The 56,259-nt window shown below is 70.9% G+C and carries 53 protein-coding genes (2 of these 53 cut by a window edge); 14 read left to right on the top strand and 39 right to left on the bottom strand.

Features of this window, described 5'->3' with window-relative positions; all coding sequences use genetic code 11:
• Together PUT80_RS01990 and PUT80_RS01985 are read right to left on the bottom strand one after the other, a co-directional pair.
• Positions 1-1,425: the 5' portion of an AMP-binding protein gene (locus PUT80_RS01990; protein ID WP_037806099.1), read on the bottom strand. Its footprint begins 129 nt before the window's first position; 1,425 of the gene's 1,554 nt are visible here — the first part of the coding sequence; its start codon is at positions 1,423-1,425; its stop codon lies beyond the left edge, outside the window.
• Positions 1,426-1,436: 11 nt separating this feature from the next.
• On the bottom strand, positions 1,437-2,204 hold the full coding sequence (locus PUT80_RS01985) for an enoyl-CoA hydratase/isomerase family protein (RefSeq protein WP_037806097.1): 768 nt from the start codon (positions 2,202-2,204) through the stop codon (positions 1,437-1,439).
• A 116-nt stretch (positions 2,205-2,320) separates the two neighbouring features.
• Between PUT80_RS01985 and PUT80_RS01980 the strand changes: the two genes are divergently transcribed.
• Positions 2,321-3,223, top strand: coding sequence for a LysR substrate-binding domain-containing protein (locus PUT80_RS01980; protein WP_275290880.1), 903 nt, complete (start codon positions 2,321-2,323; stop codon positions 3,221-3,223).
• A gap of 14 nt (positions 3,224-3,237) precedes the next feature.
• On the opposite strand, the gene PUT80_RS01975 is transcribed toward PUT80_RS01980, so the two are convergent.
• Both PUT80_RS01975 and PUT80_RS01970 read right to left on the bottom strand, forming a co-directional pair.
• Positions 3,238-3,561, bottom strand: coding sequence for a 2Fe-2S iron-sulfur cluster-binding protein (locus PUT80_RS01975; RefSeq protein ID WP_037806095.1), 324 nt, complete (start codon positions 3,559-3,561; stop codon positions 3,238-3,240).
• Between the two features lie 17 nt (positions 3,562-3,578).
• Positions 3,579-4,769 (bottom strand): cytochrome P450, encoded by a 1,191-nt coding sequence (locus PUT80_RS01970; protein ID WP_275290879.1) that lies wholly within the window; start codon positions 4,767-4,769, stop codon positions 3,579-3,581.
• A gap of 89 nt (positions 4,770-4,858) precedes the next feature.
• Here PUT80_RS01970 and PUT80_RS01965 point away from each other — a divergent pair, with 89 nt between their 5' ends.
• Complete coding sequence (locus tag PUT80_RS01965; protein ID WP_037806092.1) at positions 4,859-5,779, top strand: LysR family transcriptional regulator; 921 nt, start codon at positions 4,859-4,861, stop codon at positions 5,777-5,779.
• Positions 5,780-5,884: 105 nt separating this feature from the next.
• On the opposite strand, the gene PUT80_RS01960 is transcribed toward PUT80_RS01965, so the two are convergent.
• Positions 5,885-6,076 (bottom strand): hypothetical protein, encoded by a 192-nt coding sequence (locus tag PUT80_RS01960; RefSeq protein ID WP_275290878.1) that lies wholly within the window; start codon positions 6,074-6,076, stop codon positions 5,885-5,887.
• Between the two features lie 375 nt (positions 6,077-6,451).
• Entirely contained in the window at positions 6,452-6,610 is a 159-nt protein-coding gene (locus PUT80_RS01955) for a hypothetical protein (RefSeq protein ID WP_275290877.1), read from the bottom strand.
• 151 nt (positions 6,611-6,761) lie between these two features.
• On the opposite strand from PUT80_RS01955, the gene PUT80_RS01950 reads away from it, so the two are divergent.
• Complete coding sequence (locus tag PUT80_RS01950; RefSeq protein ID WP_275290876.1) at positions 6,762-7,340, top strand: cutinase family protein; 579 nt, start codon at positions 6,762-6,764, stop codon at positions 7,338-7,340.
• A 29-nt stretch (positions 7,341-7,369) separates the two neighbouring features.
• The gene (locus PUT80_RS01945; RefSeq protein WP_134661384.1) at positions 7,370-7,789 is read left to right on the top strand and encodes a barstar family protein; all 420 of its coding nucleotides are present in this window, start codon (positions 7,370-7,372) and stop codon (positions 7,787-7,789) included.
• An 87-nt stretch (positions 7,790-7,876) separates the two neighbouring features.
• Here PUT80_RS01945 and npdG read toward each other — a convergent pair whose 3' ends face one another.
• From npdG to PUT80_RS01920, 5 genes are all read right to left on the bottom strand, one after another.
• Positions 7,877-8,593, bottom strand: a complete 717-nt coding sequence (npdG, locus tag PUT80_RS01940; protein WP_275290875.1) for an NADPH-dependent F420 reductase — start codon at positions 8,591-8,593, stop codon at positions 7,877-7,879.
• A gap of 29 nt (positions 8,594-8,622) precedes the next feature.
• Positions 8,623-10,032, bottom strand: coding sequence for an NAD-dependent succinate-semialdehyde dehydrogenase (locus PUT80_RS01935; RefSeq protein ID WP_275290874.1), 1,410 nt, complete (start codon positions 10,030-10,032; stop codon positions 8,623-8,625).
• Between the two features lie 88 nt (positions 10,033-10,120).
• A complete protein-coding gene (locus tag PUT80_RS01930; protein ID WP_275290873.1) occupies positions 10,121-10,852 on the bottom strand; it encodes a transglutaminase family protein in 732 nt (243 codons plus the stop codon).
• Between the two features lie 14 nt (positions 10,853-10,866).
• On the bottom strand, positions 10,867-11,928 hold the full coding sequence (locus tag PUT80_RS01925) for a TIGR03619 family F420-dependent LLM class oxidoreductase (RefSeq protein ID WP_037806055.1): 1,062 nt from the start codon (positions 11,926-11,928) through the stop codon (positions 10,867-10,869).
• Complete coding sequence (locus PUT80_RS01920) at positions 11,925-12,755, bottom strand: GntR family transcriptional regulator (RefSeq protein WP_037806054.1); 831 nt, start codon at positions 12,753-12,755, stop codon at positions 11,925-11,927. The genes PUT80_RS01925 and PUT80_RS01920 overlap by 4 nt, the downstream gene beginning before the upstream one ends.
• 171 nt (positions 12,756-12,926) lie before the next feature.
• Here PUT80_RS01920 and PUT80_RS01915 point away from each other — a divergent pair, with 171 nt between their 5' ends.
• The 3 genes from PUT80_RS01915 to PUT80_RS01905 all read left to right on the top strand — a co-directional run bounded on the left by PUT80_RS01915 (position 12,927) and on the right by PUT80_RS01905 (position 15,647).
• Positions 12,927-13,238 carry a putative quinol monooxygenase gene (locus PUT80_RS01915; RefSeq protein ID WP_037806051.1) on the top strand — a complete coding sequence of 104 codons (312 nt, stop codon included), beginning with the start codon at positions 12,927-12,929 and terminating at the stop codon, positions 13,236-13,238.
• Between the two features lie 49 nt (positions 13,239-13,287).
• Entirely contained in the window at positions 13,288-14,634 is a 1,347-nt protein-coding gene (locus tag PUT80_RS01910; protein WP_275290872.1) for an MFS transporter, read from the top strand.
• A 557-nt stretch (positions 14,635-15,191) separates the two neighbouring features.
• Positions 15,192-15,647, top strand: coding sequence for a hypothetical protein (locus PUT80_RS01905; RefSeq protein WP_275290871.1), 456 nt, complete (start codon positions 15,192-15,194; stop codon positions 15,645-15,647).
• Positions 15,648-15,702: 55 nt separating this feature from the next.
• Here PUT80_RS01905 and groL read toward each other — a convergent pair whose 3' ends face one another.
• The 11 genes from groL to PUT80_RS01850 all read right to left on the bottom strand — a co-directional run bounded on the left by groL (position 15,703) and on the right by PUT80_RS01850 (position 29,876).
• Positions 15,703-17,349 (bottom strand): chaperonin GroEL, encoded by a 1,647-nt coding sequence (groL, locus tag PUT80_RS01900; RefSeq protein WP_275290870.1) that lies wholly within the window; start codon positions 17,347-17,349, stop codon positions 15,703-15,705.
• Positions 17,350-17,376: 27 nt separating this feature from the next.
• Positions 17,377-18,402 carry an NAD(P)-dependent alcohol dehydrogenase gene (locus tag PUT80_RS01895; RefSeq protein ID WP_275290869.1) on the bottom strand — a complete coding sequence of 342 codons (1,026 nt, stop codon included), beginning with the start codon at positions 18,400-18,402 and terminating at the stop codon, positions 17,377-17,379.
• Entirely contained in the window at positions 18,399-19,130 is a 732-nt protein-coding gene (locus tag PUT80_RS01890; protein WP_275290868.1) for an iron-sulfur cluster assembly protein, read from the bottom strand. Before PUT80_RS01890 ends, PUT80_RS01895 begins: the two co-directional genes overlap by 4 nt.
• Positions 19,127-20,134 (bottom strand): amidohydrolase family protein, encoded by a 1,008-nt coding sequence (locus tag PUT80_RS01885; protein WP_275290867.1) that lies wholly within the window; start codon positions 20,132-20,134, stop codon positions 19,127-19,129. Before PUT80_RS01885 ends, PUT80_RS01890 begins: the two co-directional genes overlap by 4 nt.
• Before the next feature lie 87 nt (positions 20,135-20,221).
• On the bottom strand, positions 20,222-20,560 hold the full coding sequence (locus PUT80_RS01880; RefSeq protein ID WP_081685137.1) for an MmoB/DmpM family protein: 339 nt from the start codon (positions 20,558-20,560) through the stop codon (positions 20,222-20,224).
• A gap of 5 nt (positions 20,561-20,565) precedes the next feature.
• Positions 20,566-21,669 carry an aromatic/alkene monooxygenase hydroxylase subunit beta gene (locus tag PUT80_RS01875; RefSeq protein WP_275290866.1) on the bottom strand — a complete coding sequence of 368 codons (1,104 nt, stop codon included), beginning with the start codon at positions 21,667-21,669 and terminating at the stop codon, positions 20,566-20,568.
• A 13-nt stretch (positions 21,670-21,682) separates the two neighbouring features.
• A complete protein-coding gene (locus PUT80_RS01870) occupies positions 21,683-22,726 on the bottom strand; it encodes an FAD-binding oxidoreductase (RefSeq protein ID WP_275290865.1) in 1,044 nt (347 codons plus the stop codon).
• Between the two features lie 60 nt (positions 22,727-22,786).
• Positions 22,787-24,424 carry a methane monooxygenase gene (locus PUT80_RS01865; RefSeq protein WP_037806035.1) on the bottom strand — a complete coding sequence of 546 codons (1,638 nt, stop codon included), beginning with the start codon at positions 24,422-24,424 and terminating at the stop codon, positions 22,787-22,789.
• A gap of 298 nt (positions 24,425-24,722) precedes the next feature.
• A complete protein-coding gene (locus PUT80_RS01860) occupies positions 24,723-26,498 on the bottom strand; it encodes a helix-turn-helix domain-containing protein (protein WP_238606338.1) in 1,776 nt (591 codons plus the stop codon).
• A gap of 662 nt (positions 26,499-27,160) precedes the next feature.
• Positions 27,161-28,972, bottom strand: coding sequence for a sugar phosphate isomerase/epimerase and 4-hydroxyphenylpyruvate domain-containing protein (locus tag PUT80_RS01855; protein ID WP_275290864.1), 1,812 nt, complete (start codon positions 28,970-28,972; stop codon positions 27,161-27,163).
• A complete protein-coding gene (locus PUT80_RS01850) occupies positions 28,962-29,876 on the bottom strand; it encodes a shikimate dehydrogenase (protein ID WP_275290863.1) in 915 nt (304 codons plus the stop codon). Before PUT80_RS01850 ends, PUT80_RS01855 begins: the two co-directional genes overlap by 11 nt.
• 92 nt (positions 29,877-29,968) lie before the next feature.
• On the opposite strand from PUT80_RS01850, the gene PUT80_RS01845 reads away from it, so the two are divergent.
• The 4 genes from PUT80_RS01845 to PUT80_RS01830 all read left to right on the top strand — a co-directional run bounded on the left by PUT80_RS01845 (position 29,969) and on the right by PUT80_RS01830 (position 33,489).
• A complete protein-coding gene (locus PUT80_RS01845; RefSeq protein WP_275290862.1) occupies positions 29,969-30,655 on the top strand; it encodes a TetR/AcrR family transcriptional regulator in 687 nt (228 codons plus the stop codon).
• A gap of 128 nt (positions 30,656-30,783) precedes the next feature.
• Positions 30,784-32,148, top strand: a complete 1,365-nt coding sequence (locus PUT80_RS01840; protein ID WP_275290861.1) for an MFS transporter — start codon at positions 30,784-30,786, stop codon at positions 32,146-32,148.
• Between the two features lie 46 nt (positions 32,149-32,194).
• The gene (locus PUT80_RS01835) at positions 32,195-32,653 is read left to right on the top strand and encodes a type II 3-dehydroquinate dehydratase (protein WP_275290860.1); all 459 of its coding nucleotides are present in this window, start codon (positions 32,195-32,197) and stop codon (positions 32,651-32,653) included.
• Positions 32,654-32,973: 320 nt separating this feature from the next.
• Positions 32,974-33,489, top strand: coding sequence for a hypothetical protein (locus tag PUT80_RS01830; protein WP_275290859.1), 516 nt, complete (start codon positions 32,974-32,976; stop codon positions 33,487-33,489).
• Between the two features lie 161 nt (positions 33,490-33,650).
• Here PUT80_RS01830 and PUT80_RS01825 read toward each other — a convergent pair whose 3' ends face one another.
• The 4 genes from PUT80_RS01825 to PUT80_RS01810 all read right to left on the bottom strand — a co-directional run bounded on the left by PUT80_RS01825 (position 33,651) and on the right by PUT80_RS01810 (position 37,109).
• The gene (locus PUT80_RS01825) at positions 33,651-33,851 is read right to left on the bottom strand and encodes a hypothetical protein (RefSeq protein WP_275290858.1); all 201 of its coding nucleotides are present in this window, start codon (positions 33,849-33,851) and stop codon (positions 33,651-33,653) included.
• Positions 33,852-34,363: 512 nt separating this feature from the next.
• Complete coding sequence (locus tag PUT80_RS01820; RefSeq protein WP_275290857.1) at positions 34,364-35,404, bottom strand: ABC transporter substrate-binding protein; 1,041 nt, start codon at positions 35,402-35,404, stop codon at positions 34,364-34,366.
• A 38-nt stretch (positions 35,405-35,442) separates the two neighbouring features.
• The gene (locus PUT80_RS01815) at positions 35,443-36,306 is read right to left on the bottom strand and encodes an ABC transporter permease (protein ID WP_275290856.1); all 864 of its coding nucleotides are present in this window, start codon (positions 36,304-36,306) and stop codon (positions 35,443-35,445) included.
• Positions 36,303-37,109, bottom strand: coding sequence for an ABC transporter ATP-binding protein (locus PUT80_RS01810; protein WP_275291093.1), 807 nt, complete (start codon positions 37,107-37,109; stop codon positions 36,303-36,305). The genes PUT80_RS01815 and PUT80_RS01810 overlap by 4 nt, the downstream gene beginning before the upstream one ends.
• 265 nt (positions 37,110-37,374) lie before the next feature.
• On the opposite strand from PUT80_RS01810, the gene PUT80_RS01805 reads away from it, so the two are divergent.
• Positions 37,375-38,976 carry a sensor histidine kinase gene (locus PUT80_RS01805; protein WP_275290855.1) on the top strand — a complete coding sequence of 534 codons (1,602 nt, stop codon included), beginning with the start codon at positions 37,375-37,377 and terminating at the stop codon, positions 38,974-38,976.
• Complete coding sequence (locus tag PUT80_RS01800) at positions 38,973-39,650, top strand: response regulator (RefSeq protein WP_275290854.1); 678 nt, start codon at positions 38,973-38,975, stop codon at positions 39,648-39,650. The genes PUT80_RS01805 and PUT80_RS01800 overlap by 4 nt, the downstream gene beginning before the upstream one ends.
• A gap of 244 nt (positions 39,651-39,894) precedes the next feature.
• Here the strand turns inward: PUT80_RS01800 and PUT80_RS01795 are convergent, their stop codons facing one another.
• From PUT80_RS01795 to PUT80_RS01740, 12 genes are all read right to left on the bottom strand, one after another.
• Positions 39,895-40,101: a hypothetical protein gene (locus PUT80_RS01795; RefSeq protein ID WP_275290853.1), complete on the bottom strand. Its 207-nt coding sequence runs from the start codon at positions 40,099-40,101 to the stop codon at positions 39,895-39,897.
• A gap of 610 nt (positions 40,102-40,711) precedes the next feature.
• Positions 40,712-42,373 (bottom strand): long-chain fatty acid--CoA ligase, encoded by a 1,662-nt coding sequence (locus PUT80_RS01790; RefSeq protein WP_275290852.1) that lies wholly within the window; start codon positions 42,371-42,373, stop codon positions 40,712-40,714.
• Complete coding sequence (locus tag PUT80_RS01785; RefSeq protein ID WP_275290851.1) at positions 42,370-44,571, bottom strand: CoA transferase; 2,202 nt, start codon at positions 44,569-44,571, stop codon at positions 42,370-42,372. The genes PUT80_RS01790 and PUT80_RS01785 overlap by 4 nt, the downstream gene beginning before the upstream one ends.
• On the bottom strand, positions 44,568-47,240 hold the full coding sequence (locus PUT80_RS01780) for a cation-transporting P-type ATPase (protein ID WP_275290850.1): 2,673 nt from the start codon (positions 47,238-47,240) through the stop codon (positions 44,568-44,570). The genes PUT80_RS01785 and PUT80_RS01780 overlap by 4 nt, the downstream gene beginning before the upstream one ends.
• Before the next feature lie 9 nt (positions 47,241-47,249).
• A complete protein-coding gene (locus PUT80_RS01775) occupies positions 47,250-47,876 on the bottom strand; it encodes a hypothetical protein (protein ID WP_275290849.1) in 627 nt (208 codons plus the stop codon).
• Positions 47,873-48,283 (bottom strand): hypothetical protein, encoded by a 411-nt coding sequence (locus tag PUT80_RS01770; protein ID WP_275290848.1) that lies wholly within the window; start codon positions 48,281-48,283, stop codon positions 47,873-47,875. The genes PUT80_RS01775 and PUT80_RS01770 overlap by 4 nt, the downstream gene beginning before the upstream one ends.
• The gene (locus PUT80_RS01765) at positions 48,249-49,373 is read right to left on the bottom strand and encodes an acetate/propionate family kinase (protein ID WP_275290847.1); all 1,125 of its coding nucleotides are present in this window, start codon (positions 49,371-49,373) and stop codon (positions 48,249-48,251) included. The genes PUT80_RS01770 and PUT80_RS01765 overlap by 35 nt, the downstream gene beginning before the upstream one ends.
• Positions 49,374-49,391: 18 nt before the next feature.
• The gene (locus tag PUT80_RS01760; RefSeq protein WP_275290846.1) at positions 49,392-52,037 is read right to left on the bottom strand and encodes a GNAT family N-acetyltransferase; all 2,646 of its coding nucleotides are present in this window, start codon (positions 52,035-52,037) and stop codon (positions 49,392-49,394) included.
• Between the two features lie 61 nt (positions 52,038-52,098).
• On the bottom strand, positions 52,099-52,506 hold the full coding sequence (locus PUT80_RS01755) for an Hsp20/alpha crystallin family protein (protein WP_134661439.1): 408 nt from the start codon (positions 52,504-52,506) through the stop codon (positions 52,099-52,101).
• Between the two features lie 35 nt (positions 52,507-52,541).
• A complete protein-coding gene (locus PUT80_RS01750; protein ID WP_275290845.1) occupies positions 52,542-53,123 on the bottom strand; it encodes a flavodoxin domain-containing protein in 582 nt (193 codons plus the stop codon).
• A 23-nt stretch (positions 53,124-53,146) separates the two neighbouring features.
• Positions 53,147-53,944, bottom strand: a complete 798-nt coding sequence (locus tag PUT80_RS01745; RefSeq protein WP_275290844.1) for a universal stress protein — start codon at positions 53,942-53,944, stop codon at positions 53,147-53,149.
• Entirely contained in the window at positions 53,941-54,120 is a 180-nt protein-coding gene (locus PUT80_RS01740) for a hypothetical protein (protein ID WP_134661442.1), read from the bottom strand. The genes PUT80_RS01745 and PUT80_RS01740 overlap by 4 nt, the downstream gene beginning before the upstream one ends.
• Before the next feature lie 165 nt (positions 54,121-54,285).
• Between PUT80_RS01740 and PUT80_RS01735 the strand changes: the two genes are divergently transcribed.
• A complete protein-coding gene (locus PUT80_RS01735; protein WP_238606285.1) occupies positions 54,286-55,440 on the top strand; it encodes a site-2 protease family protein in 1,155 nt (384 codons plus the stop codon).
• On the opposite strand, the gene PUT80_RS01730 is transcribed toward PUT80_RS01735, so the two are convergent.
• Positions 55,416-56,259, bottom strand: partial view of a heavy metal translocating P-type ATPase gene (locus PUT80_RS01730; RefSeq protein WP_275290843.1) — the 3' end only. The gene runs 1,430 nt beyond the window's last position; the window shows 844 of its 2,274 coding nt (coding positions 1,431-2,274); its start codon lies off the right edge, out of view; the stop codon is at positions 55,416-55,418. The genes PUT80_RS01735 and PUT80_RS01730 overlap by 25 nt on opposite strands.

Genomic DNA, 56,259 nt, shown 5'->3' with positions numbered 1-56,259 from the left:
GGCGAAAGCGCGCAGTTCTTCGGCGAGCGCGTCGCCGCCGTCGTAGCCGGGCGCGGGTTGCACCCAGGCCTTGACCGCCTGGCCGCGCACCGGGTCCGGTACGCCGACCACCCCGGCGTCGGCCACCGCCGGATGGGCCCGCAGGGCGTGTTCCACCTCGAACGGGCTGACCCGGTACCCGGACGTCTTGATCACGTCGTCGGTGCGGCCGAGGAACCAGAAATAGCCGTCCTCGTCGGCGAAAGCCTGGTCGTTGGTGTGGTACCAGCCGCCGCCGAACACCGCCGCGGAGTCCTCCGGCCGGTTCCAGTACCCCAGCGGGTACTGCGGGTTCGACCGGGCGCGCAGGCAGATCTCGCCGGGTTCGCCCTGCGGCACCGGCTGCTCGCGCGCGTCCAGCAGCGCGACGTCCCAGCCCGGCAGCGGACGGCCCATCGAACCGGGTTTCACCGGCACCCCGGGAAAATTGCCGACCAGCGGGTACGACTCGGTGGAGCCGTAGTAGTCCAGCAGCGGCACGCCGAACTGCCCGGTGAACCAGTCGATCAGGTCGGCGGTCAGCGGTTCGTTCGAGGAGCACACCACCCGCAGCTTGTGCGGGTAGCGCAGGCCCGCGTCCGGGACGTCGGCGGCCATCTTGCGCAGGAACGTCGGGTTCACCAAGGCGGTGGTGACCCCGTTGCGGGACAGGGAATCGAGCAGGCCCTCGGGGTCGAACCCGCCTGCCGGGCGGTAGACGAGCTGCGTCGCGCCGGCGCGCAGCGGCCCCAGCAGCTTCGCCATCGACCACGCCCAGTCCCCGGCTCCGTAGAACACGTCCCCGGGGCGCAGGTCGTGGCAGTAGCGGAACTCGTTGTGCCCCAGCAGCGTCCGGTGCGCGTGCACGATGCCCTTGGCCTTGCCGGTGGTGCCCGAGGTGTAGAAGATCAGCGCCGGATCGTCTGCGGCGGTGTCCGCCGTCTCGAATCGCGGCGGCAGTTTTTCGATCGCCGGGTCGTCGATCTCGACGATGTGCCCGGCGAAGCCGCGGACGCGGTCGCGCGCCTCGGGTTCGGTCACCAGCACGGTGGCTCCGGAGTCGGCCAGCCGGTAGCGGATCGGCTCGTCGGCCCACAACAGGGACATGGTCACCAGGATCGCGCCGGTGCGCAGCACGCCGAGATAGGCGGCCGGGGTGTCGGGCCGCTGCGGAAGGAGCACCGCCACCCGGTCGCCGGGCCGCACTCCCCGATTCCACAGGTGCGCGGCCACCTGGCGGGAGCGGTCCTGCACCTCGCCCCACGAGATCTCGCGGTGCGTGCCGAGGTGGTCCTCGAAGATCAGCGCGGTGGCGGCGCGGTCGTGGCGGTCGGCCACGTCGGCGGCCATGTTGTAGCGCGGCGGGACTTCCCAGTCGTGCCCGGCGCGCAGCTCGTCGTAGTTCACCCGATGCCCTTTCAGCGCTTCTTGGCGGCCAGGAACCGCGCCATCTCCCGCTGCGGCTCCCCCGTCGCGTAAGCCTCGGCGTGGATCTTCTTGGCCGCGGTCACCGCCTGCGCCAGCGCGTCGTCGTCCAGCTCGCGGAGCCGGGCCTTGGTGAGCGCGACGGCGCCCGGCGGCAGCGCGGCGATCGCGCGGGCCTGCGCGACGGCGGCATCGAGCACCTCGTCCTCGGCGACGAGCCGGGTGAGCAGGCCGAGGCGGTGCGCTTCGACGCCGTCGACGAGCTGGGCGGTCAGGGCGAACTCGGCGGTCTTGGCGCGGCCGAGGATGTCCCACATCGCCCAGATCCCGGTGATGCTGGGGATCCCGGAGGCCACCTCGGGCTGGCCCATAGTGACCCCGGCGTGCCCGATCCGCAGGTCAGCCACCAGCGCGTACTGGAAGCCGGAACCGGCGACGACGCCGTTGACCGCGGCGACGGTCGGCTTCCGCAGCTCGCGGACCGCGCGGTACAGGCGGTCGAAATCGTCGATCCAGGCCTCCGCGGCGGCGTGGTCGTCCGGGCGGATCGCTGCCGTCTCGGCCAGATCCTGCCCGGCGCAGAACGCCCGCCCGGCCCCGGTCAGGACCACGCCGCGGCAGGTCGGGTCCTCGTCCAGTTCGCGCAGGTGCCCGATCAGCCGCTCCCGCATCGCGTGGGTCCACGCGTTGAGCTTCTCCGGCCGGTTCAACGTCAGGACCGCGATCTCGTCCCGGCGGTCGAGCAGCACTGTTTCACTCATGGAGGTCGTTTCCTTCGCTCGTCGTCTGCGTCGCGGACAAGAAGAACAGCGCGAGGCCGCCGCTGGCCAACACCAACTGCGACCTGCGGCGATATCAGGTTGGTATGGTTCGGCGGATGGAGCTGCGGCATCTGCGGTACTTCGTCGTCCTGAGCGAGGAACTGCACTTCGGGCGGGCCGCGAAACGGCTGCACATGGCGCAGCCGCCGCTGTCGCAGCGGATCCGGGACCTCGAGCGCGAGCTGGGCGTCGAACTGTTCCATCGGGGCCGGGGCGGCGTGCGGCTCACCGAGGCGGGCGCGCTGCTGCTCGAACACACGCGTCCGGTGCTCGAAGGCGTGGACAGCGCGCGGGAGGCGATGCGCCGGATCCTGCCCGGCACGTCGGGCACGCTGCGCGCGGGAATTCCCCCGGACACGATGCCCACGGTGCTGCGCACGATCGCCGCCGCGTTCGCCGCGAAAGCGCCGGAGGTGCTGCTGGAGCTGCACGAGGTGAGCACGGACGAACAGATCGCCCGGCTGCGGGAGGGCAAGCTCGACGTCGGACTCGTACGCCACCCCTCCGACACCGTCGGACTGGAGTCAGGGCCGGTCCTGTCCCGGCCGCTCGGCGTCGTGCTGCCGGCGGCGCACCGGCTCGCGGACGCGGACGTCGTGCGGCTGCGCGACCTCAACGGCGCCCCGCTGGTCATCTTCCAGCGCGAGATGGCACCGCGGCTCTACGACCACATCCTCTCGATCTGCCGCGACAACGGCTTCCTGCCCGGCGCGATCCGGCACGCGCGCAACCCGAACTTCACGCACGGGCTCGTGCTCGCCGGAATGGGCGTGCACTTCAACGAGGAACACCCGCTGCCCGACGGCCTGACCTGGCGCCCGCTCGACGAGAACCGGCTGCGGTGGTCGAGTTCGGTCGTCTGGGTGCCGACGCGCGCCAACGACGTCATCGCCGGATTCGCCGCGGTGGCCGAGGAAGCCCTGCGGGCCGCCGGGCACGGGATGTCCACTGTGAACTGACCAGCGCCCCGGATTCAGAGCTGGGTGTCAGGCACGTCCACTTCGATTTCTTCCAGCGCACCGCCCAGTTTCAGCTGGCAGCCGAGGCGGCTGCGTCGCTCGTCGCGGGGCGCCGCGGTGCACTCGAGCATTTCGTCCTCGTCCTCGGACAGCGGCGGCACCGCCGACAGGTAGGGCTCGCGGACGTAGACATGGCAGGTCGCGCACATCGCCTGACCGCCGCATTCGCCGACGATCCCGTCGACGCCGTTCTCCACAGCGGCACGCATGACGGTGCTGTCCGCCGCGACCGCGACGGTGCTGACCGCCCCGTCGCGGTGGAAGGTGACCTTGGGCATCGGTTCTCCTCGAGGATTCAGTCCCAGTGCACGGGCAGGGAAAGCACGCCGCGGAAGACCCAGCCGCCCACCGTCGCGGGCCGGGCCGGATCGGGGCGCAGCCCGGGGAATTCGGCGAACAGCCGCGGCAACGCGACGCTCACCACGGACGCGCGGGCGACCCACGCACCGGCGCAGAAATGGTTGCCCCCGCCGAAAGCGAGGTGCGGTTTGCGCGGCCGGTCGATGTCGAAGACCGCCGGATCGACGAACACCGCGGGATCCCGGTTGGCCGCACCGAGCACGACGCCGAGCCGCGCGCCCCGGGGCACCGCGAGCCCGGCCAGTTCGGTGTCTCGCGTCGCCTGCCGGGGATACATGCCGATCGGCGCGACCCAGCGGAGGGACTCCTCGAAGGCATCCCGCCACCGTTGCCCGGCCAGCACCGCCGCCCGCTGCACCGGATGGGTCAGCAACGCCCACGCCGTGGTCGCGAGCGCGTCGCGCGGTTCGTTGACCCCGCCGCCGATGGTCATTTTCACGTTGGCGCGCAACGCATCCACCGGCATCCCGGAGGCGGCGAGCACGGCAAGCAGGCTGCCGTCGGGTTCGGCGCGCAGGAGCGGCAACAGTTCGTCGATCGCCTCGTCCACCTCGCGGGACGAGCGCTCCGCGGCGGCCCACACCTGCGGGTCGTCGGCGTAGTTGCCGGTGCCGTCGATGAGCGTCTGCGACCACCGTTGCAGATCCCCCTGACCGGCATTGCGAAACCCGAGGACGGCACGCAAATTGTCGGCGGCATACGGCGCGGCGAACTCGGCGACGAGATCGGCGCCCGGGCCCGTGGCACGCAACTTTTCCGCGTACGTGCGGTAGTTGCGCTCGAAGACCGCTTCCCACTGCTGCTTGACCGCCTTCGGCCGCAACACCCCGCCGTACGCTTTGCGCTCGGCATCGTGCTCGGGGTCGTCCTTGCGCAGCATGCTGTGGCCCATCGAGCGCTTCATCAACGACTGCGCTTCGTCGGCGGAAAACCGTTCCTGGTCGAGTTCGACGGTGTGGCAGGCTTCGTGGCCCACCACCAGGTAGCGATCCAGCGCCGGAACCCAATGGATCGGCGCTCGCGCCAGGAGCCGTTCGTAGATCGGGTAAGGGTCGGTGTACAGGGCGGGGATTTCCACCCAGTCCGCGGTCGGGATTTCGCGCGCCGCTGTCGTGTCGAGTGTCATCGTCGACCTCCTCGCTCCCAGCGTGAGCCAGGCCACCACGACAGGTAAAGTTCAAATAACCTGCGAACAACCACAGCTGAGGTTTGGTTATGCCTGGCTACACCCTCCGCCAGCTCGAGTACTTCGCGGCGGTAGCGGAGGCGAAGTCGATCTCGGCGGCCGCCGCGGAACTGCACGTGACTCCGACCGCGGTGGCTTCCGCGCTCACCGAACTGGAACGCGTGCTGCGCACCCAACTGGTGGTCCGCCGCAAGGCGCACGGCATCACGCTGACGCCGACCGGCCAGTACCTGCGAGAGCGCATCGCCGGCCTGCTGCGCGACGCCGACGAACTCGAACGGGCGGCCGCGGGCGGAGGCCGCGAACTCGCCGGGCCGCTGGCGCTGGGGTGCTACTCCACGGTGGCGCCGACGGTGGTCCCCATCCTGATGGAGTGGGTGCGCGACCAGCACCCGCGCGTGGATCTGTCCGTGGTCACCGGCAGCCAAGCCGAACTGCCGCAGCGGCTGCTGGCCGGCGGTCTCGATGTCGCAGTCGGCTACGACATGGCGCTGCCAGACGGACTGGACTCCGTCCCGCTGTACAGCGCCCCGCCGTACGCGCTGCTGCCCGCTGCGCACCGACTGGCCGGCCGCGACACGGTACGGCTGGCCGAACTGGCCGACGACCCCATGATCATGCTGGACTTCCCGCCCGCGGCCCAGCACACCCGCGAACTGTACGAGCGGGCCGGCATCGAACCCCGCGTCGCGCACCGGACCGCCGATTTCGAACTGACCCGCTCGCTGGTCGCCCGCGGGTTCGGCTATTCGGTGCTGATCCAGCGCCCCACGGTGAACCGGTCGTACGAGGACCTGCCGCTCGCGCTGTGCGACCTGGAACCCGCGGAACCGGCCGCGAACGTGGTGATGATGTGGCCCCGCGAGGTCCGCCTGAACGATCGGGCCGCCGCGCTGGTCGAGTTCGCCGCTCGCAACGCTGACCGGCTGGATCCGCGCCGCCGCGCCTGAAGGTCAGGTCCCGGTCCAGGTACCGACGGATCGGTTGGCACCGCAGAGCAGCGTGCACACGCTGGACCGGCCACAACGCCCGCGTTCTCTCTGCACCGAACCTGTTCAGGTGTGCGTGAACCGTACGACGGCCTTCGATCCCTCGAGCGCGACCACCTCGAACGACAGCTTGTTGATGCTGGACGCGCCACCCTGGTTCGGGGTCTGGCCCATCGCCGACATCACCATCCCGGACGGCGAAATGGACTGAAAGTCGACGCCCGCGGACGAGACCGCGGTGATGTCCAGCGAACTCATCCCGAGGCTCCTGTTGAAGCGGATGGTCACCGGCCCGGTCACCAGGATCTCGCACTCGCCGTCGGCGCAGGCGCGCAGGTTGGTCCCGTCCGCCGCCGTGGGGAACGGCGCTTTACTGGTCGTGGGCGCGGCGCTGCTCGATGCCGCAGTCGCGCTGGTACTTGCCGGGGCCGGAGACGACGGCGGCGTAGTCGTCGATGCGGTCGGCGAACCGCCGCACGCGGAGACGGCCCCGGCAACCGTCAGTGTCGTGAGGACCGTCCTGGCCAACAGGTATCGCATGCGGGAACGCTAATCCGGGTGTTCCGGGACCGGTCCCGGAACACCCGGGCCGCCCCGAAAGAGGAATAGTCGAGGAGGCGTGACTGCACGGCTTTACCGCACAGCAAGGAAGGTTCCGCCGACGGTCTGCGTGCAGCCCAGGACGAACGCGAGGAACCGCGTCGCACCGCGGTCGAGCAGCCGCGCGGACTCCGGCAGCCGCCAGCGGACCTCGTCCAGCACTGCCTGCGCGGCCGGCTCCTCGGTGAGCATGTCCGGATCGTCGCCGCCGGGATCGTCCGGGTGCGTCGTCGAAACTACGTATTTTTGCGCGCCTGCGCAGAATCGCCGATGCGGGCCGGGCGGCGGCGCCGCCAGACTCCGTGCGTTCGCACCGTCGCGATCTTGAGAAAAGGTGATCCGGATGCGCTTCGCCCGTCCCGCCAGCCTGTTCGCAGCCCTCCTCGCGAGCACCGGCGAACCCGGCACCCTCGGGGTGATCGTCGGCGGCCCGGTTTTCGCCGCGCTGCGAGCCAGCCTTCCCGGGAAGTCCGTGAGCTCCTACGCCGTCGCGTATCCGGCCAGTCTGCAGCCCGATTCCGCTTCGCGGGGAAACCAGGACCTCGTCGACCACGTCACCAGCCAGGCCGCCGCATGCGGGAACCAGCGGTTCGTGCTCGTCGGCTATTCGCAGGGCGCGAACGTCGTGGCGAACTCCGTGGGCATCAGCAGCGACGGGGCCCTCGTCGGCGGCCCCATCGTCGCGACCCTCCCGCCGGAGGTCGCGCCCCGGGTGGCCGCGCTGCTGACCTTCGGACCGCCGATCGCCAAGCTCGGCAAGCACATCACCGGCGAATACCAGGACCGGACCAAGGAATTCTGCGCGGCCGGGGACCCGATCTGCCGCCCGGACGGGACGAACATCCTCGCCCACCTCAGCTACTCCCTCAAGGCGGGCGAGGCTGCGGCGTTCGCCGCCGCCAGGGTCGACGACGGCCAGTAAGTCCGGTCGGATCGTGACATGCTGGCACCATGACCAGCCGTGGCGACGACCTTCCCGTGTTGGTCATCGACGGAGCCAACTTCTCCGACTTCGCCGGATTCACCCGCGAGTTCTCTCGCCTCCTCGACAACTACACCTGGCACGGGAATCTCGACGCCTTCAACGACGTACTCCGAGGCGGCTTCGGCACGCCCGAGGGCGGCTGGATCCTGCGATGGCTCAACTCGAATGCGTCTCGTGTCGCACTCGGTTACGACGCGGCGATCGAGCGGCTGAACCAGCTCCTACTCACCTGCCATCCATCGAACCGTTCGACCATCGCAGCCCGGATCGCCGCGGCAGAGCGTCGCGAGGGCCCCACACTGTTCGACGAAATCGTCGGGATCATCCGGGCGCACGGCCCCGGTGGAGACGAATCCGAGGACGGCGTCTTCCTGGAACTGGCCTGACAATCAGCCGGATCCCGCCGTGGTCAACTCAGGCCGCAATTTCTGTCCAACGTCGTGCGGATCGTCGGCAACGCGCACCGGCAGGAATCACGCGGGGCGGCCGAGACTCGCGTCCGTCGATGTGACCGGCAGTCCGGTGAGCCGGATTCCGGCGTGCGTCTTGTAGCGCCGGTTGACGCCGACCAACAACGCGGTGATCCGTTCGCAGACACCGCTCAGGTCCAAGGGACCGCAGTCGACCGCGCGCAATCCGCGGATGCTTTCGATGAGGCCAGCGGCGACCGCCTTGTCGGCGCTCCGGTCGCCGCAGATCAAGACGTCCTCGTCGAGGCGCTGTCGGAGATCCTGCAGGGTAGCGGCGCTGACCGTCTGCATCGCGGAGACAACCGAAACGCCGGTTGGAAGCAGGTCTTGGGCCTGTTCGGCAGCTGAGCCCGCCCACGGCGTGATGGGCCGAAGGCCTCTGCGCCCTGCCACCATCGGCGCGGTCGTGTCGATCAGCAGCTGCCCCGGTCGGATGACCTTGGCGAGGGACCGCAGTGTCTCGACGTGGGCGCTGAACGGGACCGCGATGACGACGACCGGCGCTCCGTCGATCATCACGGCGTTCTCACCGCCGGATGCTCGTGGCAGCTGCGCGGCAACGGCTTGCGCGGCGTCCGCGCGGCGGGAACCGATGCGGACCTCGACACCGGCGTGCGCCCACCGCGTCGCGAGTCCGAGCCCGAGCGCCCCGGTGCCGCCGACGATGGCGACGCGCTGGGGCGGCCCGTCGAGCCGTGACGCGACCTGAGGGGATGTCATGGGAGCTCCTTCGATCTCGGACTGGTGGTTCATTCGCTGAGCGGGTGGTCCTGGCCGTTCCGCGCGGGTCCGACCCAGACGCTCTTGACGTTGGTGAACTGCCGGATCCCGAAGACACCCAGTTCACGCCCGTAGCCGCTGCGCTTGATGCCGCCGAAGGGCAGGCGCGGGTCGGACGCGACGATGCCGTTGACGAACACCGCGCCTGCGTCGATTTGGGGCACGAGGAGGTCCGCGAGGTCGAGGTCGGACGTCCACAGGGCCGCACCGAGACCGAACTCGGTGGCGTTGGCGACGGCGACAGCGTCGGACGCGTCCTTCGCCCGGACGACCGCGGCGACCGGTCCGAAGGTCTCCTCAGCCGCGACGGCCATCTCGGGGGTGACGTTGTCGAGGACGGCAGGCCGGAAATAGAAGCCCCGTCCCTCCGGCGCGGTGCCGCCGGTGACGAGCCTGGCACCCGCCGAGACGCTGCGGCGCACTTGGTCGAGCAGGTCCGCGCGGATGCTCGCCCTGGCCAGCGGGCCGACCCGCACGTCGCGGTCGAAGGGATTGCCGACGGTCAGCGCTGCGACGCCCGCGGCGAACGCCTCGGTGAACTCCTCGGCGACGGCGTCCTCGACGATGAAGCGCTTGCCCGAGATGCAGCTCTGTCCGGAGTTGAGCGTCCGCGCCGTGACGGCGGCGGTCGCGGCGGCAGGGATGTCGGCGTCCGCCAGGACGATGAACGGGTCGGAGCCGCCGAGTTCGAGCACCTGCGGTTTGAGGTGCGCGGCGGCCATCGCCGCGACCTGCGCGCCGACTTCGGTCGAGCCGGTGAGGGTCAGGGCGTGGACGCGGTCGTCGGCGACCAGGCCCGGCACGGCGTCCGGACCGGCCAGCAGCGTGGTGAAGAGCCCGGCCGGGCAACCGGCTCGCTCCCAGATCTCGGCGATCGCGAGAGCGCAGCGCGGGACGTTCGACGCGTGCTTCAGCACCGCGCCGTTGCCCGCCAGCAGTGCGGGCGGCGCGAACCGGAACACCTGCCACAGCGGGAAGTTCCACGGCATCACAGCGAGCACCAGGCCCAGCGGCTCGTAGGCGATGTGGCTGCGCGCGGCGGCGGTCTCGACCGGCTCGCGGGCGAGCATCGCCGGGCTGTGCTCGGCGTAGTACTCGCAGCACCAAGCGGACTTCTCCACCTCGGCTTCCGCCTCGGCGATGGGCTTGCCCATTTCCTCGGTGATCAGCGTGGCGAGCCGGTCCCGGTCGGCGCGCAGGACGGCCGCGGCTCGGCGCAGGTGCTCGGCGCGGACCTCGATCGGAGCGGACCGCCACCGGGCGGCCGCGCCGGTTGCCCGGGCGAGGGCCGCCTCGATCTGGTCCGGGGTGTGCGGGTCGAAGCGACCCAGGACCTCTTCGGTCGCGGGGTTGACGGAGGTGATCTGGCGAACGGACATCGCGGGTGTCCTTCTCGATTCGGCGCGCGAGCGCGGCGGGATCGGGGTGGCACGGCCTGGACGCCGCGCCACCCCGGGTGGGGGAAGATCAGGCGACGGCCTGACGGCTGACGAGTTCGGGGTCCGGCCCGCTCCACAGCACGTCGTCGGCGGCGACGCGCTCGTGCGCGGCGGTCGACTCGAGCGCGTCGAGCACCTCGCGGGCCACGCGCAGGTACCAGTCCGCGACCTCGGCGGGGTAGTCGGCGTAGCTGCCGTTCTCCCGCAGGACCGGGCCTTCGACGGTGGGGATGTCGGTACGGCCGTCGTAGTCGACCGCGTACGGCTTGCCGAGCTTGACGGCGGTGGGCGCGTCGATCGTGGCGTCGAGCTTGACCCACCGGCCGTCGACGAACGCCTCGCCGAGCGAGTGCCACGGCAGAGGACGTCCGACCGGCCCGCCCCACAGCACGCGGACCTCGGGCGAGAGGAACTCCATCTCTGGGGCGTCCAGTGCCTGGAAGGCGACGCGCGCCGGGATGCCGGCGGCGCGGGCCAGCGCGACGAACGAACTGGCCTTGCCCATGCAGAACGCGACGCCGTTCTCGAGGACGTCACTTGCTGCCGTCTGCCCCTTCGCGAGGTACCGGAACGAGGCGAGGATGTCGTAGGGCAAGTCGCGGACATGGTGGTAGATGCGGCCGAGACGCTCGACGTCGGTCGTGGCGCCTTCGGTGATCCGGCGCGCGGTCTCGACGACGGTCGGGTGGTCGGAGTCGATGTACTCGGTCGGTCGCAGGTACTCGGTCCCGGTCGTCCGGGCGGTCACGTCGGAGGTCATCGTGCGGCTCGCTTTCAGCGGGTGTGCGCGGAGGTCTGGGCGGTGCCGAGGTGCGGAAGGATCTGCTCGCCCACGACGTCGAGATAGCCGGAGCCGGCCACGTCCGGGACGGTGAACAGGAAGTGGCCGATCCCCGCGGCCTGGTACTCGCGGATCTGCTCGACGCAGGACTCGGCGGAGCCGGTGATGAGGCCGCTCTCCGGGATGGACTTGAACCGCGCGCGCAGCTGCTGCTGGACCGCGGGCGACTCGGTGGGGGCGAGCAGCGTCGTCACCGACAGCTCGAGGGTCGAGGGATCGCGATCGATCGCCTCGCACTCCCGGTCGAGCAATTCCCGGCGCTCAGCGCATTTTTCGGCGGGCCACCACCGGACGTTGACGCCGTTCGCGTGCCGGACGGCGATGCGGCTGACCCGCAGCCCCTCGCCGCCGATCCACAGCGGCGGATGCGGCTTCTGGACGGGCGGCGGGTCGCAGATCGCACCGTCGATCGTGTAGAAGCCGCCGCTGAACCGGGGGTTGGCCTCGGTCCAGACGCTGCGCATCACCTGCAGCGACTCGGCGAGCGCCGAGACGCGGTCACCGGTCGGCGGGAACGGGATCCCGTAGGCCTCGAACTCCTGCTGGAACCAGCCCGCTCCCAGCCCCAGGTCCACGCGCCCGCCCGAGATCACGTCGAGGGTCGCGGCCATCTTGGCGAGGACGGCCGGATGGCGGTACGAGTTGCACAGCACGCTGGTGCCCAGGCGCAGCGAAGTCGTGTCGCGCGACAACGCCGACAGCGCCGTCCAGCACTCCAGGAGCGGGATCGACGACGGACCCTGCGCCGCGGGCGCGGCACCGCTGACGTCGTCGGCGATCCCGGCATCGCGGACGTAGTCGTCGGGGCTGAGGGTCAGGAAGTGGTCGCAGAGCCACACAGAGTCGAACCCGTGGGACTCCGCCGCCCGCGCGACGCGGGTCATGTCCGGGTAGTTGCCCACGGACAGGCCGCGGATGGTGAGGGCGAGGATCAGCCCGACGTGCGGGCCGTCCCCGCCGGCGCGCCCCGGCGTGCCGGGATCGGCTTTCGTCATGGACCCAACCTTTCTGTTCTCTCGGTCATGCCGACCGTCCCGTTCGCGACGACGCGGGGAAGCGTCACCGCGAAGCCGTAGCGGTCCGGCCGGTAGTGGAAGACCACGACCTCCAGCGGGCGGTTGTCGTGGTCGAAGCTGACGCGGTCGAGGACGAGGACCGGTGCGCCCTCGTCGACGCCCAGCGCCGCCGCGACGTCCGCGGACGCGCCAGCGGCGTGGATCTCATGCCGGGCTTCCGCGATGCGCGTGCCCAGCCGCTGCTCCCACATCGTGTAGGTGGTCTCGGTGGCCGGTTCGGCCGAACGCAACGGCTCGGCGGCGTCGAGCACCCGGGTCGGGAGGTGGATCGTCACCAACGCCACGGGTTGCTCGCCGTCGCCGTAGCGGCGGCGGACAGTGAGCACCTCGCGCTCCCCCAGCGTCCGCGCGACATACGGCGGCGCGGGCTCGACTCCGAAGCTCAGCACCTCGATCTGCGGGGTGACGCCGCGGTCGAGCAGGACCTCTGTGATCGTGCGAACCCCGGACGACAGCTCCTGGTCCAGCGGTTCGGACACGAACGTGCCCAGCCCTTGCCTGCGTACGACCCAGCCCTCCCGCTCGAGGGCGCCCACCGCGGCGCGGACGGTGATCCGGCTCAGACCGGACTCCGCGATCAGCTCTTTCTCGGTGGGCAGTCGTGCGCCCGGGGGCAATTGCTGCTTGACGATCGACGCCTTGATCTGTTCGGCCAGTTGCGCCGTGGCCGAGGTGCGACCGCGCTGGATCCGCAGGTCGGCTTCCGTCAGGTCGAGGCGCGGTTCGGAGTTTTCGGAGGATGTCATAAGTCGTATTGAACCCGGCGGCGGCCACCCTCCGCGCCGCGACCTGCCGCCGGGACCAGGCACCGGGCAGGCGACCCGCGTCTCGGCCTTGACTCCTTGCATAAGACGTTTTATAACGTATTACCCATAGGGATGCAAGAGGCGCCCCGACCGACCGACTGGAGAGACGCCATGGCCGACGAGAGCCCCGTGACCGTGATCGCCCGCTTCACCCCGACGTCCGAAGCCGCCGGCCGGCTGCGGGAACTGCTGGAGGGGATGGTGGCTCCGACCCGCGGCGAGGCGGGGTGCCGCTTCTACAACCTGTTCGCTGCCCAGGGGGACAATGCGGAGTTGGTGCTCCTCGAGTGCTACGAGGACTCGTCCGCGCTGGAGGCGCATCGCGCGTCAGCGCATTACAAGAACTACCGCGCCCAGCTTCCGGACTTGCTCGCGGCACCGCTCAGCGTCACCGTTCTCGCCCCGATCGACGCGCTCGACTGATCACCCGGACATCGAGTCTTCAGCTCAACGGAGAGCAAAGGAGAGCATTGTGTCCGATCTGGAGAGCGGCATACGCGATCGAGCCGTGACCCTGCGCAGGATCGACAAGGCCAGCCGCCGCGCGCTCGTGGCGTCCTGGCTCGGATGGACATTCGACGGGTTCGAGACGTACGCACTCGTCCTCGCGGGTTCGGCAGCCGTTACCAGCCTGGGGACCAGCGGCCAGCTCGAACGACTGCCCGCCTACGTCGGCGCGCTGGTGGCCGCGACCCTGCTGGGGTGGGCCCTGGGCGGGATCGCCGCCGGCTTCGCAGCCGACTACCTCGGCCGCCGCCGCACCCTGATGATCTCGATCCTCTGGTACGCGCTGTTCACCAGCCTGACCGCCTTCGCGCCCGGCTACTGGTGGCTGCTGGCTTTGCGCTTCGTCACCGGCATGGGCCTTGGCGCCGAGTGGGGCAGCGCGACGGCCCTCATCGGCGAACTGTGGCCCGACCGCTCCCGCGGACGGGCAGCCGCCGTGTTGCAATCCGGGTTCGGCGTCGGCGCCGTGCTCGCGGCCCTGGCCTGGTTTCTCCTTCAGCCGACGGGAAACCAGGCCTGGCGGTATCTGTTCCTCATCGGCGCCCTGCCCGCACTGATCGTGCTTTACGTGCGCCGGGCCGTCCACGACCCGGAAATGTGGACAGAGATCCGCGAGCGCAGGCGCAACGCCAAGGCCACCGCTGCCGGCGGCGGACAGGTCAGCCCAGCGGACCGCGAGCTCCTGCGGTCTCCGTTCACGGCGGTGTTCAGCCAGCCGCACCTGCGCCGGCGGGCCCTGCGGCTCCTCCTGATCACCGTGGTTTCGGTCATCGGCCTCTACAGCGTGTCGGCCTGGATCCCGCAGTACACCGGCCAGCTCGCGAAGAACGCGGGACTGCCCGCCGGCGAGTGGGCCGCGAACGCGGGCCTGGTGTTCAATGCCGCGTCCGTGCCGGGGTACCTGCTGCTGGGCTACCTGGCCGACAAGTGGGGCCGCAAGCCCACAATGCTGGTCTATTACGCGGGTTCGGCGTTGATCCTCCCGATCTTCTTCTTCGCCGTTTCGACGCCCGGGGTTGCCCTCGTCGCCGCCGGCGTCGCCGGGTTCTTCATCCTGGGCCAGTTCGCGTGGATGCCGATCTACCTGCCAGAGTTGTTCCCCACGGCGGGGCGGGCAACCGCGATCTCGACGGTGTTCAATTCCGCCCGGATCGCGGGCTCGCTCGTCACGCTCACCGCCGGCCTGCTCATCAGCCTGCTCGGCAGCATCTCGGCCGCGGCGACGACGATCGGAGTGACGTCCTACGCGATCGCACTCGGCCTGATCTGGTTCGTCGGACCGGAAACCAAGGGACAGCCTCTCCCCCGCTGAGCCCGCCGTTCGCGTGTGGGTCGCGAACCAGCGGTTCGCGACCCACACGCGTCGGCCAACGGGTTGAGCCGCGGAGGAACCTGGCGGGGTTCTCAGGCCGGTTCGTCGGCCGATGCGTCGCAGCCGAGTTCGAGGCTCTGCCGGAACAACGCGTGCTGGACGTTCGGGATCGCGTCGAGCATCGCGTCTTCGTTGGCTTCGCGGGGAACTTCTCCCCACCGCTCCGACCACGCGTACTCCCGCGAGCTCGTCCAGCACGCCGCCGTTCACGGACCCGGCACCGGAGAGTCGGCTCTCCGCTCGATTTCCCAGCCCGTTCCGGCCAAGGCCCGACGCGCCCGTTCGAGGCAGTCTCGATGCCGGGAGGGCGGCCGAGCTTCGGCACGCGCCCCGGGGTCGTCCGGAACACTGTCCTCGGGCATCAACCCGCCCCCTTTCCGAAGATCCAGGACGTCCACCACACCACATCCGCGACCCGGCGGACATCTCGTTCTGAGACAGGCTCCGGCCGCGGGCCGCCCTACGCTTCGGCGACATCGAATTCCCGGAGGCGGGCCATGCTGGAGCTGGAGTATCGGAACCGGACGGTCGTTCTGCGGTTGCGGAACGGAAAGACCGGGTTCCTCGACGACAGCTTTCCCGACACGCTCGCCGCGGCGCTGGTCTACATCGGACCGCGGCCGGTCGTGCTGACGGGAACCGGCCGCTGGTTCGCGCCCGATCTCGGGGCGGGCCAACGGCCGGACGCGGCGCTGGCCGCCGTGCGCCGGCATCCGGCACCGGTCGTCGCCGCGCTGAACGGCGACGCGATCGGCTTCGGCTGCGCGCTTGCTGAAGCCGCCGATCTCCGCATCATGTCCGCGGGCGTCGTGCACCGGGCCGGTTGGCCGCAGCCGGTCGACGCGGCCGCCGCCGCACACGCCGGGCTCGTCGACCTGCTGTGCTCGCCGGCCCGGCTGCTCGGTCTCGCCGTGCGCTTGGCCAACTGCACCGCTTCCGCCGCGGCGGCGTAATCGACGGTGCCGGGTCCGCCCCGAAGGAGCGGACCCGGCACCGGACCCCCGCGCCCTAGTAGATGTTGGACGGGCGGACCATGCCCTCGGCCAGGTCTCCGAATCCCGGCGCGATGATCGACCCCGGATTGACCACGACCTGCTCGACCACCGCCGTCTCCGTCGTGATCACCAGCGCTGCGATGGACGCCGCGCTCTCCAGGGCCGAACGGGTCACCTTGAGCGGGTCGATCACGCCCGCGGCGAACAGATCGCAGTACTCGCCGGCCAGCGCGTCGAATCCGTTGCCGGCGCCCAGTCCCGCGACGCGTTCCCGGACTTCGGCGCCCTCGTACCCGGCGTTCTCGGCGATCCAGTGCAACGGCTCGCCGAGCGCCCGCAGCACGATGTCGCGGCCGTGCGCCGCGTCGCCGGTCAGGTCCAGGTCCACCTGCTGCGCAGCTTGCGCGAGCGCCGCACCGCCGCCCGCGACCACGCCTTCCTCCAGCGCGGCCCGAGCCGCGGCGAGCGAGTCCTCGACGCGCAGCATCCGCTCCTTGAGTTCGACGCTCGTCGCGGCCCCGACCCGCACCAGGGCGATCCGGCCCGACAACCGCGCGATCCGGAGCCGCAGGCTGTCCTGGTCGTGCTCGATCCGGGCGCGTTCCAGCTGCTTCTCCAGCTGGCTGATCCGGGCGCGCACCACGTCCTCGGCCCCGGCGCCGCCGAGGATGGTCGTCGAGTCCTCGGTGATCGTGATGTGCGCGCAGCGGCCCAGGTCCCGTTCGGTGACCTCGGCCAGCGTCACCCCGGAGTCGTCGCTGACGACCCGGCCGCCGAGCGCCGCGGCCAGGTCTTCCAGTTCCGCGATCCGCCGGTGCCCGAACCCGGGCGCGCGGACGACGGCCGCCGCGAACGTGCCGTGCACGTTGCCGCTGACGATCAGCTGCAGTGCCGGGCCGTCGACGTTCTCCGCCAGCACCACCAGCGGCCGGTCTACCCGGCGCGCCGCCTCGACCGTCGGCATCAGGTCCTGCACCTGGCTGATTTTCTTGTTGGTCAACAGGATGACCGGCTCGGCGAAACTGACTTCCATCCGGTCCCGGTCGGTGACCATGTACGGCGACGTGTACCCGTGGTCGAACTCGATCCCGTCGGCGAGCTCCACGCTCAGCCCGGGCTGCTCGGACTCCTCGATCTCCACGACGCCCGCCCGGCCGACCGCGGCGAGCGCCTGGGCGATCACCCGCCCGATGCGCTCGTCGTCGCTGGCCGCCAGCGTGGCGATCCGCTCCAGCTCGGTTTCGCCGGACACCGCGACCGCCGATTTCCGCAGGTGCTCCACGACCGCGTCGACGGTCTCCTCGATCCCCCGCCGCACCCGCATCGGATTCGCGCCGCCGCTCAGCGCGGCCAGGCCCTCGCGCACCATCGCCTGCGCCAGCACGGTGGCGGTCGTCGTCCCGTCGCCCACCGCGCCGTTGGTCTTCATCGCGACTTCCTTGACCAGCTGGGCGCCCATGTTCGCGAACGGCTCGCCCAGCTGGATCTCCCGGGCGATGGTCACCCCGTCGTTGGTGATCGTCGGCGGTCCGGTCAGCTTCTCCAGCACCGCGTTGCGCCCCTTCGGGCCCAGCGTCGCCTTCACCGCGTCGGCCAGGGTGTTGACCCCGAGCTCGAGCTGGCGCCGCGCGTCGACGCCGAACCTCAGCTCCTTCGCCATGATGGTCTCCGTCCTTTCCTTGCGGTTTCAGGGAATGAGGATCGCGCGGCCGCGGACCCGGCCGGCGCTGAGATCGTCGATCGCCTGCTGGAAGTCGTCCAGCCGGTACCGCGCGGTGTGCAGCTTCACGCTGCCCTGCGCGGCCAGCACCATCAGGTCCTGCAGGTCGGTGTACGAGCCGACGAGATTGCCGACGAAGTTGATCTCGGTGGAAATGATGTCGATCGTCGGCACGTCGATGTTCTCGCCGTAGCCGACGACGTAGTAGCTTCCCGCGCGTCGCAGCATCCGCACGCCTTCGGCGGTCGCGCCGCCCTCGCCGACGAAGTCCACCACCGCTTCCGCGCCGTGGCCGCCGGTCAGGTCCAGCACCGCGTCCACTTGGGACCCGTCGGCGACGATCGTGACGTCCGCGCCGATTTCCTTGGCCAGCTCCAGGGCGGCCGGGTTGCGGTCGAGCACGACGAGCGTCGCCGCGCTCATCGCTTTCAGGCACTGGATGCCGATGTGGCCGAGCCCGCCGGCGCCGATGATCACGCAGACGTCGCCGGGTCGCAGCTGTTTCGCCGCCTTCGCGGCCGCGTGCTGGGCGGTGAGCCCGGCGTCGGCGAGCGCGGCCACGTCGGCGGGTTCGAGACTGTCCGCCAGTTTCACGCACGACCGCGCGGACGTGCGGAGGTATTCCGCGTACCCGCCGTTCGTGTCGATCCCGGGGAAAGCCGACTGCTCGCAGTGCACGTCGTCGCCGAGCCGGCAGGCGCGGCACAACCCGCAGGTGATCAGCGGGTGGAGGATCACCTTGTCCCCCACCGCAACGTTGGTGACCGCGTCGCCGACGGCGTGCACCCAGCCGGCGTTCTCGTGCCCGATCGTGTAAGGCAGCGCGACGCCGGACTTCTCCGCCCACTGGCCTTCCAGGATGTGCAGGTCGGTCCGGCAGACGCCGGCCGCGCCCACCTTGACCACCACGTCGAGCGGACCGGCGGCTTTCGGCTCCTCGACCTCGCGCAGTTCGAGATTCCGGTGGTATCCGGTGACTTGGACGGCTTTCACGATCGGCTCCTCGAAGTGACGACGACCGGGGCGGTCCCCTCGGGATCCGCGTACCGGGTGGCGAGCAGGCCGCGGCAGAAATGCGCGTTGCCCTCGATGGAAATACGGGTCGCGGCGGCCAGCCGCAGCCACAGCGCGGTGTCCTGCTTCCCTACCGGAGCGGCGGTGTGGTCCACGACCACCCGCGCGTGCGCGTCGGTCGGCAGCCCGATCGCTTCCCGCCGGCGCAGCAGCGCGATTTTTAACCGGTCCTCCGGCAGGTCGAGCAACTCCAGCAGCGGCAGCTCTTCGAGCGTCCACGCGCCGCCGGCCAGCACGGCGCGGCAGCACCGTTCGACCGCGGCGAGGTGTGCTTTCCGCTGGAACGTGCGGCGGAGTTCGTCGAGGCTCTGCTCCGCCTCGACGCCGAACGTGCCGACGTATCCGGCGCGGGCCGCGACTCCGGCGTTGATCTTCGCCGAGTCGTGGTGGTCGTCCAGCACCACCCGGATCCGGCCCGCGTCGGGCAACGCCGCCAGCGCGTCGTAGGCGTCCGAGACCATCAGGTACGCGAAATTCGGCGCGCAGAACGAGGTCGGCAGCCGCAGGTGCACTTCAACGCCAGCGTCGTCTATCGTCACTGAGCGGACGAAGCCGAGTTCGGTCACCGGCTGGTCCAGCTCGGGGTCGAACACTGTCGCGAGCGCCGACAGGACCATCTCGTCCAGGGAAAGGGCGGCGGTGGTCATCGCGCACCGGCTGCGGTCTCGGCGGGCAGGCGCAGCTGCCGCGGCACCTCCAGGTCGTACAGCGCGGCCGCGTTCAGCCCCAGGATCTTTTTCTTCTGTGCCACGGTGATCTGCGGGTACTCGGGCAAGTCGGCCGGGATCTGGAAGTCCACGAACTTCTCCACCAGCCACTGCGGAGTCCAGAGCGCGTAGTCGCTGCCGAAGAGGATCCGGTCCTCGCCGATCCAGTAGAGCAGTTCCCCGATGATCTGCGCGAAATACTTCGGGCGGGCGTGGATGAACGGCATCGCCACCGCCAGCCCGCCGTACACATTGGACTCCTGGGTGGCGATCCAGCAGAAGTCCTCCAGCCGCGGCAGGCCGACGTGCTCGACGATGAAGTTCAGGTCGAGGTAGTCGGTGGCCACGTGGTCGATGTCGGCCACGTCGAACGCGTCGCGGTCCAGCGGCCGGATCGTCGGTCCCTTGTGGACGTGGATGTTCTTGATGCCGAGCTTCAGGCACTCTTCGAGGTAGCGCCGCGACCACGGGTCGTCCAGCCGGTAGCCGCGGGAATCGCCGTGCCACTCGGCGGTGTAGAGCTTCACGCCCTTGAGCCGCATCTCCTCGGCGTCGCGGCGGAGCTGCTCCAGGCCGGCCTCGCCGTCGCGCGGGTCGTAGGCGTGGTTGTAGGTCAGCTTGCCGGGGTGCTGGCGCACCAAGTCGAGGCATTCGCCGGTCTGGCCGAAGTTGTTCCGGTAGAAGTCCCGCAGCAGCGTGGCCTGAAAGATCGCGTGGTCGACGTGGCCGTCTCCGAACACGTCTTTCACGAACCGCTCGGTGCCGTAATAGGTGTAGGTGTCGTAGTCCCAGGTCACCTCTTCCGGGCTGAGGTTGCGGTGGTAGTCGTAGAAGCAGTCGATGAACTGCTTCCCGTGCACGTTCTTGATGTTCGACTCCCGCGCGTCCCAGATGTGGACATGCCCGTCGACGACGTAGTACTGCTCGCCATCCTTTTCGTACATCGGAGATCCTCGCCCTTCGTTCGTGCGTTGCGGTGGGAACGCGGCGGCGGGCGGCTCGGCCCGCCGCCGCGCGGTTCGGGTCCGGGCTCAGCTCTGGGCCAGCAGGTCGAAACCGATGTACTCGGCGGCGTCCTCCGGGTTGGCGAAGAGCAGGGTGCGGTCGTCCAGGTGCACCATCCGGCCGTAGTGGGTGGAGCTGATCTCCTCGAAGACCGAGCCGTCGAACTCCTGGCCGAGCGCGTCGGTCAGCTCGGCGTAGTCGAACTCGAGCAGCCGGGTCCCGTCCACGCGGATCATCGACGGGTACTCGACGAGCTCGACCCCGTCCTTGCTGCCCATCACGTCCGCCACGACCCGGCCGACTGGGGTGTTCATCAGGGTCACGCCGCACATGTTCGAGATTTCGGTCTGCGCACCGAACTGCATGTCGCTCACTTCTCCAGCTCCTTCGGAACGTCGAGCCCGATCTCCTCGAGGAGCTGGGCGAACTTCTCCTTGCTCGCGGCGAGCGAATCGGCGAACGTGCGGGTTTTCTCCGCCGGCTGCGACCAGATCGGCTGCAGTGCCTCGGCCGCGGCCAGGCACCTCGGAACCCAGGTCGAGAGCCACTCGCCGAATAGCTCCTTGTTGGCGGCGCCGTGTTCGCCGTCGCGGGCGAGCAGCTGGAACAGCGCCCGGGTGTAGGCGAGGTCGCGGCTGTAGTCGTATTCGCCGGTGCCGACCAGCGTCGGCGTCACGTAGTCGCCGTTCGCGGCCGAGATCTGCATGACCAGCTCGGACCGGAACAGCTGGCCGACGAGCTGTTCGAACACGACGTTGGTGGCGAACAGCAATTCCGCCCAGTCGCCGACCGCGGTCAGCTCCTCCACCGCGCGGCGGGTGGGCTGCCATTCCTCCGCCGACTGCCAGACCGCCCGGTGGGTGTCGCCGTCGAAGGTGTCCAGCGAGTCGGACAAGTCGAGGTTGAACAGCGCGAGGTCCTGGGCGAAGCGCATCTTGTGCGCGGCCGTGACCGCCACCGCGGTATTGATCATGTTGGTCGGGCCGGAGCGCTGGATCGAGGTGAACACGTGCAGCGCCATGCCGTTCTCGGCGTGCATCCACGCGCCGAGGTTGCGCGCGACGAAGGTCTGCCAGGCCGGCTTCCAGTGGCTGTAGGCTCCGGCGCGCTTGGCGTTCTCCAGGCTCAGCGCGACCTGGCGCACGACCGCGGAGTTGTTGCGGTAGAGCGTCTGCTCCCACTCCTGGTTCGGGTCGAGGAACGCGTGCCAGTTCGAGGACTTCGCCCGCGTCCACTCGTGCGGGTAACCGCCCGGGCCGTCGCCGAAGCCGTAGATCCAGCCCTGGCTCAGGTGCCGGTCCGGGTCCGGCTGCACGTCGACGGTGACGTCCTCGTACACCGTCGCGCGGAGCTTGGCGGGCGTGAAGTAGTTGTAGCTGCGGCTCTTCGAGCTGGGGAATTCGAGCGCCCCGGCTTCGGAGTCGGTGAACTCCACTTTCGGGAAGCTGCGTGTCGCGGTCGGACTGCTCGCCATCTGCTTTCTCCTCTTACTGGTCGTCACTGACCGAGGTCGTGAACTTGTCGTAGAACACCTGGTCGTCCGGAACGCCTTGCCGGGACGCGAGATCGAGTGCGGCGTCGACCATCGGCGGCGGCCCGCACAGGTACACCTCGCTGCGGTGCAGCTCGGGCTCCGCGGCCTCGACGACGTCGGTGACCAGACCCGGTTCGGCGACCACCCCGAGGTCCGCGCTGCCGTCCGCCGATTCCGACAGCGCCACGACGAACCCGAAGTCCGCCAGCCGGCCGCCCAATGCCCGGATCTCGTCGAGGTAGAACAAATCCGCGGCGGTCCGGGCGCCGTAGTAGAACCGGATCCGCCGGGAGTCGCCGGTTTCGGCGAGGTGCCGCAGCAGGCTGAGCACGGGTGCCATTCCCGCACCGCCCGCCAGCAGCACCAGCGGCAGCACGTGGCCCTTCTTCAACGTGAAGTTCCCGTACGGTCCGCGCAGCCGCAGGGCGTCCCCGACCGCGAGGCCGTTCTCCAGCAGCGCGGAGAACCGCCCGCCCGGGTACTTCTTGATGAGGAATTCCAGCTGCCCGGTCGTCGCGGGCGTGGTCGCCATGGAGAACGACCGGCACTCCTCGGTGCCCGGGATGGTCAGCTCGGCGTACTGGCCCGCCTTGAATTCGAGCGGGCTCGCGGTGGCGAGCCGGAGGCCGACGATGTCGTGCGTGTGCGGCACGATCTCGGCGACCTCGGCGGTGATCTCCTGCAGCGGAGCCGAATTCAGCAGTTCGTCCTCGTCGAAGTTGAGCAGTTCGATCGTGCAGTCGCTGTAGGCGTGCGCCCGGCACAGCAGCAGGTAGCCCTCCTCGACCTCCGCGTCGTTGCACGCGAACGTCGAGTACCGCTCCATCTGCAGGTCGCCTTCGAGCACATAGGACTTGCAGGCCGAGCACTGGCCTTCGCGGCAGCCGTGCATGAGGTGGACGCCCTGGCGGAACGCGGCGTCCAGGATCTTCTCGTCCTCGGTGACCTCGATCTCGACACCGACCGGTTCGAAGGAGATGCGGTGCTTGTCGCCCATGGGTTTCTCGATTCTTCCGGCGGGGTCCCGCGGCCGTGCCGGCCGCGGGACCCGGGCTCGTCAGGCGACGGTGACGTTCGGGTTGGCGCGGTAGGCGGCGGCCCACTGCTCCCGTTCGGCGTCGGTCATCTCGTTGAGCGTCACGTTCGGGCTCGCGAACCGGATGCCCTTGAGGTCGTCGAGGGTCCAGAGCTTCTTGGCGTCGTCGAGGTCCAGGTGCGGCTGCGGGATCAGCGTCTTCCCGTCGTCGCGGACGTAGCCGAGGTCGCGGACGATGTCGGCGAGATCGCGGTCGTGGTGCAGCGTTTCCCACTCGCGGTGCCCGGTCAGCCTGCCCATGTTCGGCGTCGGGCGGCCCTCGTACTCCGGCCGGAACGCGACCTTGTCGGTCCAGGCGCAGGTCTCCGAGCAGTAGGTGCGCCACTGGTCGTCGACCTTGTCCACCACCAGGTCCTCGCGGACCAGGCACGGGACCATGCAGGTCCAGCAGCGGTGCGGGTACTCGTAGCCGACGTCCTCGAACGCGATCGGCTTGTTCCGGCCCGGGTAGCGCAGCCGGTTGTAGGCCTCCCACCACTTGCCGAACTGGTCGTACCAGCCCGGGTACTTGTCCTCGAACCACTCGAAGTCGGCGTCGGTCATGCCGTCGATGCGCCAGTAGTTCACCGGCCAGCCGGTGGCGAAGAACTGCGCGACGCGGTGCACGTAGTGCTTGTTCGTGATCCGGTTCCACGCTTCCTCGACGAGGTCGTGCGGGATCACCAGGCCGTACTTTTCGAGCGGCAGCAGGTAGCTGCGGTAGTAGTCGTCGTAGATCCAGCGCCGCCACATCTCGGCGTAGGACTCGCGGTCCTTGCGGCGGTCCTTGGTGCCGTACTCGATGAAGGTGCCGATCGCGGCGTCGACCACGCAGTGGTTGTTCCACCACGCGTACCGCAGGTCCCGCTCGAGCAGCGGCCGGTTGCGCTCGTCGGCCAGCGCCATCAGCAGGATCGAGTAGCCGTTGCTGATGTGCCGCGACTCGTCGGACTGCACCGAGTGGAACACCGTCGGCAGCAGGTAGTCGCCGTTGGCCGCCGCCTCGTCCGGCATCGCGACGAACAGCGTGTTGGTGAACGCGGTTTCGGCGACCACGGTCAGGTAGATGTTCGCCGCGGTGATCGCGTCGCCGGTGATGAAGCCTTCGCCGAACTGGCGGCCGATGGTGCCCGCGTAGTTGTTCGCGAACGCCTTCTCGGTGATGTCGAACCCGGCCGGGTCGATGTAGTTGTTCATGTAGAGCTTTTTGAGGTTCATCTGGATCGTCGAGTGCCGTACCTCGTCGATCATCTGCACCGCGAGCCCGTTGTGGATCTCCGGGTTCGGCACCGCGTCGATCGCCATCGGCATCGCCCGGGCCGCGGAGATCTCCGGGAACGGGATGATGCTCAGGAACAGCTTCTGCCATTCCAGCCAGCGCTGCTGCACCTGCCGGAACATGTTCCCGCGGATGGCGCCGTCCATCGCGCCGAAGACGCGGTTGTCCTTTTCCTCCTCCATCGGGAAGTAAGACCGCATGATCTGCTTCAGCGGGTCCTTCTTCGGTGCCTTTTCGAACGTGTAGTCCGTCCCGAACCGGGTCGCCGGCGTGGCGAACGTCGGTTCCCACGACAACTCGGTGATCTTGCTGTGCGCCTTGGTAAGGCTCTGCCTGCTCACTGGGGCCTCCTGGAACCGGCGGGCGGTCCGCCGCTGTCCGTCTGACCGGCAGAGTCTGTGCTGGGAAACCCCGGTGTTCTATCTCAATCTGAGATCCGGACCCCGGACCCGAAAAACCCGCCCTCGCTCACCTTGCGAGGGCGGGTTCGGAAAAGCCCGGAATCAGCGGGCGACGGCCAATTTCGTGTTCACGATTCGCGGCGGCTGGCGCGATTTCCGACCATCGGTTGACGGGGCCTCGATTTGACGCCGACGAAGGTCATCACGAATTTCTCTTGCCTGCGAACGGCGACCGGGTTCAGCCCGCTTCGTCGACGATGCCGAATGCGCGGATTTTGCGGTAAATGGTCGCACGCGACATGCCGAGATCGCTGGCCGCGCGTTCTTTGCTGCCGCGGTTCGCGGCGAGGCTGCGGACGATCGCGTCGCGTTCGATGGTCTCCAGCTTGGTGAGCCGGCGCCGCGTGAACGTGCGGCATTCGGCGGGCAGATCGGCGACGTCGAGCACGCCGCCGTGCACGCGGTGCGCCGCGGCGGTGAGCACCCGGTCGAGCTGGCGCACGTTGCCGGGCCAGGGCAGTCGCATCAACTGCCGGACGCAGGCGTCCGATGCGGACAGCGACCGGCTGCCCGCCCGCACCGCCAGCAGATGCGGCACCAGCCGTTGCACGTCCTCGATGCGGTGGCGCAGCGGCGGGACCTCGATCTTCCGCGCGAAGAACGCCATCACCGCGCCCTGGATGCCGGGATCGGCCGGTTCGCTGCCGACGGTGGCCACCACCCAGGCAGGCGCGTGCTGTGCCGGGTCGTTCTGCCACGCGGTGAACAGTTCGGCCAGCGCGGGCAACGCGGTGTCGCCGAGTGCGTCCAGATGCTGCAAGACGACGACCGGCGGATCACTGCAGGCCGCTTCTTCGGCGAGCGCGGGCACCCACTCTTCGCTGGCGTCCACTGAAGTGCAGTCGACCATCACCTGCCTGCGTCCGTGGCGCAGCGCAACGGCGCGGGCGATGGCCGTCTTCCCCACCCCAGGTTCCCCGCTCAGCGCCAGCCACTGCCCGCCGCGCAGGCTCGCGTCCGCGGCCGCGCTCGCCTGCCGCCACGCCGGACTCGAGCCGGCGAGGCCGGGCAACTGCAGCTCGGAGCGCACAAAGGTGCGCCGCGAGGCAGTCTGATTCTTTACCCGGAAGATGCCGCCGGCAAGCGCGTCGCCGCTGAAGACGGGCCGGTACTCGAGACGCGCGCTGACGCCCGACGGCAGATCGGCCAGCACCGTCGCGGGTTTGGCCGAGCCGGCGAGATCCGTGGCGTGCGTGATCAGCGCTGAACGATCGGTGACGTCGTAGCGTTCCTCGGCGTGGCTGTTGACCATGACGACGTCGGGGTTCACCGCCAGAACCGCTCCCGATCCGCGTCGGCAGGCCGCCAGGTACTCCCGGAACAGAGCCAGTTCGCGCGTGCCGGTGCTGGCGAGCATCGCTTCTTCGATCCGCTTCGCGGTCGTGCGCGCCAGCGTCAGCAGGAGCGGGCCGGACGCTTCGGCCCACGACGTGAGGTCGAGAACCCCGGCCAGATGTCCGCGAACCGGATGCACGATCGGTGCCCCGGCGCACTCGAAGCCGGTCAGCTCGCCGTTGAAGTGCTCGAACCCGGACACCAGGACCGATTTCTGGCATTCGAGCGCGGTGCCGATGCCGTTGGTGCCGACCGACTCCTCGGCGTAGCTGTAGCCCGGGGCGAGCGAGATCTGGTCGAGCCCCGCGGTGAGCGCGCGATCGGTGCTGAGCCGGTCGACGACCAGGCCGTTCGCGTCGGTCAGCAGGATCGCGGTCGGATGGCCGGCGAGTTCTTCGGACAGATTCGCCAGCACCGGTGCCGCACTGTGCGCGAGCAGGCTCTCCTCGTCGCGATCGGACACGTAAAGCGGCTCCGGCCGCTCGAAGTCGACCCGGTTCTCGAGCGCACGCCGCCACGACGCGGTGATCACGTCGCGCACCCCCGACACCTCGGGCGACCCGCGGGAGAGGAACAGTTCCCGCAGGTCGCGCATGGTCTCGTTGCCTCCAGCCGCCACCACCGTCTCCTTTGACGTCCAGTGCCCCGGGCCCCTGCCAGCTCCCGGGGGAACCATCGTGCACTCGTGGCGCGCGTCACTTTGTCTCATAGTGAGACAAGGCGGTACTCGGTCACAAGGCAACCGGCCGGAGGCCGTCGCGGATCATCCCGGTGAAGCGGGGCAACTGCCCGGCACCGCAGTCTCATTCCAGCCGAGGCGCACCCCTGCGAGCCCTCCGATGCCGGATGGGAGGTGGCCGTGCCCGCCGCCCGCTGGACCCGAATCCCGGCGCGTCAGGACGTGGCACACCACGCCTCGGCAGCGGCTGGCAGGACGACGTGTTCGCCTGCCTCGACGGCAGCCCGCCGCATCCTGCGGGATTTCGGACGTGGTCACCGATCTGGTGCAGGCGGCCGGCTCGCCCCCGATCACCCTTCGCGGGCTCCGGCACGGAGCGGCGAGGCTCTTGCTCGCCGCCGAGGTGGACCTGAAGGTGACCCGGGACATCCTCCGCCACTCGTCGATCAAAGTCAGTTCTGCACCTCCGCCCGGCAGCCCACGCTGCGGGCATTGCCCAGCTTCAAGCGCCCTGATCCGGACGGCGTTGTGCGGATTTCCGTCCTCCCGCACGGCCGATGTGGTTCCCTTGCACGTTCCGCGCCGAAGCAGCGAAGGTCGCGTCAAGCGTGCGCGCGCTCCCGTACCAGCCGTCGGCGCCGGTGCGCGGCCATCCGGACCGGAGCGTCCGCCCAGCCGTATCCGTCGTACTCCCCCAGCCTTTGGACCAGGGCGAGGAATACCCGGCCGCCGAGGACCTCCGTGCACACCTGCAGGTACGTCCCGTCCGGGCTTTCCTCGTGCAGCACTCCGAGTTCGCGGTACTCGGCGATCCGCTCGGCGGGCAGTGCCAGCCGAGCCTCCAGATCGGCGTAGTAGTTGTCCGGAATCGCCAGCAGCGGTGCGCCTGCGGCACGCGCGGCGCGGGCGGCGTCGAGGACATCGTCCACCGCCAAGGCCACGTACTGCGGTTCGGACACCCCCGGCGCCCACTCGCCGCGCCGCAGCAGCGACACGGTCAGCGCGAGCCGGACGCGGCGTCCGGGGTCGGCGACGGCACGGCTGCGCACGAGGCCGAACGGCGCGGCGAATTCGCCGCGCGCCGCCGGTTCCAGGCCGAGCACGCTGCGGTAGAACAACACCGCCTCGTCGAAGTGGTCGAACGGCTGCGCCAGTCCGATGTGGTCGATCGCGGTGACGCCGATGCCCTGCGCCGTCTCGCCGGTCGGGACGAAGTCGCCGGTCCAGTCCTCTTCGGATCCGGTGCGGCAGAAGAACACCGCGGTCCCGTCCGGTGCGGTCACCGCGGCCAGGTCCGCTTCCGCCGGGCCCCGTTCCCTCGGCAGCCGCGCGGCGTCGAGCCAGGTCGCGCGGCGCGCGGCTGCGGACGGATCGGCGGATTCGACGGCCAACGCGCCGACTGCGGCCGGGGAACCGGACCGGTTCACGAGAATCCGGGCACCGCCCTGTTCCCATCGCTCGACCGGCTTCGTCCGATGCTGTCCGGTGCGTGCGAAGCCGAGCGCGGCCAGGACCGGACTGAGGGTGTCGTCGGCGGACAGTTCGACGAACGCGTGCCCGCGCACCGCCGGGGCCGGCGGGCCCGCGGCCGCCGACACTGTCGCTTCGGCCAGCGCGAGCAGCGAACGGTGCGCGTCCACGGCCGCCCGTGCCGGATCCGCCTGCCGGAACACGTCGTTGAACACTTCCAGCGACAGCGGGCCCGAGTACCCGGCGGCCAGCACCGGGGCCAGGAAACCGGGCAGGTCGAACGCGCCCTGTCCCGGGAACAGCCGGTGATGGCGGCTCCATTGCAGGACATCCATCGACAGGTGCGGCGCGTCGGCGAGCTGGAGGAAGAACAGCTTCTCGCCGGGAATCCCGGCGATGCCGGCGGGATCCGAACCGCGCGACAGGACGTGGAAACTGTCCAGGCACAGCCCCAGCGCGGGGTGGTCCGCGCGCCGGACGGCTTCCCACGAGCGGTCGTAGGTGTTCACGTGCCTGCCCCAGGCCAGCGCCTCGTACGCGATGCGCAGCCCGCGTTCGCCGGCGCGCTCGGCCAGCGCGCGCAACTGCTCGGCCAGCAGATCGAGGTCCTCGACCGCGTCGTCGGCGACCGACGAGCACACCAGCACGGTGTCCGCGCCCAGCTCCTCCATCACGTCGAACTTGCGCTCCGCCCGCCGCAGGCTCGCCGCGAACCGGTCCGGCGCGGTCGAGTCCAAGTCGCGGAACGGCTGGTACAGGTCGACCGACAAGCCGAGGTCGGCGCAGCGCAGCCGCACTTGCGCCGGCGGAAGCGGAGACGCCACGAGATCGGGCTCGAAGATCTCGACCCCGTCGAACCCGGCGGCCGCCGCGGCGGCGAGTTTGTCTTCCAGTGCACCGGAAAGGCACACCGTGGCGATACCGGTCCGGAACTCACGCGACACGGCCGGCACCTCCTTCGCCGCCGACCAGTTCGGCGAGATGCCGCAGCATCCGCACCGGGTCGGGTTCGCGTCCGCTGAACAACCGCAGCGCTTCCGCCGCCTGGTGCACCGCCATCCGTCCGCCGTCGAGCGTGCGGCAGCCGCGTGCGCGTGCCGCCCGCAGCAGCGCCGTTTCCAGCGGCCGGTAGACGATCTCGGCCACCCACAACTCGGGGCGCAGCACCGAGACCGGCACCGGCAGGCCCGGATGCTCGGCCATGCCGACCGGGGTCGCGTGCACCAGGCCGTCGGCGGCGACCAGCATCCGCTCCAGCGCACTGGCCGGCGCGCCGATCGCCTTGCCGGAGCCGAACCGCGCCGCGAGATCGTCCGCGAGGCGCGCGGCCCGGCCGGCGTCGACGTCGAGCACCGCGAGCGAACCGGCGCCGAGGCTCAGCAGCGCGTGCGCCGCGGCCGCCCCCGCCCCGCCGGCGCCGAGCAGCACGACCTGATCCAGCGGTGCGCCGGGCAGCCCGGCCAGGAAACCGTCGCGGAACCCGGACCAGTCGGTGTTGTGCCCGATCGCCCGGCCGCCGGAGAAGACCACGGTGTTCACCGCGCCGATCGCGGCCGCGTCGGGGGAAAGCTCGTCGAGATGCCGGAGGACGGCCTGCTTGGCGGGATGGGTGACGTTGACCCCCGCCCGGCCCTCCGCCGCGGCCCGGGCGAGCAGGTCGCCGACCGCCGCCGGCTCGCCTCCGAGTCCGTCGAGGTCGAACCGGGCGTAGGAGCACTCGAGCCCGAGTTCGCGGGCCTCGCGTTCGTGCAGCGCGGGCGAAAGGGACGGGCCGATCCCCGCCCCGATGAGGCCGGTCAGCAGCCGGCCGGGGCCGGGCGCCGGGCGCGTGGTGCGGTCCTGCGGCATGAACTCTCTCGCCTCCCATGTATGTACTAGTTAGTTACTTGTACCGTGTCGGAGCGCGGAAGGGAAGCCGTCCGGCGGATATCCTCGGCGGCGTGAGCACAGCAGCCCAGGACGGCCCGGTCCCCGCCCAGCCGGACGGGCCCGCGGAACGGCAGCGCGACGCCGAACGCACCCGCGCGGAGATCCTCGACATCGCCACCGGGGAGTTCGCCGACCGCGGATACGACGGCGCGCGCGTCGACGAGATCGCCGCCCGCACCCGCACCACCAAGCGGATGATCTACTACTACTTCGGCAGCAAAGAAGGCCTCTACGTAGCCGTCCTCGAGCACGCCTACCAGGGCATCCGGGCACTGGAGCAGCAGCTGGACGTCGACCATCTCGACCCGGCCCGCGCCATGCGCGCGCTCGCCGAGCTGACCTTCGACCACCACGAATCGCATCCCGCGTTCATCCGGCTCGTCGGCATCGAGAACATCCACCACGCCGAGCACCTGCGGACCTCGCCCATCCTGCCCGGGCTCGCCGCGCCCGCCGTCGACGTGCTCGGCGGCATCCTCGACCGCGGCCGCGCGGCCGGGCTGTTCCGCGACGACGTCGACGCGCTCGACGTGCACATGATGATCAGCGCGTTCTGCGTGTTCCGGACCGCCAACCAGCACACCTTCCAGGCCATCTTCGACCGGGACCTGCTGGATCCGGCCCGCCGCGAGCACTACCGGCGGATGCTCGGCGACCTGGTCCTGGAGTACCTCACCGCGCACGTCGGCCGGGCCTGAGCCGCGCCGGATCCGCAGCCGGGTCTTGACACCGCGGGGTTCACTAACTCACCATCCGGTACATAACCAGTCGGTACATTCCGAGTGGACGAACCCCCGGCCGCCGCGCGGCCGCCAAGGAGGCAGACGTGGACGACGCCGTCCTGCGCCCGGATCCGGCCACGCCGGACACGCCCAGCCGCACCCCGCGCAAAGCCGCCGTGTCCTCCTGGATCGGCAGCGCCCTCGAGTACTACGACTTCTTCATCTACGGCACCGCCGCGGCGCTGATCTTCCCGAAGGTGTTCTTCCCGCACGGCAACGCCGCCGCCGCGACCGTCGCCTCGCTCGCCACCTTCGGCGTCGCCTACGTCGCCCGCCCGGTCGGCTCGTTCCTCTTCGGGCACCTCGGCGACACGATCGGCCGGAAGCGGGTGTTGCTGCTGACCCTGTCCGGGATGGGCGCGGCGACCTTCCTCATCGGCGTCCTGCCCGGATACTCCTCGATCGGATTCGCCGCACCGGTCCTCTTGCTCGTGTTGCGGCTGGTGCAGGGTCTCGTGGTCGCCGGCGAACAGTCGAGCGCCGGTTCGACCACCCTCGAGCACGCCCCGCCCGGCAAACGCGCCTACTTCACCAGCTTCACCCTCGCCGGAACGCAGTTCGGGCTGATCCTCGCCACCGCGGTGTTCCTGCCGATCTCGGCGCTGCCGAGCGAGGAACTGCTCACCTGGGGCTGGCGGATCCCGTTCCTGCTCAGCGCAGCGGTGACCGTGGCGGGCTGGTGGATCCGGCGGTCCCTGCACGAAAGCCCGGAGTTCGAGACCGCGCAGCAGCATCGCGCCGCGGCCAAGGCCCCGCTCGCCGTGCTGCTGCGCCACCACACCCCCGACGTGCTCAAAATCGTGTTCAGCGCGCTGGTGTCGGTGTCCAGCACGATCGTCACCATCTACTCGCTGACCTACGGCGCCTCCACCATCGGCATGTCCCGCACCGCGCTGCTGTGGATGATCATGACCGGGAACATCGTCGCGCTCGTGGCGATCCCGCTGTTCGGCAAAGCGGGCGACCGGTTCGGCCGCAAACCCGTGTTCCTCTTCGGCTCCCTCGGAGTGGCCGTGCTGATCTGGCCGTTCATCTGGGCGGTCAGCCAGGACAACCTGCCTCTCGTCTTCGTCGTCGGAATCCTGTTGTCGGGCATCGTGTACAGCGCCTACGGCGGTGTCGGATACGCGCTGTGGACCGAACAGTTCGGCACCCGCGTCCGCATGTCCGGAGTCGCCGTCGGAACGCAATTCGGCTTCGCGCTCGGCGGTTTCGCGCCCTCGGTCGCCGCCGCCCTCGCGGGCCCCGGCCTCGCGAACTGGATGCCCGTCGCCGCACTGACCACCGCTGCCTGCGTCGTCTCCGCACTCGCCGTGCTGACCATGCGCGAGACCTACCGCACGCCGCTGTCCGAACTGGGCCGCCCGGCCGTCCGCCCCGCCGGCGACGAACGCCCCGTCACCGCCTGACCCCCGCGGGCGGGCGGCCGAACCGCCGCCCGCCCAGGAGCCCCCGTTGCGACACCACCGCCTGCTGATCCTCAACGGCCCCAACCTGAACCTCCTCGGCACCCGCGAACCCGGCCTCTACGGCGAGCACACGCTGGCCGACGCCGAACAACTCGCCGCCGGCCGCGCCAGGGACCTCGGCTACGAAACCGCCTTCCGGCAAAGCAACTGGGAAGGCGCGCTGATCGACCGCCTCCACGAAGCCCGCGGCAACACCGACGGCGTCGTCATCAACCCAGGCGCGCTCACCCACACCTCCGTCGCCCTCCGCGACGCACTCCTCGCGTCCGAACTCCTCGTTGCCGAAGTGCACCTCACCAACATCCACCGGCGCGAGCCGTTTCGGCACCACTCCTACGTTTCCGGAATCGCCGAAGCCGTGTTCGCCGGTGCCGGGATCCACGGCTACGCATACGGAGTCGAGGCCTTGCACCGGGCCCTCGAACGCCGCGACGCGAGGCAGTAGACCGCCGCCGCCGCTGTCTTGTCTGCGACTGCCAAGCCGCAATTGGGCCGTCGCCCAGCGCGCGAAGTCCCCCTCGAACCGGGGAATCCCGGCGACGACCGTGCCTGTGCGTCCGGCGCGCTCGGAAACCGGTGGCCGCGGGTTCGCGTTCAGCCGGCCTGGGCGGGCGAGGCACGGTCCGAAACCGAAGCACAGGTGCGCGACGAGGACAGAGCAGCGAGCTCGACGACGCGGACGTCGAAGCCTGTTCGCCGGGATGAGCGGCGGGCCTCGCGGATATTCAGTGGCCGCCCGCCGGCCCCAACGCCGATACTCCCGACATGCGCATCACCTTCCACCACGCCTCGCGCGGGGAGTCAGTGGCACGGGTCCGCCGCGGCGACGGCGTGACGCTCGTCCTCCCGTCGTATTCGCGGAAATGGCGGGTGCCGCACGACCTCGCGCACGCGGCTGCGGAAAGGGAACTGCGCCTGGGCGGAGGGGTGTTCGGCTGCATCGCGGCCGGCGCGGTGTTCGACAACATGCGGGTGACCGAAGGCAAGCCCCGCCACGACGCGAAGGCACGCAGCGCCAAGATCCTGAGGTCCGCGAAACGGTCGATCGGGATCGCCGAAGTGATGGCCGGGGTCATCCACGAAGCCGTCGAGCAGCGGCTTCCGATTCCATTCGAGCAGGCGCGCGAGGGCTGGGGCGCGCTGGCTCAGGACCCGTTCCCGTGGACCGACGCCGACATCACCCGCGCCACCGACACCCTGCGCGAACTCGACAGGCAATGGCAGGCAAGCCCGAACCCGCTGGAATTCGCCTGGCCGGACTCCCTGCGCGCAGACCGCTGACCGGCGCCTGCCCCGCCCGGAGCCCGGCTGGCGGAGCCGTCGTGGCGAAAACCTCGCTCAACCGGCCGGCTGACGGTTCTCGGGTCCGCTCCCCCTGTCCATCCATTGTGGAATGGCTCGGCACGGCCCGGTCGACTTCGGCGGCATCGCCTGCGACGCGGTCAACCGGTCTCGAAAGCGCAGCGTTTCACCACCGCGCACACCGCGTACGGCGACCAGAACCCCGACCGCAGCCCGGGACACCGCCCGGCCTTCCCGGCGCCGACGCCGCGCGACGTGCTGAACACCGACCCGTGCTGCCAGCGCGGGGTCGACGGACTCAGCCAGTCCGGCGACACCCTCGGCTGGGCGAACGTGCTCACCTCGTTCGGGCTTCCCGGCGACCAGGCCGCCCACGAGCTGTTCCACGCGCCCGAAGCCGCCGGGAAGTACTGGCGACCCCTGGACCCGGATGCGGCCGGTCGCCTTCAGCACGCGAACCGTGGTTCGACCGCACTCAAGTGGCGCCGGCCCTGCCTCGTGCGCAGGCACGCGGAAAGCACGCGGCAGAGGAACGCCTGCCGGACCGAGGCTGCTCTCGCGGCGTTCCGCAGTGGTAGCGGAATGTCGCGCTGGGGGCGATCGTCTGGCTCTTCGGGGTTCCGGTGCGCCTGCAAGCGGTGCAGTCTCGGGTCGCTGCTGCGGAGCGCAGGACCGCCGACCAGAGGGTCGCGAACGCGACGCTGCGGAGCGCAACTCGTTCGGACGCCTCAGCAAGCGCGAACACGCCGGAGACACGGCGGTACACGGCTCGGGAACCTGCCGAAGCGGCGGCGTCCCTCGCCGAGACCCGGCGGGCGGGCCCGCGCGGCGCCGACCGCGCGGGCCCGGCCGGTCAGTGTGCCGCCGTGACGAATTTGTCGGTGTAGGTGCTGCCGAGGTCGATCTTCTTGCCCTTCACGTCCGGATTGAACGCCTGCAGCACCGCCAGGTCGGTCGCCGGACCGTCGGGCGGCATGATCCCGGTGGGGTTGTAGATGCCCTTCTCGTTGTCGAATGCCTTGGCGTAGGCCGCTTTCCCGGCGCCGGCGTAGTAGTCGGCGGGCATCACGTCGGCGACCTGCGCGCCGTTGTGGCCCTGGATCCACTTCAGGGTCTCGACGTAGGCGTTGACGAGTTTCTGCACCACTTCCGCGTGGCTGTTGACGTAGCTCGTGGTCATGTACAGCGACGTCGCCGGGTATTGGCCGCCCAGTTGCTGTTTCGTGCTCGCCGCGGTGCGCATGTCCAGCAGGATGTAGGCCGCGCCCTGGGCCAGTGCGGTGGACACGGTCGGCTCGGTGGTCATCGCGCAGTCGACGTTGCCGTGCTGCAGCGCCCCGATCAAAGTGGCCCCGGCCTGCACCCCGACCCGGTGGATCTTGGCGGGGTCGACCCCGTTCTTCTGCGCGAGGTACTGGGTCAGGAAGTCGGTCGACGACCCGAGGTCGGTGACCCCGAGATTGCGCCCGGCCCAGTCCGCCGGCGAATGGATCCGATCGCGCACCTGCGGACGGCACAGCTCGACCTCGCCCGGGGTGCTGAGCATCGACACCACGGACTCCATGGACTGCCCGAGGCCCTGCATCGCGATCGTGTGGTCGTAGAACCCGCCGACGCCGTCGACCTTGCCCGCGACCATGTTCGTCGTCGCGTCGACCCCGGCTCCTTCGTCCTGCAAGGTCACGTTGAGGCCCTGCTTCTGGTAGTAGCCGAGCCGCTGGGCGAGCATGAACGGCAGGTAGATCTGCTTGTTCAGGCCGCCGACCATGATGCTCACCGGGGTTCCGGTCCCGCCGGTGGAGCTGGTGCCTGCGTTCTGGCTCGCGGTCGAGGCGCAGCCGGCCAGCGCGAGCAGCGCCGCCGCCAGGGCGGCCGCCAATTTCTTCGCGGACACAGGGATCTCCTTTGTTCGTAAGGTAAACACGGGGACGGTCACAGCTCCGGGCCGGTCAGCTGCGCGGGGCGCCACCGCAGCAGGCGGCGCTCGAGCCGGGTGATCAGCCACTCGGCGATCAGGGCGACGACGCCCATGATCACCATCGACGCCCAGACGCCGCTGGCGTCGAAGGTGCCCTGCGCGTTCTTGATGAGGACGCCGAGACCGGCGTAGCCGCCGAGGAATTCCCCGACGATCGCGCCGATCAGCGCGAACCCGAAACTCACGTGCAGGCTGGCGATGATCCAGGTGAACGCCGAGGGCAGCACGACCTGACGGGTCACCTGCCAGCGCGAGGCGCCGAGGATGCTGGCGTTCGCGATGAAAGTGCGGTCGACCTCCCGGGTGCCCTGGAAGGCGTTGAAGAAGACGCCGAAGAACACCAGCACGATCACCAGCAGGATCTTCGATTCCAGTCCGAGCCCGAACGCGAGCACGAACACCGAGCCGAGGACGATCCGCGGGATGGCGTTGAGCACCTTGATGAACGGGCCGAACACGTCGGACAGGAACCGGATCCGGCCCAGCGCGATGCCGCACACGATGCCTGCCGCGGTGCCGATGGCGAAGCCGATCAGCGCCTCTTCGAGCGTGGTCCAGATCTGGCTGCCGAGCGAGCCGATCGCGGTGCCCTCGGCGACCCACGACCGCAGCCGGTCCCAGATCCCCGAAGGCAGCCCGTAGAGCACGATCGCGTGCTGGTCGCCCTGCACGAGGACCTGCCAGCCGCCCAGCACCGCCACCAGCACCGCCGCCTGCGTCGCGTGGACCAGGACGCCGCGGCCGCGGCCGCGCGACCTGCGCGCGGCGGCGTCGGCCGCCGGCGCCGGGTCCGGCGGTGATTCCACCTCGGCGGTCACGGCTTCTCCCTCCCGCCGGCCAGGGTCGTCTGTGCGTAAGCCCGGTCGACCTCGGAGCGCAGCGCGTCCCAGATGCGCTGATAGAGGTCCACGAACCGGGCGTCGAACCGGATCTCCTGGACGACGCGAGGGCGGGGCAGGTCGATCGCGAACGCGGCCTTGACCGTCGCCGCCGGGCCCGCGGTCAGCACGACCACCTTGTCCGCGAGGGCGATCGCTTCCTCCAGGTCGTGGGTCACGAACACCACGGCCGGGCGGGTGAGCTCCCACAGCGCGAGGAGCTCGTCGGACATCTTCGCCCGCGTCTGCACGTCCAGTGCGCTGAACGGCTCGTCCATGAGGAGGATCCGCGGTTCGTTGATGAGGTTCTGCGCCAGCGCGACGCGTTTGCGCATCCCGCCGGAGAGCTGGTGCGGGTACCGGTCCTCGAACCCGCTCAGCCCGACCCGGCGGATCCAGTCCCGCGCGTCGGCGATCGCCGTCCGTTTGGGCGTGCCGCGAAACCGCGGGCCGGCGGACACGTTGTCCAGCACGGTCTTCCACGGAAGAATGGCGTCGGTCTGGAACATGAAGCCGACGCCGGGCGTGATCCCGGAAACTTCCTCCCCGTGCACCCGGACCGCGCCGGACGACGGCTGCTCCAGCCCGGCGACCAGCGTCAAGGTGGTGGATTTGCCGCAGCCGGTTGGCCCGACCACGGCGCAGAATTCGCCCGGCGCCACCTCGAGGTCCAGATCGCGCAAGGCGGTGTAGGGCCGCGGTCCTTCCGTGGCGAACCGTTTCGTCACGTCCTGCAGGGCGATGGCCGGCGGTCCCGGTCTGGGTGCGTGCACGGTGGCTTCCTCTCGGTCGGCTGCCCGTTTCCGTCGGAGGAGGCTAGAAAGCCGAGGAGGCGCGGCGGAATGTTCCGTGCGATACCAGCGAATGGTGCGCTTTCCGCGGTTTTTGCTCGTAAAGTTCACAGTGGACCGGACTATCCGGGCGTTCCGCCCGCCGCTTCTTGGCATCCGCGCCGTCTCGTGGTGTCATGCGACACGCCCCTGTGACGAGCGGCAGAGCGGAGCGGTCATGTGGCGGTCACGTCCCCTCGCCTCGCAGATCCTGGTCGCCGTGCTGGGCATCCTGCTCGCCACCGTCGCGGCCGGCGCCCTGCTCTACGTCAAGCTGACCGGGCAGACGCTGGACACGCAGTACGGCCAGCGCGCACTCGGCATCGCGAACACCACCGCGCAAATGCCGGCCATCCGCGACGCGCTGGTGCGCCGCGACCCCGGGCACACCGTCCAAGCGGCGGCGGAGCTGATCCGCCGGGCAAGCGGAGCGGCGTACGTCGTGGTCACCGACCGGTCCGGGCTCCGCTACTCCCATCCCAACCCCGCGCTCATCGGCCGGCGCCTCGAGGAACGGGTCGTCGCCCTCGACGGACGAGACCACCTCGGCATCGACAACGGGAGCCTCGGCCGGTCGGCGAACGGCCGCGCCCCGATCCGCGGTCCGGACGGCGCCGTCGTCGGCCAGGTGTCCGTCGGCATCCTGGAGGAACAAGTCACCAGCGAACTGGCGGCCGACATTCCGTGGGTCCTGCTCTACTCCGGGCTGGCGCTCGCCATCGGTGTCGCCGCCTCCTGGCTGCTCGCCCGCCGGATCAAGCGCGCCACCTTCGGGCTGGAAGTCTCCGAGATCGCGTCCCTGCTGCAGGAACGCGAAGCGATGCTGCACGGCATCCGCGAGGGCATGGTCGGCCTAGACCGGCACGGCCGCGTCGAGGTGATCAACGACGAAGCCCGCCGGCTGCTCGCGATCCCTTCCGCGGCCCGCGGCCGCGACCTCGGCGAGCTCGTCCCGCCCGGCCGCCTCCGCGACCTGCTCGCCGCGCCGGCCGCGGACGACGAGGTCGTGCTCACCGGCGAATTCCTGCTGGTGGTCAACAAAATGCCGGTCGTCCTTTCCGGACGGGACGCGGGCTCCGTGATCACGCTGCGGGATCGCACCGAACTGGAGGGCCTCGTGCGCGAACTGCAGGCCGTCACCGGACTGACGACCGCGCTGCGCGCGCAGGAGCACGAATTCGCCAACCGGCTGCACGTGCTCTCCGGGCTCCTCGGGCTCGGGGAGATCGACGAGGCGGGCCGCTACCTGACCGAGATCGCCCACGGACCGGCCGCGCACGCGACCGATCTGCGGGCCCGCTTCTCCCCTCCCGAACTGGCCGCGCTCCTCTCCGCCAAGGTGGCCATCGCCGCCGAGCGCGACGTGCGGCTCGAGGTGGACCCCGGCTCCCGGCTCGACCTCGGCACGACCGACCCCGGGCCGCTGGTGACCGTCCTGGGCAACCTCATCGACAATGCCGTCGACGCCGTGGCCGGACGCCCGGGCGAGCGCAGAGTCGACGTGCTCGTCGACCGGCTCGGCGCCGCTGTGCGCGTGGTGGTCGCCGACACCGGCCCCGGAATCCCCGACGAAGCGCTGCCGGAGATCTTCGCCGACGGCTACACCACCAAATCCCCACGCCCCGGCATGCGCCGGGGTCTCGGCCTCGCCCTCGTCTGCCGCCTGGCGCGCAGGTCCGGCGGGTCGGTCACCGTCCACAGCGGACCCGGAGCACGATTCGACGTCCTCTTGCCCGACATCCCGGCGAGCGTCCGGCCGGAACCGGTGGAGTGCGCATGACGATCCGGACTCTCGTGATCGACGACGACTACCGCGTCGCCGCCATCCACGCGGCCAGCGTGGACCGCGTACCGGGATTCAGCTGCGTCGGCAAGGCCCACACCGCCCGTGAGGCACGCGCGTGCGTCGCGAACGTCCAGCCGGACCTGCTGCTGCTCGACGTCTACCTGCCTGACGACGACGGGCTCGCCCTGCTGCGCGACCTGCACGCGACACCCGCCCCGCCGGGCTGCATCGTGATCACCGCGTCCCGAGACCTCGACACCGTCCGCGCCGCGACGCACCTCGGCGCCGCCTACTATCTGGTGAAACCCTTCGGTTTCGCACAACTGCGCGAACAACTCGAAGCGTACCGGCAGTGGCGCGACCGGGCGTCCGGCACCGGCGAGGTCGATCAGGCCACAGTGGACTCCCTCTATTCCATCCTCCGCGGATCCGCCGCGACCCCGAACTCCGCCGCCCTTCCCCCGACCATGCGCAACGTCCTGCACACCATCCAGGACGCCGGCCGGCCGCTGGCCGCCGGCGCGCTCGCCGCCGCCCTCGGCATCAGCCGCCCCACCGCGCAGCGCCACCTCAGCGAACTGCACCGCCGGGGGTTCCTGAATCTCGAACTCGAATACGGCAGTGCCGGGAGACCGGCGCACCGCTACACCGTCCCGGGGCGCCCCTGATCACGTTTCAGGAACCTCCGCCGACGCGGCCGGACACGTTCAGGGTGTCGGCCACGGCAGCGATGCACCGCCGCGGGACGGTCCCATGCCGGCCCGCCCGTCGCCTCCGCGCCCCTGACGGCACATGGGCAACTGGCCCCGCCCGCGTGCTCCCGGTTCCCTTTCCCCGTCGCGAACGGTCCGCACTTGCGTTCCGGCTGCTTCGCGCGGGACAGACTGCGGGCCGGTCACGGGTTTCCGGCCGTCAGGCGGGCACGCTGGTCGGGGGGCGAAACACCGCGTCGCACTGGCGGACAGGAAGCACGATCAGCGACGCGACGCCGGGCGCGGCTCCGGCGGCCCGAATGTCCTCATCGGACAGTCGAGCACGGACGACAGCGGACGCGGGAAGCCAGCCTCCGCCGCCGAAGTCGAGCACCTCGTCGACGGGTGTGCCGAGAGGGTTTCGCACACCGCCGGCCGCCACTGCGTCGCGGCCTGGCCGGAACGGTCACCGACTCCCCCGACGCGGGATCCGCCGCCTGTTTTCCAGCCTTTCCAGCGCCCGCACCGCACGAGGCCCGCCGGAGAAGGCGACCAGCCGGCGAACAGAGGAGCGCCTCGGGTACGCGCACGACAAGAACTCCGCGACGGTGCACCTGTGGCTCGGACCGAGGCGTCGGCACAGTCCACCACCCGATCGACCACAAACCGGGCTCGTTGACACAGCTTTGGTGCCGAGCCAGGAGGCCTTGCCCCGATCCCTACGGCGACGCCGGGAGCTTGACGGAATCCCTGCGCCGGTTCCCTTGCCCGCGAGGGACGCTGCGGTTTGTGTCCGCACCAGCACGCCGCTCGGTCCGGGATTCGAGAGGGCGGACGGCGGCCGCCTGGTCGGTCAAGTCGGGTGAAGCGCCGCGAACTCCGCTCGGGACGTCGCTCAAGGCTGTGCACTCCGCGGTGCCGCAGCGTCGTCGTCAAGGAGTCCGGGGACAGGATCCGGCAGGCACGCTTCTCAGGTGCGAAGGGCTGCCCGTCGGCAACCTCGTCCACCGTTCGCGATCATCGGCGGAGCCGGGCCGCTATCCATCAGCCGACGGAGGGAGAGCCGAGGCTTGGCGGGCGACCGCGAGCCGGCCGAGCTGATGGCGAGAGCGCAATTCCTTCTTGTCGATCTTTCCCACGCTGGTCAGCGGGAGTGCGTCGAGAAAGGCCCAGTACTCCGGGATCCACCAGCGCGCGACCTTGCCGGCCAACCAGGTCCGCAACGACTCGATGTCGGGACGGGCCCCCTCATGCGGCACGACGACCGCGCACGGCCGTTCGTCCCACCGCTGGTCCGGAATCCCGATCACGGTCACCGCGGCGATCTCCGGGTGGCCGAGCAGCACGCCTTCCAGCTCGACCGAGGAAATCCACTCGCCGCCCGATTTGATGACGTCTTTCGCCCGGTCGGTCAGCCGCAGGTAGCCCTGCGGGTCCAGCGTGCCCAGATCGCCGGTGCGCAGCCATCCTTCGTGGAACTTGTCCGGTCCCTCGTCGCCGAGGTAGCTGCCGGAGATCCAAGGCCCGCGGAGCAAGATCTCGCCGACCGTATGGCCGTCAGCCGGCAGGTCCTCCAGAGTGTCCGGTTCGACGAGCCGGACATCGACGCCTGCCGCAACCCGGCCTTGGGACAGGCGTGCGGAGAGTTCTTCGTGCGGTGCCGCACCCCGCGGGGGCACGGCGACGCTCACCAACGGAGAGGTTTCGGTCATGCCGTAGCCCTGCACGATGCGCGCGCCGGCCTCGCGGTCGAACGATTCGAGCAGCGACGGGGTGACCGCCGCTCCCCCGACGACCACGATGCGCAGCGACGAGAGGTCACGACCGGGCTCTCGTCGCACCAGCTGAAGCACGTCGTTCCACACCGTCGGCACGCCGTTGGCGAAGGTGATCCGCTCCTGCTCGACGGCGCTCGCGATCGTGTCGGGCTTGAGGAAGCGGTCGAGCAGCACCATGTCGGCGCCGTGCCACCAGGCCGTGAACGGGTAGCCCCAAGCGTTGGCGTGGAACATCGGGACGCAGATCAGCATCCGGTCTTCGAACCCGATCCGCAGTGCGTTCTGCGTGCACGAGGAAAGCGAGTGGATCAGGATCGAACGATGGCTGTAGGCAACGCCTTTGGGGTTGCCGGTGGTACCGGTCGTGTAGCAGATGGTCGCGGCGTCCCGCTCGTCGACGTCTGCCCACGCGTAGGTATCCGGGCGGTCCGCGACGAGATCGTCGTAGGCGACCACTCGGCGGCCGGATCCTTCGAAGAGCACATGGTCGACGGTGCCGTTGACGACGACTGTGTGCACGGTCGGCAGGTCCGGCAGCAGCGGCGCGAACTGGGCCGCCAGCGATTCGTCCACGATCATGACCTGGTCCTTGGCGCCGTTGATCGTGTAGGTCAGCTGGTCGGCGAACAAGCGGATGTTCGCGGTGTGCAGGACCGCGCCCATCGCCGGCACCGCCAGGTAGGCCTCGAGATGCTCCTGGTTGTTCCACTGATAGGTGCCGACCCGTTGGTCGCCAGTGATCCCCAGCGAAGCAAGGCCGTGGGCCAGCCGGGCGGCGCGGGCCGCGACGTCGGCGAACGTGCTGCGGCGGGGTTCGCCGGAGCCCGACCAGGTGATCACCTGGCGATCGCTATGCCAGCGCCGGCCGTGGCGAAGCAGGCTCGCCACCGTCAGCGGGGCATCCATCATCGTGCTCTTCATCGTCTCGTCCCCGCGGCTTCCTGAGCGATCCCCGCCGCCACCAGTTCTTCGATTTCCCGGGGACTGCGGCCCAGTTCCGCCAGCACCGAGCGGGTGTGGGCCCCGAACATCGGCATCGGGGCCAGCGGCTGTGCCGCGAGATCAGGCGCGAGCACCGGGTAGCGTTCGACCAAGACCTCGTCATCCGTGCCAGCCACGTGCGTGCTCGTGTACCAGTTCCGGCTCCGGCGCCCGGGGTCTTGCGGCAGTTCGGCGATGCGCAGCATCCGGGCGGCAGGCACTCCTGCCGCCTGCATTTCGAGAGCCACGGCATCCGGGTCACGGTCACGGACGTACGCCGCGACAGCGGCAGCTTCCTCTCCTGGACGGGTTCCGAGCACCTGGCGCAGCGCCGCCAGCTGCTCGGGCGTCCGCGGGTCGACGATGCACCACTGGTCCTCCCCCGCGGCGCGGAAAACCACCTCGGGGAGCAGGCGGCCGGAGAGGTCGCCTGGCGGCAGCACCGATCCCGGTTCCGCGGACTCCGCGGCCAGGTGCCGGTCCAGCTGGACCAGCCCCACGTCGGACTGCGCGACGGTGACGTGCGCGCCGCGGCCCGTGCGCCGCGCGTCCAGCAAGCACGCGAGCGCGGCGAACGCGCACACCCGTCCGACAAGGTGATCGGGGTAGAGCGTGATCCCGTCGGAGAAGTACCCGTCTTCCAGCCCTTCCCGCCAGAGCCAGGTCAAGCCGGACGCCGCTCGCACCAGCGCGCCGTAACCCATCGCGGTGCGCCACGGCCCGGTGGTGCCGAAGGCACTGCTCTCCACGCACACCAGCCGCGGGTTGACGGCGGCCAGATCCGCGTACGAGATCCCGAGCCGTTCGACAGTGCCGGGTTTGAAGTTGGACGTCACCAGGTCCGCGCGCCGGGCCAGGTCGTGGAAGACGCGGCGACCTTCGTCGGTCCGCAGATCGAGCCCGACCGACTCCTTGCCTCGATGTCCGCGCGCCTGCGCCGGCGTGCTCCAGTCGAACGATCGGCGCATCCCGTCGGGGAAATTCTTGTTCTCCACCCGGATGACCCGGGCGCCGAACTGGGCGAAGAGCTGCCCGGCGCTCGCCCCGGCGACGATGACGCCCAGGTCCAGCACGGTCAAGCCGCTCAACGGGTACGGGCCGGCGGGGCCGGGGACGAGAACCGGGCGGGACCGGGGCTGCGCCGTCGCGGGCGCCGGATCCGGCGGGACGGACCGCCGGCCGTCGACGTGCACCATGCCCTCCGCGGTGCGGACCGGTTTGCCGTCCAGTTGCCCGACTTCGGCGATCACGCCGGTGACGCGATAATGCTCCTCCCGGAGCACTTCGCCGACCGAGAGCACCCGTGCCGCGGGAATCCGCCGTTCCTGGCATTCGCGCACGACCTCGTCGGACGCCATCGGCGCGACGAACTCCCCGATCGTCTTGGCGATGAGGTCGGCCTTGGCGTACCGGCCGGGGTTCGTGAGCAGGTCGTCGCCCAGCAACGGCTCGGGATCGCCCAGCCACGACCGCATCGCCAGCCATTGGCCCTTGGCCAGCACGCAGATGCGGACGTAACCGTCCCGGACGCGGTAAATCGGATAGACGCTCGCGGTGTCCGGGCGGCCGTACGCCTCGAGGATGTCCGGCGTTCCGGACCCGGTCATCCCGTATGCCGGGTCGAAAGCGGACGCTCCCGCCTCGAAGACCGAGCAGTCCAGCAGCGCGCCGCGCCGTTCGGCGCCGGCTGTCGATCGGCAGACCGCGGCGAGCAGCGCCAGGGCGATCTCCTGGGCGGCGCTGCGCCGGAACAAGCCGCCTGCCGCGACCAGCGGCGCACGACCCGGCGCACCGGAGCGGGACAGCGGCTGGTCGCCTAGTGCCCGGTACGCGCCGGTCACCTCCGACGCCAGTTCCGGAGGCAGCCCGGCGGAGCGCACCAGCTCTCGCAGCCGCTCGCAGGCGGCCGCCAGCTCCTGTGCGTCGTCCACCGCGATCAGCGCCTTGGCGTGCAGGCCGGCGATCTCGGCACGGACCCCGGCGGCCTCCAGCGCGGACCAGTACGCGTCGCGAGTGACGACGAATCCGTCCGGCACCGGGTAGCCCGCGGAGATCAGCTCGCCGAGGTTCGCCCCCTTGCCGCCCGCCGTCTCGGCATCAACGAGCCGGATCTCGGCCAGTTTGCGCACGTGTGTCATGACGATCCTCCTCGGGTACCGCGGGTCAGGCGGCGGAACAGCTCGTCCGCGCCCCAGACCAGCACCGGCATCGGCGCCAGCACCGCGTACACCCACGCGGGCAGCGCCGCGGTGCCGAAGACGCCCTGGAGCCAGGGCAGGTAGATGAGCGCGGCGGCGAAGGCCAGTTCGAAGGCGATGCCGCCGAGCAGAAGCTTGTTGGTGCCCAGACCGATCGCCCGCAGCGACACCCGTTCGGTGCGGGCGGCGAACGCGGTGCCGATCTGGCAGAACACGATCGCGGCGAAGCTGGCCGTAGTGGCTTGGAGATAGGCGTGGTGCAGCGGCGCGCCGTCCGACACGTCCGCGCCGGGGTGCCAGCCCGCGGCGTACAGCACCGCGAAGAAGGCGCCGAGCACGAGCGCCGCCGACAGCACGCCCATGATTCCCCACGCTCGCAGGAGCATCCGGCCGGTCACCACGCCTTCGCGGCGGGAGCGCGGCCGGCGGGCCATCAGCCCGGGCTCGGCGGGCTCCCGGCCGAGCGCGAGCGCGGGCAGCGTTTCGGTGCCGAGGTCGATCGCGAGGATCTGCAATACCGTGAGCGGCAACGGGATCGCGCCGCCGGAGATCGCGAACAGCAGGAACGGCAGCACCTCCGGCACCGCGTGCGCGAAGATGTACAGCACGAATTTGCGGACGTTGTCGAACACCCGGCGGCCCTCGCGGACCCCGGCCACGATGGTCGCGAAGTTGTCGTCGGTCAGCACGACGGTCGCGGCTTCTTTGGCCACGTCGGTGCCGCTGACGCCCATCGCGACACCGATGTCGGCCCGCCGCAGCGCGGGCGCGTCGTTCACCCCGTCGCCGGTCATCGCGACGACCTCGCCGCAGTCGCGCAACGCGTCGGCGATGCGCAGTTTGTCCTCCGGTGCGGCACGCGAGAACACCACCTCGTCCCCGCCGACCAGCACTGTGTCGAGGTCCGGCTCCGGCATGCGCGCGAGCGCGGTGCCGTCCACGACCCGGTCCGCGCCGATGCCGACCCGGCGGGCGATCTCGGCCGCGGTCAGCCCGTTGTCCCCGGTCACGACGTGCACGGTGATCCCGGCGGAATGGCAGTCCGCGACCGCCGCGGCGACCTCCGGGCGAGGCGGGTCGACCAGGCCGACGAAGCCGAGCAGGCACAACCCGTTCTCCGCTTCCACGCGGCTGCCCGGGATCGCCGGCGTCTCCCGCCGGGCGACGGTCAGCACCCGCAGCGCGCGCCCGGCCATGCTGTCGACGAGCGCCGCCAGCTGCGCGCGCCGGGTCGCGGTCAGCTCCGTTCCGTCGAACTCCGCGGTGCACAACGGGAGCACCTGTTCGGGCGCGCCCTTCACCGCCACCACGAGGCCGCCGTCCACGAAGTCCACTGTGGACATCCGCTTGAGCCGGGGATCGAACGGGTACAACGTTTTCCGTGCGGCTTCACGGGCGTTCGCGGTCACATTCGCGCCATGATCCGCGGCGAACCGAAGCAGCGCGAGTTCGGTCGGATCGCCGGATTCCCCGTCGAGGTCCGCGGTGCTGCACCGCGCGAGGACCTCGGCGGTCTCGCGCGGCTGCGCCGAATCCGCGCCGTCCGGGCCGCGCAGTTCCTCGACCCGCATCGAGTTCTGGGTCAGCGTGCCGGTTTTGTCCGTGCAGATCACGGTGGTCGAGCCCAGCGTCTCCACCGCCGACAGCCGTTTCACGAGCGCGCCCGCCTTCGCCATCGACCGCACCCCGGCCGCCAGCGCGAGCGTGATCGTCGGCAGCAGGCCTTCGGGCACGTTGGCCACCAGCAGGCCGATCGCGAACACGAAGGCGGCCGACCATGAAAGCCCCGCCGCGACTCCGAGCGGAAGGAACCCGACCCCGACGACCACCGCGACCCCGGCGATCAGCCACGCGACCCGCCGCACCTGCCGCTCGAGCGGGCTCTCCTCGCGGCCGATCCGGGCCGAGAGCGACGCGATCCGGCCGATCTCGGTGCGCCGTCCGGTCGCGTGCACCACGGCCCGCGCGGAACCCGCGACACAGACCGTGCCGCTGAAGACCAGCACCGGGGAATCCAGCGGACGATCGGCGTCGTCCACGGCGTCGGCGGTCCGGGTCACCGGAGCCGACTCGCCGGTGAGCATCGACGCGTCGACGTCCACCGTGCCTTCGATCAGCCGCGCGTCCGCCGGAACCCGGTCGCCTTCGGCGAGCAGGACGACGTCGCCGCGAACCAGCTGGGTTGATTCGAGATGCACGACGACGCCGTCGCGCAGCACCGCGCTGCGCTCGGGCAGGTACTTGCCCAGTGCTTCGACCGCCCGCTCCGCCTGCTGCTCCTGGAAGAACGCGAGCAGCCCGTTCAGGATGATCACCCCGACGATCGCGTACGCCAGGTTGGTCGTCCCGGCGAACCACGCCAGCGCGGCCGCGACCCACAGCAGCAGGGCGAGCGGGTGTACCAGCTGGCGCAGCAGGGCGAGCGGCCACTGCCTGCCGCCCTTGTGCGGCAGCTCGTTCGGGCCGTAGACCTGCAGTCGCCGGGCCGCTTCCCGGCCGCTCAAGCCGCCCGGCGCGGAACGGAGGTCCCGCAGCAGGAGGCCGATCGGCTCCCGTGCGTCGACCTCGGGCTCCGCTGTCGCGGGCGGCGGGCGCAGATGCGTGGTCATGGAATTCCCTCAGTTCTCGAACACGAGAAGGACCGCCTGCGGAGCCGGGCTCTGGTCCCCGGGACGCACCTCGGTCGTCAATCCGCGGACCGCGGCTGCGACCCGCAGGGAATGGACCGCCGCGCCGACCAGAACGCGGTCGACGTGAGTCGTTCCTTCGGCGAGCACCACGAGGCCCCGGCTGCCCGCGTGCCGCGATACTCGGGTGCGCGGCCAGGTGTTCTCCTGCGCCAGCTCCGCGAGCACGCCCGGATCGGCGACCGGCACCGCGCGGCCTCGCGGCGGACCGGCGACCGCGCGCAAGGCGAGGTACCGGTCCCAGTCGCTCGCGGTCGCCGGGTCGTCCGCCCCGGGAGTCACGGCCGCGACCACGTCCGGGCGGCCCGGGTCGTCCGGGAACGACAGCACCGGGCGGATTCCCAGTCCCCGCAGCACGATCCACGCGGCGGACAGCGCGGTGCCGCATCCGGCGAGCACGTGGCGTCCGCCGGGATCGTGCCGGAGCCGGCCCACCCGGGAGATCGCCAGCTCGCCTGCCCGGGTCTCGACCACGAAACGGCGCACGTCCAGCCGCGCCAGCGCGTCCACGAGCACCGCTCGCGCGCAGCGGTCCCAGGCGAAAGCGACGTCGCTCATCCGATCGCTCCGGCGGGTTCCGGCCTCGGTCTCGGAATCGCGACCGCTGTCTGGCAGGTGGCCAGCAAAGTCTCGGCGTCGGTCACCGTGACCCGGTCCTCAAGCCCCGCGGGCGCGGCCACCGGCAGCCCAGGTTCCGGCGGGACGATCGCCACCGGCACCTGTTTCCGCAGCGCGCACACGACCCCGAACTCGCGTGCGGTGAGCTCGTCCCCGGCGTCGCGAACGTCCACGGCGAGCACCGGCGGATCGGCGCGGTCGTCGAGCGGGCACGACGAACCCGGCACGAGTGCGAGGCAGATCCCTTCCCTCGCATGGCACCGGCTCACCCGGCACCCGTTGTCCCGCAACGGCTTGCTGAGCGCGTCGCAGTCACCGAACTTCGCTTCGGTCAGCAGTACGTGCACGATGCACCTCATTTCCCAGATCGGCGAGCACGGTTTCCGCGCCGCGGGCGAGTTCCAGGTCTTCCCGGGCGCGGACGACAAGCACCGGCGCGGCCGAGCCGGACGCGCTGATCACCCGGTCCGCGTCGGACCTCTCGAGCGCCCCCACCCGCACGCCCAGCGCCCCGAGGCCGCGCGCGACCTCGGCGACTGTTTCCGGCTGGTACTGCGCGACCCCGCCGGTGAACACCAGCGCGTCGAGCCGGTCGAGGCTGACCGCCGCCGCGCCGATCTCCCGGCGGAGCCGGTGGACGTAGACCTCGACCGCCAGCGCGGCGTCGGCGTTCCCGGCCGCGGCGGCCGTCCGCACTTCTCCGAGGTCGCCGCTGGTCCCGCTCATCCCGGCGAGCCCGGACCGCAGGCACAGCGCGTCGGCCAGCTCATCGGGTCCCATCGGCGCGGTTTTCATAACGTGCAGCAGCAATCCCGGGTCGATCGAACCGGACCGGGTGGCCATCGCGGGCCCTTCCAGCGGGGTGAACCCCATCGAGGTGTCCACGCTCCGCCCGCCGCGCACCGCGGTCACCGACACCCCGGCTCCGACGTGTGCGCAGACCAGTTGCAGCTCGTCGGCCGGCCGCCGCAGCAGTTCCGCGGCACGGCGCACCGCGTACTGCACGGACAAACCGTGGAAACCGTAACGGCGCAACCGGTTCTGCCGCGTCCACTCGCGCGGCAGCGGGTAGTGCGCTGCCGCGTCGGGCAGCTCGGCGTGGAACGCAGTGTCGAAACAGGCCACCACTGGCACACCGGGCAGCAGTGCCCGGACCTGCCGGGTGACGTCCAGCGACAGCGGCTGGTGGATCGGTGCCAGCGGAACCAGCCGGTCGAGATTCGCGATCACCTGGTCGGTCACCAGCACCGGCGTCTTCTGCGCGCCGCCGTGGACGAACCGCACCGCCACCGCGTCCGGCCGGGGCCAGCGCTCCACGGCATCGACGACCGCGCGGGACATGTCGCTCTGCCACGCCGCCCAGCCGACCGCGACGCCGTCGTGCACGACCGCCGCCTTCACACTGGAGGACCCGGGATTCAGAGTCAGGATTCGCACTGGCTTCTCCTCGCTCGGTCAGCCGGACAGCTTGCGCAGGTACGGATCGGTGGGCTTCCGGCGCTCGAACCGAATCCGGACGTCGAGCGCGGCGCAGCCGTCCGCCCGCGCGACCACCGGATTCAGGTCCAGTTCCGCGAGCTCCGGCACGAGCGTCGCCAGCCGGCCGGTCTTCAGCAGCAGTTCGCGCACCGCGGCCCGGTCGATGCCGGACGCCCACAGCGCCTCGGCCGAGCGCAGGCCGTCGAGCAGCAGGTCCGCGTCCGGTCCGGTGAGCGGGGCGAGCCGCGCGGCGCGGTCGGCCACCAGATCGGTGTCGACCCCGCCCAGCCCGAACACCACCAGCGGGCCGAACACCGGGTCCGACCGCACGCCGACGAGCAGTTCCCGGCCCCGGTCGGCCATCGGCTGGATCACCACGCCGCGCAGCGCCGGACCGAAGCGCGTCAGCAGCAGCCGGTACGCGTCCCGCGCGCCGGACGGTCCCTCGACACCGAGCAGCACGCCGCCGCCGGCGGACTTGTGCAACAGCCCCTCGGCATCCGCCTTCACCGCGATCGGCCCGTCGAATTCCTCGGCGGCGCGGACAGTCTCGGTCTCATCGCGGGCGTATCGGGTCGGCGCCAACGGGATTCCCGCGAGCCGGAGCAGTTCCGCCGCGGCGGCGGGCGACAGCCAGCCTTCGCGCTCCGCCGCTCGCGCCGTCGCGAACTCCCGCACCGCGGCGGAATCGATCTCCGGCAGAGTCATGGCATCGTTCCTGGGCCGGGCGAGCCATTCGGCGTACTCGGCCTGCCGGGCGAGCACGAGCGCGGCGGTGCCCGGATCGTCGTAGCACGCGGTGATCGCGGGCCCGTCCGCGCACAGCGGCGACACCCGTTCCCGCTGTCCCGGCCGGACCGCGAGCACGGTCTTGTCCGCGCCCGGCAGCACGTCGGCGAGCGCGGCCGCGGGGTTCCCGACCGCAGTCGGAACCGTCGCCGCGATGACCGCGTCGACACCCGGATCGGCGAGCACGATCTTCAGCGCCTGCCCGAATTTCTCCGCCGGAACCGCCGCTGTCGTGTCCACTGGATTGTGCACAGCGGCCTCGGCGGGCAGCAGCTCGCGCAGGCTGGCCGCGGTCCCCGCCGACAGGCTCGCCATCGTGAGCCCTTCGCGCTCGCACGCGTCGGCCGCGAGCACCCCGGCTCCGCCAGCGTTGCTCAGCACGGCGACCCGACGGCCGTGCGGAAGCGGTTGCCAGGAAACACCGGCGAGCACATCCACCAGCTCGGCGACCGTGTCGACCGCGATGATGCCGGCCTGTGCGTAAAGCGCGTCACGAGTCACCGCGGGAGTCGCCGCGGCGGCAGTGTGCGAAGCAGCGGCGCGCTGGGCGGTCCCGCCGCTTCCGGCCCGCACTGCGAGCACCGGCTGGCTCCTCGCCAGCCGAGCCGCCAGCCGAGCGAATTTGCGGGGATTGCCGAAAGATTCGAGGTACAGCACCACAGTCTCGGTGCGCCGGTCGCTCGCCCACCACAGCAGCAGGTCGTTGCCGCTCACGTCGTATTTGTCGCCGGTTGAGACCAGCGAGGAAAGCCCGAGGCCGAGCCCGGTCAGCGCCTCGACGAGGGCGATCCCGACCCCGCCGGACTGTGTCGCGACGCCGATGCTCCCGGCCCGCGGACGGCGGGCGAGGAACGTCGCGTCCACCGGACAGAACGGATCCGTGGAAAGCACGCCGAGACAGTTCGGGCCGACCAGCCGCATGCCGTGCCGGCGCACCGCGTCGCGGACGCGCTCGCCGGCTGCGGTCCCGGTCAGTCCGGACGAGACGACGACCGCCGCGGCCACTCCGCGTTTGCCGCATTCCTCCACCGCGTCCGCGGCGGCTTCCGCGGGAAGGCAGATCACCACCAGTTCGGGAGTCCGGGTCAGGTCCGCGACCGACGGCGCGCAGCGCACGCCGAGGATTTCTTCCGCCACCGGATGCACGACCTCGACCGAGCCGGGAAAACCGCTGTCCAGCATGTTCGCCAGCACCGCGTGCCCCACCGAGCCCAGCCGCCTGCCCGCGCCGATCACCGCGACCGACGCCGGCCGCAGCAGATGCGCCAGGCTGGCCGCCTCGGCGACCTCGTCGCGGCGGGCGAACGCGTCCGGGTAGCGGTCCTCGCCGTCCAGCCAGATCGTGACCGACCATTCCGGGCCCTCGTGGTCGATTTCGTAGGGCAGGCCGAGTTCGGCGAACACCCGGATCACCTTCGCGTTCTCCGCGAGCACTTCGGCGACGAACCGGGAGATGCCGTGCGCGCGGGCCGCCGCGGCGAGGTGTTCGAGCAGCAGCGTCGCGATCCCGTGCGTGCGCCGGTTCCCGTCCACGACGAGCGCGATCTCGGCGTCGGCGCTTTGCCCGATCCGCTCGCAGTGCGCGACCCCGGCCAGCTGCTCGCCGAGAAAACAGCCGACGGCCGTGTGACATTCGTCGGACGTCCCGGCGATCTCCGCCGCCAGCCTGTCCACAGTGGACGGCAGCGGGCCGAAGAACCGGAAGTACCGGTCCCGCTCCCCGAGGTCGGTGTGCAGCCGCAGCACGGCCTCGGTGTCGGCCGGTCCGAGCGGGCGCACCAGGCCGACCTGTCCGTCGGCAAGCAGCACCCGTGCGGGCTGGTCCGCGCTCATCGGAACTCCTCCCTGCGCGAGGCGGCGGGCACGGCCGCGACCGTGCCCGCCGCCTGGTCCGTCATGCCTTGTCGACGTGGATCGAAACCTGCTTCTCGTGCGGCTGCCGCGCCAGCGGCATCGAGATCTCGAGAATGCCGTCGGCGTACTTCGCGGCGATCTTGGCGGCCTCGGCCCCGGCGGGAAGGCCCACCGTGCGGCTGAACTTGCCGTAGTAGAACTCGCTGCGGCCGCCCGTGTCCTTCTTCGCTTCGCGCTCCGCCTCGATGGTCAGCAGCCCGTCGTGCGTGGTCACGGAGATGTGTTTCTCGGGATCGAACCCCGGCAACTCGGCCCGCACCGTGTACTTGCCGTCCTCGGCGGACTCCTCGATCCGCACCGGGTTGTGCTCGGCGAACGGCCACGGGTGGTCGAGCCAGGCGGCGATGCTCGGCAGCGCCAGCCGGGAACCGGGCAACAGCGACGTCATTGCGCGCTCCTCTCTTCGCGAACGGTCTCGCACTTTCAGACAACTCCAGGCGCCCGCCGCGGCGACGCGGCCGGATTGCCTGAAGACGATGGACGAAGGTCACCGGCCGTCCCCGCGCTCAGCTCGCGGGCGATCGCCCGGCCCCAGGCGCGGATCACCGGCCAGTCCCGGTTGTCGCCGTCGCGCACCCGCAGCGCCGCGACCATCGCGCGCTCCGGGAACCGCAGCAGGGAACGGTCGAGCCGGCCGCCGAAGAGCCGGTGCTCCTTCGCTCCGCTGCGGGCGAGCACGTCGGTGACGTCCACCGGTTCTTCGCCGGGTTTGCTCCGCTCCCCCACCGGACCGCTGGAAAACAGCCACACCGGGATCCGGGACAGCTCGTCCTGATGGGCCCGCACCAGTTCGCGAGCGGGCTCGAGCCAATGTCCGATGTAGACAGCGCTGCCGAGCACCGCCGCGTCGCAGCCGGCGAACGACGTGACGCCGCCCGCGTCGGCCACCACCACCTCCGCGGGCGTGCCCGTCTTCGCGAGCTCTCCGCGCAGCGAAACCGCGATCTGCTCGGCGATCTCCCGGGTCGCCCCGTGCCGGGTCGCCACCGCGACAACAATTCTCATGAGACTCCGTCCTTTCGTCACAGTCAGCGGACGATCACGACCGGGCAGGTAGCGTGCGCCAGCAGACCGTTGCCGGTCGAGCCGAGCAGGCCGCCCGCGACCGGTCCGCGGCCTCGGCTTCCCACGACGACAACCCGGGCGGCCCGGGAAATCGCGGCGAGCGCACGGGCCGCCGAGCGCGCACGCACCGCCCTGACGCGCACCGGAACCGCCGGATGTTTCCGGGACCACGCGGCGACCTGTTCGGGGACACCGTTTTCCCGGTTTCCGTCATGCCACGCGTGCACCGCTTCCAGCGCCGCTCCGTGCGTTTCGGCGGTTTCGAAAGCGAAGGCCAGCGCTCGTTCGCTGCCGCCGGAATCGTCGACCCCGACCACCACCGGCCCTGCCGGATCCGCGCGGCCGCGCACGACCGCTACCGGACAGCGAGCGGAGGCCGCGACGCTGAGCGGCACCGAACCGGCGACCACGCCCCGCATCCCCACGCCGGACCACCCGAGGACGAGCAATCCGGCTTCGGCCGACTGTTCGACGAGAAGGCCGGCCGCGGCCCCGAGCCGAAGACACATCCGCACGGAGACCCCGGGCATCGCGCGGCGTGCCTCGTCCGCCGCCCGGCGAAGCAGGCGGTACCCGGGTTCGAGCAGCAATTCCGCTTCGACGGGCGGTTTCCGGTGCGGCAGCAGGTCCGGGTCGTCGAACAGTTCGGCGCGGAACACCACGAGCCCGGCGCCGCGCGACCGGGCTTGCGCAGCCGCCCACCGGACGGCGGCCGATGACTCCGGCGAGCCGTCGATCCCGACGACCACCGGCGGGATCATCGGTGCGGCGCTGGCGCCGGCTCGGGGACCTCGCCGCGTTCGTTTTCGTTGCTCGCCCGCTGTTCCTCCGCCAGGAGATACCGCCGCATCGCCGGGCCGTGCCCGCCGTGCTGTCCGCGCTCGGCGACGCTGCGGCGGGCGTCTTCCTCGATCAGCGCCTTTTCCTTCTCGTCCATCGCGTGCCTCCTCCGAGCCGGGACTCGCTCGTCCCGAAGCCGACGCTAAGACCGCGCGGCCGGCGGCCGCTGCGGGCGGACGTCCGCGGCGCCGGAGTCTTTGGTCCCGCGGCGAGAGGCGCTGCGGCCCTGCCGCTCGCACCGGCCCAGCGGGAGATTCGGGCCATGACACAGGCGACATTCCCGCTCGGCCGCGTCGCCGGGATCCGCGTCGGCGCGCACTGGTCCGTGCTGATCGTGATGGGCCTGCTGGCCGATCTCCTCGCGACGACCGTCCTTCCGCTCGGCGCCCGCGGTTCGCCGGTCGCGGTCGACTGGACGGTCGCGGTCGTGAGCGCGCTGGTGTTCCTGGCGTCCCTGCTCGCGCACGAGCTGTGCCACGCGCTCGTCGCGCGGCATTACGGGCTCCGGGCGGAACGCATCACGCTGTGGCTGCTCGGCGGTTCCACCGAGTTGCCCGAGGAACCGCCGACGCCGCGCTCCGCGCTGCTCATCGCGGCGGCCGGGCCCGCGGCGAGCGCAGTGGCGGGCGGAGGGTTCCTCGGCGCGTCCGCGCTTGCCTCCCCGCTGCTGCCCGCGGTGGTCACCGTGGCGCTCGCCTGGCTGGGCTGGGCGAACGGCGTGCTCGCGGTCTTCAATCTGCTGCCGGGGACGCCGCTCGACGGCGGGCGCGTTCTCGAAGCCGTCGCGTGGCGGCTGACCGGAAACCGGGCCCGTGCCCGGCGGATCGCCGCCGCCGGCGGCCAGGTGCTCGCCAGCGCGCTCGCGGCCTTCGGCGCCTGGCAAATTCTGGCGCTGGGCAACCTCGGCGGACTCTGGACGATCGCCATCAGCTGGTTCCTCGCCGTCGCCGCGCGCACCGAGATGTCCGCGGCCCCGCTGCGGCAGCTGCTTTCCCAGCTCCGGCTTCGCGACGTCATGAGCACCGAACCGGTCACCGCACCCGGCTGGTACACCGTGCAAGGCTTCCTGGACCAGGCCGCGCGGACCCGGTTCCGGACCTTCCCCGTGGTGTCCTTCACCGGGGCACCGGTCGGTGTCGTCAGTCTTTCCGCGCTGTCCCGGGTCCCGGAAACCGAGCGGACCGCCACGCGGCTGGAGGACATCTGCGTAAAGCCGCCCGCCTGCCTGATCGCCAGTCCGGACACGCCGCTCTCCCAAGTGTTCGGGGGCGTGCGGCTGCGTCCCGGCCAGGACCTGGTGCTCGTCGTCGACCACGGCGAGCTCGCCGGAGTAGCGGCTCCGGGCGATCTCGCGCGGACGCTCGAACTCGCCGGACTCGGCGTGCGGCCCGCTCACGACGCCGGCAGCGTGAAATAGGCTTCCTCCTCCTGCGCGAAATGCAGGGTGAGCACCGCGTCCAGCCCGTACAGCGTCGCGCGCAGGTCGTCGACCTGGTCCGCCTGGATCCTCGACGGCGACTCGGCCAGATGCCGTTCCAGCCGCCGCGCCAGCCGGGCGATCTCGGCGTGCGCGCGGCTCATCGGCACCGTGCTCTCCGGACTGCCCAGCGCATCGGCCAGCGCCGGGTACAGCTCGGTCTCCTCCGCGGTCTCGTGCGGCAGGACTTGCCGCAGCAGCACGTCGCACGCGTGCCGGACAGCCCGATCCGCCGCCGGGGTCGGCCCGCCGGCCAGTGCGTCGGCGGCCTGCCGGATCGCCAGCAGCGCGGGCCGGAGCCGCTCGTGCTCGGTCTCGAAGCGGTGCACCAGCTGGGCGGGCGCCGGAGCCGCGACCGCGGGGACCCGCAAGGCGCGCAAGGCGTTGAGGATCACCGCGACGTCGATGCCCTCCTGCACGATCGCGCCCCAGACCGGCGTGAGGAAACCGGCCGCCGCGGCCGCCATCGCCGCCAGCGACAGCGCCACTCCGGCCGCGGCGCTCTGCACTGCCAGCCGCCGCGCGCGCCGGGCGATCTCCGCGGCGTCGGCGAGCCGGTCCAGCCGGTCGTCGAGGATCACCGCGTCGGCCGCCTGCGCCGCGGCCGTGGCGCCGCGGGAACCGAGCGCGACGCCGACATCGGCGGCCGCGAGCGCCGGAGCGTCGTTCACGCCGTCGCCGGTCATCACGACGAGTCCCTCGGCCCGAGCGGCGGAAACCGCCGCGACCTTCTCCGCCGGGCTGACCTCCGCCTGGACG

Source organism: Amycolatopsis sp. La24 (assembly GCF_029087445.1).
Classification (GTDB): Bacteria; Actinomycetota; Actinomycetes; order Mycobacteriales; family Pseudonocardiaceae; genus Amycolatopsis; species Amycolatopsis nivea.
The sequence above is the reverse complement of the archived record's forward strand: the minus strand, read 5'-3'. Positions and strand labels throughout refer to the sequence as shown.

Bases quoted from the DNA above. Each gene is read 5' to 3' on its own strand.
- PUT80_RS01740 (WP_134661442.1), bottom strand. From the start codon at position 54,120: ATGGACGAGAAGGAAAAGGCGCTGATCGAGGAAGACGCCCGCCGCAGC.
- PUT80_RS01875 (WP_275290866.1), bottom strand. From the start codon at position 21,669: ATGGCGAGCAGTCCGACCGCGACACGCAGCTTCCCGAAAGTGGAGTTC.
- PUT80_RS01780 (WP_275290850.1), bottom strand. From the start codon at position 47,240: ATGACCACGCATCTGCGCCCGCCGCCCGCGACAGCGGAGCCCGAGGTC.
- npdG (WP_275290875.1), bottom strand. From the start codon at position 8,593: ATGACATCCCCTCAGGTCGCGTCACGGCTCGACGGGCCGCCCCAGCGC.
- groL (WP_275290870.1), bottom strand. From the start codon at position 17,349: ATGGCGAAGGAGCTGAGGTTCGGCGTCGACGCGCGGCGCCAGCTCGAG.
- PUT80_RS01980 (WP_275290880.1), top strand. From the start codon at position 2,321: ATGGAGCTGCGGCATCTGCGGTACTTCGTCGTCCTGAGCGAGGAACTG.
- PUT80_RS01890 (WP_275290868.1), bottom strand. From the start codon at position 19,130: ATGACCACCGCCGCCCTTTCCCTGGACGAGATGGTCCTGTCGGCGCTC.
- PUT80_RS01750 (WP_275290845.1), bottom strand. From the start codon at position 53,123: ATGAGAATTGTTGTCGCGGTGGCGACCCGGCACGGGGCGACCCGGGAG.
- PUT80_RS01985 (WP_037806097.1), bottom strand. From the start codon at position 2,204: ATGAGTGAAACAGTGCTGCTCGACCGCCGGGACGAGATCGCGGTCCTG.
- PUT80_RS01880 (WP_081685137.1), bottom strand. From the start codon at position 20,560: ATGCAGTTCGGTGCGCAGACCGAAATCTCGAACATGTGCGGCGTGACC.
- PUT80_RS01915 (WP_037806051.1), top strand. From the start codon at position 12,927: ATGGCCGACGAGAGCCCCGTGACCGTGATCGCCCGCTTCACCCCGACG.
- PUT80_RS01790 (WP_275290852.1), bottom strand. From the start codon at position 42,373: ATGAAGAGCACGATGATGGATGCCCCGCTGACGGTGGCGAGCCTGCTT.
- PUT80_RS01935 (WP_275290874.1), bottom strand. From the start codon at position 10,032: ATGTCCGTTCGCCAGATCACCTCCGTCAACCCCGCGACCGAAGAGGTC.
- PUT80_RS01870 (WP_275290865.1), bottom strand. From the start codon at position 22,726: ATGGGCGACAAGCACCGCATCTCCTTCGAACCGGTCGGTGTCGAGATC.
- PUT80_RS01955 (WP_275290877.1), bottom strand. From the start codon at position 6,610: ATGCTCACCGAGGAGCCGGCCGCGCAGGCAGTGCTGGACGAGGTCCGC.
- PUT80_RS01805 (WP_275290855.1), top strand. From the start codon at position 37,375: ATGTGGCGGTCACGTCCCCTCGCCTCGCAGATCCTGGTCGCCGTGCTG.
- PUT80_RS01775 (WP_275290849.1), bottom strand. From the start codon at position 47,876: ATGAGCGACGTCGCTTTCGCCTGGGACCGCTGCGCGCGAGCGGTGCTC.
- PUT80_RS01745 (WP_275290844.1), bottom strand. From the start codon at position 53,944: ATGATCCCGCCGGTGGTCGTCGGGATCGACGGCTCGCCGGAGTCATCG.
- PUT80_RS01885 (WP_275290867.1), bottom strand. From the start codon at position 20,134: ATGTACGAAAAGGATGGCGAGCAGTACTACGTCGTCGACGGGCATGTC.
- PUT80_RS01920 (WP_037806054.1), bottom strand. From the start codon at position 12,755: ATGACATCCTCCGAAAACTCCGAACCGCGCCTCGACCTGACGGAAGCC.
- PUT80_RS01850 (WP_275290863.1), bottom strand. From the start codon at position 29,876: ATGCCGCAGGACCGCACCACGCGCCCGGCGCCCGGCCCCGGCCGGCTG.
- PUT80_RS01800 (WP_275290854.1), top strand. From the start codon at position 38,973: ATGACGATCCGGACTCTCGTGATCGACGACGACTACCGCGTCGCCGCC.
- PUT80_RS01965 (WP_037806092.1), top strand. From the start codon at position 4,859: ATGCCTGGCTACACCCTCCGCCAGCTCGAGTACTTCGCGGCGGTAGCG.
- PUT80_RS01830 (WP_275290859.1), top strand. From the start codon at position 32,974: ATGCGCATCACCTTCCACCACGCCTCGCGCGGGGAGTCAGTGGCACGG.
- PUT80_RS01960 (WP_275290878.1), bottom strand. From the start codon at position 6,076: ATGAGTTCGCTGGACATCACCGCGGTCTCGTCCGCGGGCGTCGACTTT.
- PUT80_RS01785 (WP_275290851.1), bottom strand. From the start codon at position 44,571: ATGACACACGTGCGCAAACTGGCCGAGATCCGGCTCGTTGATGCCGAG.
- PUT80_RS01930 (WP_275290873.1), bottom strand. From the start codon at position 10,852: ATGACCTCCGACGTGACCGCCCGGACGACCGGGACCGAGTACCTGCGA.
- PUT80_RS01950 (WP_275290876.1), top strand. From the start codon at position 6,762: ATGCGCTTCGCCCGTCCCGCCAGCCTGTTCGCAGCCCTCCTCGCGAGC.
- PUT80_RS01975 (WP_037806095.1), bottom strand. From the start codon at position 3,561: ATGCCCAAGGTCACCTTCCACCGCGACGGGGCGGTCAGCACCGTCGCG.
- PUT80_RS01735 (WP_238606285.1), top strand. From the start codon at position 54,286: ATGACACAGGCGACATTCCCGCTCGGCCGCGTCGCCGGGATCCGCGTC.
- PUT80_RS01755 (WP_134661439.1), bottom strand. From the start codon at position 52,506: ATGACGTCGCTGTTGCCCGGTTCCCGGCTGGCGCTGCCGAGCATCGCC.
- PUT80_RS01760 (WP_275290846.1), bottom strand. From the start codon at position 52,037: ATGAGCGCGGACCAGCCCGCACGGGTGCTGCTTGCCGACGGACAGGTC.
- PUT80_RS01945 (WP_134661384.1), top strand. From the start codon at position 7,370: ATGACCAGCCGTGGCGACGACCTTCCCGTGTTGGTCATCGACGGAGCC.
- PUT80_RS01970 (WP_275290879.1), bottom strand. From the start codon at position 4,769: ATGACACTCGACACGACAGCGGCGCGCGAAATCCCGACCGCGGACTGG.
- PUT80_RS01905 (WP_275290871.1), top strand. From the start codon at position 15,192: ATGCTGGAGCTGGAGTATCGGAACCGGACGGTCGTTCTGCGGTTGCGG.
- PUT80_RS01925 (WP_037806055.1), bottom strand. From the start codon at position 11,928: ATGACGAAAGCCGATCCCGGCACGCCGGGGCGCGCCGGCGGGGACGGC.